We start from the raw sequence: 57,671 nt of genomic DNA on the forward strand, positions 1-57,671 counted from the left end.
AAACGCAGCTAAAGTAGAAGCGATGAGAATATCATTTATAACCGTTGGGGTATGGTGGTTGCTTTTTAGTCAATACACATTTTATGTGTTACCAAAAGGTGTAGGTAAAGGTCACAAAATTACTCGCGACGTTCTCTTTAATGGTCTTAAAGAACTAAAGGTAGTTTGGGGTCAATTGAAAGAAAATGAAAGACTAAAGCGATACCTATATGCCTTTTTTGTGTTCAGTATGGCTGTCCAAACAATTATGTTGGTTGCGGTGTATTTTGGAGAAAAGGAAATTGCTTGGGTTTCGGCAAGTGAAAAAACTACAGGGTTAATTATAAGTGTATTGGTAATTCAATTGGTTGCAATAGCTGGTGCTATAATTACCTCTAAGGCATCTGATAAATATGGAAATATTAAAACCTTAATAGCAGTTAATGCAATTTGGATGCTACTATGTGTTTACGCTTACTTTATGGTAACACCCATACAATTTTACATTGCTGCAGGTTTTGTAGGTTTGGTAATGGGAGGTGTTCAATCTTTAGGGAGATCTACATATTCAAAATTCTTACCAGAAACAGAAGACACTACCTCGTACTTTAGTTTTTATGACGTTGCTGAGAAGATAGGTATTGTTATCGGTATGGCGCTCTTTGCTATAATTGATCAGGTAAGTAATATGCGATATGCTATTTTGTTTTTATTCGTATTCTTTTTAGGCGGTATTATATTGTTATTTAGGGTAGATGAATCAAAAAAGCCTCTATAAAAGAGGCTTCGTTGAATTGATTGTTCGCTATTTTGATTTTATATGTTATCCTTTAGAAATATCTCCTGAACCAGAAGTTTTAGTATTTACTTTTTCTGGATTGCCTTTATAAGAGATATCTCCAGAGCCAGATACACGGGCTTTAATAGATTTGTTTGCGGTTACTTGTATATCTGCAGAACCAGAAACTGTGGCTTCTACATTATCAGCTTCAAGGCCATACGCTTCAATATCACCACTACCAGAAATTGTAGCTTCAAAATCGGTAGTTCTACCGCTTAATGAAATATCTCCGGATCCTGACATTGTAGCAGAAATAGAGCTCGTATCAATATCTAAGGTAATATCACCAGATCCTGACATGGCCGTACTGAATTTATCTGCTTTAATTTTTGTCTTTCCAACGATATCTCCAGAACCAGACATAGCCACAGAACTTATAGATTCTACAGGTACGGTAATATGAATTCCAGATTTCCAATTGCTTGATTTTAAGTTGACTCCTTTTTCAGTTTTAATAACCAGTTTGCCATCTTTTACCTCGGTGATAATATACTCTAGAAGATTTTCTTCACCTTTCAACGTAATCTCTCCTTCGCTGCCAGAAACTAGGTCAACATCGAACCAGCCAGAAACGGCTACTCCGTCATAATCTCCCGTGTTTCTTTCAATGGTAACATTGTTTCCGTTTCCTTTTATGGTTTTTCCCCATTGTGCTGAACAAGAAAGAGATAAAAAACCTGCACATACTAATAAACTTAATTTTTTCATGATTTTCATATTTAATTGATTGATTGATTATTTTTTGGTAAAACTAATACCGCCATAGTCACTTGACAGTGTCATTTTATTTCCACTTCCTTTAGAGCCATAAAACCCTTCGTAGTGCTTGTCAGAAGATTTTTCTGTACTAATGTTAATGGTAAAGTCATCTTTTCCACTAACACCCGCATAACTGGTTGATATGTCAAAATCGAAATGATAATCGCTATGGTATCCTATTTTGATTCCGGTATAATCTGTTCTAATATTTACATTGCCGGCATCAGCAGCAAGCTCTTCAATTCTAATAGAACCATAGTCCGCCACAATGGAAACATCACCATGTACAGTACCTAATTTTACAGTAATATAATCACCATTACCATCAATACTCTTTAATTCGTCAATATCCATATTGCCGTAATCACTAGTGTATTCCAAGTTGTCCATAGTGCCAATACTAGCGTTGGTATAGTCTGCATTTATTGCAAGATTACCAGCTTTTTCAATTGTAAATCCGGAGTAGTCGGCTCTTATTTCTCCACTATTGATATACCCAATTGTAGATTTTGAGGTGTAGTCGAAATTTAAACGATTATTACGACCTCTTAGTTCTCCTAAATCTAACCTTCCGTAGTCACAATTAATTCTGGCATGACCATCAATTCTATCTAGGCTAATATTACCGTAATCATTACTTAGGTCAACATTGTTTTTTACAGGAACTTTAATGGTGTAGTTGATCTGCATGTTGACATTGTTATTGTTTCCCCAGCTCCATCCCCAGCCATTACTACTTTTGTTAAAAATAGTTTCTGCAGAAACACGTTCGCTACTAGCTTCAAAATCAATTGAAATTTCATCTAGTTTTTTCTGAACCTTTTCTTCGTTATTACCATTGGTTTTAATGTGAACTTCAATAACGACCCTATTCTCGTTCCAAGAAGTAATATTTAAATTACCGTATGAGTTGTTGATTTTTAGCAATGCATTAGCATTGACATTAAATTCTTTTTTAATGGTCTTTTCTCTAGTATGCTTGCCATCAAAATCAGTATCGTTGGCAGCGGCTACAGTGGTAAATGCTAATAATAGTAGCCAGGTATATTTATATAGTATAGTTTTCATCATTTGATTTTTTAATTGATTTAATATTTTCAATTTGTATCATTACCTCGCTTAAAAGGTCTATTCTGGTTTGGAAATTGGTAATCATAGCACTTAATATAAGTTTACTATTACCACCGTTTAAAAGATCCTGTTCCATTTTGGTGTAATTCAATTGAAGCTTTTTCAATTGGGTCATGGTGTCTTTAATTATTTTTTCTGTTTCTGGTGATTTTTCAGAATTCAGTTCGTTGATTTGCTCTTCGATTAAATTGGTGAAATAAAATTGGGTCTTAGAAGCTTCAGGTGAAATTTCGGCAACCTGATCTTCAATGCTACTAGCAGTATTAAGTTGAAATATGCCTACAGATAATAAAATAGCAATTGATGCGGCAACAGACAAAAAGAGCATCCAAGGATTCTTTTTCTTAGGTGCAAGTTTAGCCACGCCTTTTGATTCATTTAGTTTTTCTAAAAAACGTTGTTGGTGCCCTGTAGTGGGTTCCGCATAATCCATTTTGTCCTGTAGCTCAATAAAAAGCTCGTCAATAGTATCTTTCTTCATTAGACTGCGAGTATTAATTTTTTTCTAAGACTTTCTTTAGCTCGTGAAACGGTAGTTCTGCAATTGGCGTAACTAATGTTCATGATTTCGCTAATTTCATCATAATCAAACCCTTCAATTAGATGTAAGGTCAAAGAAATTCTGTAATTGTCTTTTAAATCTTTCATGGTTTCCATCACTTTTTGAGCCTTTAGTTCTGTAAACACATGGTCAGATGCAATTCCGTCATTATCTTCGACCTTGTACAATACTTCATCTAAAGCAACTTCATTCTTTTTCTGTTGCTTTCTATATTGATGTATGCTGTTGTTAATAACAATGCGCTTCAACCAAGATCCAAAAGTTACTTCCCCTTTAAAAGTATGCAGTTTCGTAAATGCGCTTAGAAACGATTCTTGCATAATGTCTTCTGCTTGGGCAGTGTCTTTTACGATTCTGAGTGATGTGTTGAACATAGCCTTGTAATACCTGTTGTACACTTCTAGCTGTGCACTCTGTTTACCGGCCATGCACAATTGCACTAGCTCATCAATATGTTCTCTTTGTTGGCTCAAAAAGTGATTGGTTTTATTGAAAGATGACTCAATTTACGGTTTGTTACAGTTTGGTAAAATTTATATGTAAATATTCTTCACTTCATATTCTAGATTATCGACTTTAAAGCTAGCATCTGATTTATAAAGAAGTTTTTACATATGCTTTATGGGCTAGTGCTGACGTAGTATTCTTTAATACTATCTAATTTTTAAATGAATTAATTCTCTTGGCACAAGAATTGAAATACTTATATGCAAATGAAGCTACAAAAGCTGCATTCGCTTAGTTTTCATTGCTATTACAGCATTTATGTATAATTTATAAAAATAAAATTCTGTTGGTTTAATGACAGAATGACCGATATATGAGTATGGGAGATTCTAAATTTTCAAATTTTGACAATATGTCTTTACAAGGAATAGATCAAGATTCTGAGCTTATACCACTATTGACCCCCGAAGATGAGGAGCAAATGAATAGTGAGACATTGCCAGAAACCTTGCCGATATTGCCTTTAAGAAATACAGTGCTATTTCCTGGTGTGGTAATTCCTATTACTGCGGGTAGAGATAAAAGTATTCGCTTAATAAAGGATGCTAATAATGGTTCTAAGGTCATTGGTGTAGTTTCTCAGAAAGATGAGGAAACTGAAAATCCTGATGTGCAGGATATCAATACCTTGGGTACTGTAGCTAAAATATTACGTGTACTTCAAATGCCCGATGGTAATACAACGGTTATCATTCAAGGTAAAAAACGTTTTGAGGTTGCTGAAATCTTGACTAAAAAGCCATACTTAACGGCTACAGTTAGAGAGACAGAAGAAATAAGACCCAAAAAAAACGATAAACAATTTTTGGCGATTATTGAATCGATCAAAGAATTGGCTTTAAAAATAATTAGAGATAATCCGAACATTCCGAGTGAGGCATCTTTTGCTATAAAAAATATTCAAAGCGATTCTTTTCTAATCAATTTTGTTTCTTCTAATCTTAATTTAGATGTTAAGGCAAAGCAAGAATTATTAGAGATTGGTAGCTTGCAAGAAAGAGCATTGGCAACATTGAAATATATGAATGTTGAAATGCAAAAGTTGGAGCTTAAGAACGATATACAGTCTAAAGTTAGAAATGACTTAGATCAACAGCAGAGAGAATATTTCTTACACCAGCAAATGAAAACCATTCAAGAAGAATTGGGTGGTGTTTCTTATGATGAGGAGTTAGAGGAGATGAAAATCAAGTCTAAAAAGAAAAAATGGGGAAAGAAAGTTAAGGAGCATTTTGATAAAGAACTAGCAAAAATGAAGCGAATGAATCCGCAGGTAGCGGAATATTCTATTCAAAGAAACTATTTGGATCTTATGCTAGATCTACCTTGGAAGGAGTTTTCGAAAGATAAATTCGATCTAAAAAGAGCCCAAAGAATATTAGACCGTGACCATTATGGTTTAGAAGATGTAAAGAAAAGAATCATAGAATATTTAGCGGTATTAAAACTGCGTAATGATATGAAATCTCCGATCTTATGTCTGTACGGACCTCCGGGAGTTGGTAAAACTTCTTTAGGTAAATCTATTGCAGAAGCATTAGGTAGAGAATATGTAAGAATGTCTTTAGGTGGTTTACGTGATGAAGCTGAAATTAGAGGGCACCGTAAAACTTACATTGGTGCTATGCCAGGTAGAATTATTCAAAGTCTTAAAAAGGCAGGTACCTCAAATCCTGTTTTTATACTAGATGAGATAGATAAGTTGTCTAATAGTAATCAAGGTGATCCATCTTCAGCAATGTTAGAGGTCTTGGATCCTGAGCAGAATAGTGATTTTCACGATAACTTTTTGGAGTTAGGTTATGACCTTTCTAAAGTGATGTTCGTTGCTACCGCAAATAATTTAGGTAGTATTCAGCCGGCACTTAGGGATCGTATGGAGATTATTCACGTAAGTGGTTATACCATTGAAGAAAAAGTAGAGATTGCAAAAAAGCATTTACTGCCAAAGCAATTAACTGAGCATGGTTTAGATTCTAGTCATTTAAAAATCGGAAAGCCACAATTAGAGAAAATTATTGAAGGTTATACCCGCGAATCTGGTGTTCGTTCTTTAGAGAAGCAAATTGCCAAAATGGTACGTTATGCGGCTAAATCTATCGCTACAGAAGAGGAATATGAGATAAAAGTCAGTAATGAAGTTATTATAGAAGTATTGGGCGCACCAAAAATGGAGCGTGACAAATATGAAAATAATGAAGTTGCAGGTGTAGTAACAGGTCTTGCTTGGACCAGTGTTGGGGGTGATATATTGTTTATTGAATCTATACTTTCAAAAGGTAAAGGTAATATGACAATTACCGGTAACCTTGGTAAGGTGATGAAAGAATCGGCTACCATTGCAATGGAATACATAAAGTCTAATGCTGAACGATTTGGAATTGATCCAACGGTCTTTGAAAAGTACAACGTGCATATTCACGTGCCAGAGGGTGCAACCCCTAAAGATGGTCCGAGTGCGGGTATAACTATGTTAACTTCTTTAGTTTCGTTGTTTACTCAAAAACGTATTAAAAAGAGCTTGGCAATGACAGGTGAAATTACCTTACGTGGTAAAGTGTTACCTGTAGGCGGAATCAAAGAGAAGATTCTTGCAGCAAAAAGAGCGAAAATTAAAGAGATAATTCTTTGTGCAGATAATGAACGTGATATCAAAGAAATTAAAGAATCTTATTTAAAGGGATTGACCTTTCACTATGTAAAAGAAATGTCTGAAGTAATTGATATTGCCATTACAGATGTCAAAGTAAAAAACGCAAAGGAGCTATAGTATAGCTTTTCTTTATATTTTTGGAACAATGAAAAAAATCACTATTGCAATCGACGGATTCTCTTCTACGGGAAAGAGTACTTTGGCTAAGCAATTAGCTAAAAAACTAGAATATGTATATGTAGATACTGGTGCAATGTACCGCGCAGTTACATTATTTGCAATGAAGTCCGGTTTTGTAGAAGCGGGTGAAGTCGATGAAGATGCATTGGTGAAATCATTAGGTGATATCGAATTGAATTTTATATTTAATTCAGAATTAGGATATGCCGAAATGTATTTGAATGGTGAAAATGTAGAGAAGGAAATAAGAACTATGCCTGTGTCAAAAAATGTGAGTCAGGTTTCTGTTATAGCAGCTGTGCGAGAAAAATTGGTAGCCATGCAACAAGCAATGGGTATTGATAAAGGTCTTGTTATGGACGGTAGAGATATCGGTACTGTAGTATTCCCTGACGCTGAACTTAAAATTTTCATGACGGCTTCGCCAGAAAAACGTGCGGTAAGAAGATATAAAGAATTGTTGGATAGGGGAGAGAATGTTGTTTATGCAGATATTCTAGAAAATGTTGAAAAGCGAGATTATATAGATAGTAACCGTGCAATTTCACCTTTAAAAAGGGCAGAAGATGCTATTGAGTTTGATAATAGTGATTTAGGACTAGAGGATCAGTTTCAAAGAATCTATGAACATTCGCTTCGGGTTATTGAAAAACATCAAGCATAAAAAAGAGGTTAGCAATGCTAACCTCTTTTCATTTTATATTCTATTGAATATTATTTATTTGGAATAACCAATACTTGATCAGGATGAATAACATCTGGACTTTTTAAGATGCCAGTGTTCGCTTCAAAAATAGCTTTGTATTGCATAGCATCACCGTAGTAGTGCTTCGCTATTTTACTTAAAGACTCACCACCTTTAACAACGTGTCTGTGATATACAGAATCGTCTTCAACAGAGATATTAGCTTTAATGTCAGAAGGACTTTCGCCACCTAGTTGCTTAATTTTATCCCACATTAGGTCTTTTTCGTAAGGTGTTTTTGCTTGCCCTTTCACTTTAAGAACATCACCTTCAACAGTTACATTACCGTCTTTTATACCTAATTGCTCACCAAGATCTAATACACCTTGATATTTTGCCTTAACACTCATAATTTTGCTTTTTTTAATGGTTATTATAATACTTCTAAGATAAGCATATTTAAGATGTTTAACTCTAAAATCGTGCCATATTCCTTAAATGAACGTGTAATACTTAGTTGTGTTGTCTAATTTAAATAAAATGATTATTTTTGCACACCTTTTTTGCAAGGAAGTCAAGAGAAAAAGGGATTAGATAAACAAATAAATATAACTACTTTCATAGTCGTTGCCTAATTCTTGATAAGGTTATGAAATACAAATTATTAATCAGCAAATGGCTGAAGAAAAAACAAACGCAGAGGTAGAAGCTACTACCGAAGCAACACAACAAGCTGTTGAAACTCCACAGCAAGATCCAAAAGAATTCTTAGAAAACTTTAACTGGGAAAAATACGAGCAAGGAATTGAGCGTGTTGATGATTCTAAATTAAAGGAATTTGAAGAATTAGTTGCCGAAAACTTCGTAGATACTGCCGATGAGGAAGTAGTAGAAGGTACGGTAGTTTATATCACAGATAGAGAAGCTATTATTGATATCAACGCAAAATCTGAAGGTGTAATTTCGTTAAACGAATTTCGTTACAACCCAGGTTTAAAAGTTGGTGACAAAGTAGAGGTATTGATCGATATTCGTGAAGATAAAAGTGGTCAACTAGTATTATCTCACAGAAAGGCGAGAACTATTATGGCTTGGGATCGTGTTAACGCGGCTCATGACAAAGAAGAAATCGTTAGTGGTTTTGTTAAGTGCAGAACTAAAGGTGGTATGATCGTTGACGTATTTGGTATTGAAGCTTTCTTACCAGGTTCTCAAATCGATGTTAAACCTATTCGTGATTACGATCAGTATGTTAACAAAACAATGGAATTTAAGGTTGTAAAAATCAACCACGAATTTAAAAACGTTGTTGTTTCTCATAAAGCGCTTATTGAAGCTGATATTGAAGAACAGAAGAAAGAAATCATTAGCCAATTAGAAAAAGGACAAGTATTAGAAGGTGTTGTTAAAAACATTACTTCTTACGGTGTGTTTATTGATCTTGGTGGTGTTGATGGTTTAGTTCACATTACTGACCTTTCTTGGAGCAGAATCAACCACCCGAACGAGGTTGTTGAACTTGACCAGAAATTAAATGTTGTAATTCTTGATTTTGATGAAAACAAATCTAGAATTCAATTAGGTCTTAAGCAATTAGAGAAGCACCCTTGGGAAGCTTTATCTGATGAAATTAAGATTGGTGATAAAGTAAAAGGTAAAGTAGTTGTTATAGCTGATTACGGCGCATTTATCGAAGTTGTTGAAGGTGTTGAAGGTCTTATCCACGTTTCTGAAATGTCTTGGTCTACGCACTTGCGTTCTGCACAAGATTTCGTAAAAGTTGGTGATGAGGTTGAAGCAGTTGTATTGACATTGGATCGTGAAGATCGTAAAATGTCTCTTGGTATCAAGCAATTGACTCCAGATCCTTGGACTGATATTACTACTAAATATCCTGTAGGTTCTAAGCATAAAGGTATTGTAAGAAACTTTACAAACTTTGGTGTTTTTGTTGAGCTAGAAGAAGGTATTGATGGTTTAATTTATATCTCTGATCTTTCTTGGACTAAGAAAATCAAGCATCCATCTGAGTTTACCAATGTTGGTGATACTTTAGAGGTTGAGGTGTTGGAATTAGATGTTGATGGTCGTAAGTTAAGCTTAGGTCATAAACAAACTACTGAAAACCCTTGGGATAAATATGAAACTGAATTCGCTTTGGGTACAGTTCATACAGCAACCATTTCTGATGTAGTTGATAAAGGTGCAACAATTGAATTTAACGAAGATATTACTGCATTCATTCCTCAACGTCATTTAGAGAAAGAAGATGGTAAAAAACTAGGTAAAGGCGATGAAGCTGAATTCAAGATTATTGAGTTCAATAAAGACTTCAAACGTGTAGTAGCTAGTCATACTGCTATTTTCCGTGAAGAAGAGCAACGTAATGTGAAAGCAGCTGTCAAAAGACAAGCGGCTAGCGCAGATGAAGCTAAGCCTACTTTAGGTGATGCTAACGATGCACTACAAGCGTTGAAAGACAAAATGGAAGCTGATTCTAAGAAGAAGTAATTTCATTAGTATACATCCTTGAAAAAGGATGATAAGTAAAAGCCCGGATATGTATCCGGGCTTTTTTTGTATCTATTATTTTCACTTTTAAGTCGTGATAAAGCGAATTGCTATTATAAATGTTAATGTAGAAGTTTGAATTAATATAGAGGAGGTTACGTAGTAAGTTTTGATATTTTCTTGCCTTAATTTATCAAGATGTATCTTAGGAAAGTAGCAAAAGTAAAAGCCCGGAAATTAATCTGGGCTTTTTTTAATATCCACAATTCTCAGTTCCTATTAGGGTTCCAAAAAAAATGAATTACTAATGGAGATTTTAATCCTAGAAGTTTTAATTTACTTCTAGATAAATGCTAGTAGTTAGTGTTTAGTATAATACTTTAATTAATAAACCTTTTTCTTCACGAACCAGATGTCTTCTAGACTCAAGTTTAAAGTGACTAGGTGAAAATTCTCTTTCACCAATACGTTTTGTAAAAGCCCTTTTGAACCATAACTATAAGAAAGGTTGATCATAGAGTGTGTACCTCTGCTTGTTGGTATACCGATACCTGCGGTAAAGTTATAACCCTCCACCTTTTTGTCACCTATGGCTAAGTATCCATTGTCATAATTGTATCCTAATCTGTACGCAAGTCTTTGACTGTATTTGTAACTGGTAGGATCTTGAATAAATTCTAGACCAAAGGCGTAAATATCTTGATCTTCATAGCTGCCAATATTTTCAGATTGATTAGTGTCTGTCCAAAAGTTCTTCTTGTAATCTGCACTAAAAGTCAATTCTTCAATAGGTTTTATACTCAAACCAAAACCGAGTTCTAAAGGAAGTTTAAAATCAGAAACATTACCAGAGCTTTCATCTTCCACAGAAATTGCAATTCCTGATATTGTTTTATCTACAGATCTTTTAAGGTTTCCGTTTAAACTTGTTGGTAGTTGAACGGTACTACCAATAGTTATTTTGTCATTAACATCATATTGAAGTCCGAAACCTAATCTTGCACCACTATAATTAGTTTGCTCTACAGATTCGAATGTAGAAGAGCTATAAATGAAAGATTCCGTTTCTTCAATGTTTCCGAATAAAAACGATGCACTTAAACCTAATCTCAATTTTGGCATTAGGGCATAACCAACATTAAGCTTAATATCATTTAATCCGCCCAATCCGGTTACATTACTTTCAAAAGAATCTGTAGATCCTTCAATGTTGCTGCTAACGCCAAGTAGCGAGTAACCAACATCGCTATAAGGTGTCATGGTAATACCGGCACCTAAGTTTTCCATAATTCTAAATCCGAAGGCTAAATTAGAAAAGTTTACATTCGATTTTTCTTCAGAAGAAGAAGTGTTGCTGTAACTATTGAACTCACCAGTAACACCTATATCATATAGAAATGAGTTTTGTGGTATTAGCGCATAATTCGCCGGATTTAAATTGTTTAGCTCGTACGGAGATTTTATACCGATACCACTGTAGCCTAAACTATTGAATTTGCCAATGCTGGTTTGGTTAATGACTCCTAATCCGTAAAGCGAATAGGGTGAACTCGTTAAGGCTTCAGACTGTGCCGAAGATTGGTTAAAAGCCAACAATGTTGCTATGGTAAAAAATAGTATTTGATTAATCTTCATCGTATATACCGTATGTTAATTCTAAAATTGTTTCGTTTTCGCCATTGCCGTTCCCGTTTAAAATAAATCTATCGACCGTAGAGTTATAATCTGCAGGAAGCAGTATCAGTGCATCATCAATATCTCTATCTTTCAATTGTAACTCTTCTAAATAATAGGCTATTGGTATTTCGTAATAGATGTCATTAAATTCTTGATTGTCTCTATTGAGAATAGCATATGAAGTAGATGTGAGCGTCTCAATTAAATCATTGTTTTGGTCAACCACGTAAACGGCAAGTGTGTCTCTAAGTTTTAAATGGTCATCATAAGATTGAGCCGAAGGTTTAATTTTTAAGATTCCGTCTAAAATAGTTCCACTACCAGGTATGTCATAAAGACTTGTTATACTGGGGAATTGTACACGCATAGCAATACCAACACCAGACTGTATATAGCTTTGGTTATTAGCATCTGAACTTTCTAAATTTACCTTACTGTCGGTCAAAGTTTGCAAAGGTATAATAGGGTCATCTGCTGTAATCCTATTAAAAAATGGAACAGGAGTCGTAGTACCATCTATTTGTATATCAAGATATTCTTGCTCAGATTCGTATTCGGTATCTGTACTATAGTATAAACGCATATAGGTGCTTTCAGAAAATTTTGAAAAACCTATGATAGCTCCGTTATCAGTATCATCTGGTACTAGACCAATACCCTTAAAGTAATCTCGATATTCATCAGCGTTTACAATATTTTTTTCTTGAAGTTGAGAAAATACATCTGTACCAAAATCATCTACAAGTTTAATAGTGATAGAATCACCTGATAACGGTCGGGGGTAATATTCAGAAAAACCTAGGTCGGTTTCGTCATAACCTATACTACTTGTATTATAGAAGAAATCATCACCTACCGGGTTGAAATTTTCGTTGACTTTTTTAATATGTATGGTGTTTTTCTGCAGCGTATCATTATAATAATAGTTATCATAACCCATTACCATGACAATACTGTCGAACTCAGCTTCAGAGTCTATGGTATATGTTTCAGGTAGAAATTGCATGTAGCTAGATGTAGTAACAGTGCCAAAAACAGTGTCGGTATATTTTCCTAAAAGTATTCTTGTAGATTCTGAAGTGACAATACTATCAAATTTCATGGTAGATGTACTGACGGTTAATGTGTCAATTAATATAAGTCGAACATTGCTATCGGTAAAGGTTTCACCCGCAACAAATTCTGAGTCATTATAAATATCATCGCTACACGATATAATAGCAATAGAGATAAAACCGCTTAGCATAACTATGTAGAGCGCACGTACTTTGTTTAAGAACACCTTCATTTAGTATTTAATTTTCATCAAAACTAAATACCAAGCTTGGTTGTGAAAACCTGAATAGACGAATCGTGAATGTTAAGGGATGAAAGCTGTTATTTAAGCTATTAATTAAAATTTTGTGTTGGTAGATGAAAACTGGGGATTGGTATGTTAAAAACCAATTTTAATCTATTGTGTTTTTTTGAACAGTAGGGTCTCCAGTAGATTTGATCCTGAAAAGAAAGAACCTTAAAACAAAAAATAATGAATAAAAGAAAATCGTATGTGTACAAGATTACTGGTATGGCACTACTAGCTATGGTAATTTCAAGTTGTTCAAGTGATGATGACGATGACGATTTAGGAAACTGGGTAGATAAATCTGTATTTGATGGTAGCCCAAGAAGTAGTGTATCGGGCTTTACAATTGGTAATGTTGGTTATATGGGCGTTGGTTATGATGGAGATGATTATTTGTCTTCATTTTGGGCATATGATATCGAAGGTGATTACTGGTCTCAAAAGGCAGATTTTCCTGGGGTGGCAAGAAACGCCGCAGTAGGTTTTGAAATTGACGGTACGGGTTATATCGGTTCTGGATATGATGGTGTTGATGAATTAACTGATTTTTATAGCTATAACACAGCATCTAATACATGGACAGAGATTGCTTCGTTAACAACAGCGAGAAGAAGTGCAGTTGGTTTTGGTGCTAACGGATTTGGTTATGTAGGTACGGGCTATGATGGTGAGAACGATAGAAAAGATTTCTGGAAGTATAATCCTGGTAATGATACTTGGACAGAGCTAGTTGGTTTTGGAGGAAACAAAAGAAGGTCGGCTACAACATTCACAATTGATGGATTAACTTATTTAGGAACCGGAGTTTCTAACGGAGTTTATCTAGATGATTTTTGGGTATTTGATCCTGCTACAGAAAGTTGGACAAAGAAATTAGATTTGGATGAAGAAGATGATTACGCTGTGCAAAGAAGTAATGCGGTTGGTTTTACATTAAATGGTTACGGCTATATAGCCTGTGGTGAATTAAGTGGCGCGACCAATACAGTTTGGGAGTATGATCCTGCAGATGATGAGTGGGAGCAAAAAACGTCTTTTGAAGGAGCGACAAGGCAAGATGCTATTGCATTTTCTAATGGTAGTCGTGTATTTATAGGAATGGGTAGAACAGGTACTTTATACCTAGATGATTTAGATGAATTCTTTCCTCAAGATGAGTACGAAGAGGAAGATTAATTTTTCATAGTGAGTGTAATTGTTAATTTTTTGGGTCAATCTGTGTGGATTGGCCCATTTTTAAACATTTTTTATGATTTCGACTGCAAAATATTGGGTCTTTCTTGTGTTATTTTTGGCACTTGTGTTGGGCTATTCCATTTATAATCAAGCGTTCATTAATCAAGAACAAACTTTTCATAGTCAGGTGGTAGATTTAAATAATGGTTACGGCTATCAGATTATGCGAGGAGAAAAAATAGTGATTTTACAAGAATATATACCAGGTTTTTCAGGTAAGCAAAAGTTTGCTACCGAGGCTCAGGCCTTAAAAACTGCAGATCTTGTTGTTACAAAATTAGAAGAAGGTAAATCACCAATTTTATTACCAGCAGATTTAGCCGAATTAAATATTACCACTGCGAAAAGTCGCTAATTTCTTTATGAAATCGATTATAAAAAATAGGGTTCAGATAGTTGTTCATATTAGTATATGGATATTGTTATACGGACTCACTTTTTATCCGATTTTAAACGATGCAAGACCAATTCCTTCAGATGTTTTTCCGAAGCTGATTGTTATAATCGTGCTGTTTTATTTCAACTACTTCTATTTAGTACCGGAGTACCTTCTGAAAAAAAGCGTGCTGTTTTACCTGTTGGTATCATTGGGTTTGTTGGTAGCTTCTGTGATGCTGCTAAATCATTTTTACGAACCAAAGTTTCCTGAAAATTTTATAATGGATTTTCAACGCCCAAGAGGTTTTGGTTATATGCCTATTTATAGATCGTTCGTAAATCTTGGTATACCCTATGTAATTAGTGCCATTTTAAGAATATATGTAGAATGGAAACGTAATGAGAATTTACGTTTATCAGTTGAAAAAGAGAGTATTAAGTCAGAGTTGCAATTTTTAAAAGCGCAGTTGAATCCGCATTTTTTATTCAATACACTAAATACAATTTATGCGCTTTCGGTAAAAAAATCGCCAGATACTTCTGAGGCAATTGTTGATTTGTCTGAGTTAATGAGGTATATGATTTATGAGGCCGATAAAGATTTGGTACCATTGAACAAAGAAATAGATTATATAAAAAGTTACATTCAATTACAGCGATTGCGATTATCTGATAGTGAAAATGTTTCTTTAAAAATTACAGGAGAAGATAGGGGTAGGGCAGTGCCGCCTTTATTGTTTATTTCTTTTATCGAAAATGCCTTTAAATATGGTACCGATTATAAAGGTAAGACCTATGTGAAAATTACATTGATTATTACAGATGCATCAGTCTATCTAAATGTCAAGAATAAAATAGGGGTTTTTAGAGAGCCTACAAAGAATTCTGGTATTGGTTTAGAAAATATTAGAAACCAATTAACGCTAATCTACCCAGGATTACATGATCTTGAAGTTGAGAATGACGGAAAAGATTACGAAGTGTCATTAACTATTTACCAAAAACAATCAAGCCTATGAAATGTATAATTATAGATGATGAGCCATTAGCAATAGAAATACTTTCAGGTTATTGCGAAAAGTTAGATTTTATCGATTTGGTAAAAACATACACCAATCCGTTAGATGCTATTAGCGATATAAAAGAGAAAAAAATCGATTTAATTTTTTGTGATATCGAAATGCCTCAAATTAACGGAATCGATTTTATGGGCACTTTAGATAATCGACCATTTTTCATATTTACTACAGCCTATTCTCAATATGCCGTTGAAGGCTTTGAGTTGAATGCAGTTGATTATTTAGTAAAACCGATACCATACCATCGTTTTATAAAATCGGTATCACGAGTGCAAGATTTAATATCTAAAAAACAAAAAACTATTATGGAAGCAAACGTATTTTCATCGGCCGGCGATAATTCAGTAGATAAAAAGTTCATTTTTGTAAAGGCCGAATATGAAAGTATAAAAATCAATTTAGATCAAATTGAATATGTACAGGGTTTAAAAGATTATTTAAAGATTCACGTTGTCAATACGAACAAGACCATTCTTACACTCATGAGTTTTAAAGAGATTATGAGTAAATTACCTTCTAATCAGTTTCTTAGAGTGCATAAATCTTATCTAGTAAACGTAAATTATATTAAAACTGTTCAGCGCAATAGAATAGTTATAAACGATATGCGAATTCCTATTGGTGAAAGTCACAAAGAAGCTTTTTTCTCTATACTAGGGTTGTAGATTTTCTAGATAGCTGCCTAAATTTATTCTTTCTATTTTACTTCCTAATTTAAGCTGTCAAAGTTTAGATAGAATTCTCTATTTTTGTTTAGCTAAAAGCACGGGTGCCAATTATGAGTCAAAAAGTTTTACTCTCTTCCAAAGAAATAAATATCATCCTGCATCGATTGGCTTGTCAGCTTCTTGAGAACCATTTAAGTTTTGAAAATACGGTATTAATAGGTATTCAACCTAGGGGTAAATTTCTTGCCCAACGCTTAACTAAGATTCTTAAAGAAGAATATAAAGTAAAGCAAATTGATCTTGGCTTTTTAGATATCACATTTTATCGTGATGATTTTAGAAGAGGCGATAAGACTTTAGAAGCTACGAAAACAAAAATTGATTTTTTAATAGAAGATAAGAACGTTGTCTTAATAGATGATGTTCTCTATACCGGTAGAAGTATAAATGCGGCTTTGACTGCTCTACAGTCTTTTGGTAGACCAAAAGATGTAGAACTGTTGTGTTTAATTGACCGAAGATTTAGTAGGCATTTACCTATACAACCTAATTATAGAGGTAGACAAGTAGATGCTATTAATGATGAAAAAGTAAAGGTGATGTGGGAAGAGAATGACGGGGAGGATATTATATATTTAGTAAATAGATAAGAAAATGAGCGAACTGAGTGTTAAACACTTACTGGGAATTAAATACCTAAAGGAAACCGATATTCAGCTTATTTTTGAAACTGCAGATCATTTTAAGGAAGTGATCAATCGCTCCATTAAAAAAGTTCCTTCTCTTCGTGATATCACTATTGCCAATATATTTTTTGAAAATAGTACCAGAACTAAATTATCTTTTGAACTCGCTGAAAAACGACTATCTGCAGATGTGCTTAATTTTTCTGCTAGTCAATCGTCTGTAAAAAAAGGGGAAACTTTAATAGATACCGTAAATAACATTTTATCTATGAAAGTAGATATGGTGGTCATGCGGCATCCAAATCCTGGGGCGGGTATATTTTTATCAAAGCATGTAAATGCTTCTATTGTAAATGCTGGCGATGGGGCACACGAACACCCTACTCAGGCATTATTAGATTCTTACTCCATCCGTGAAAAATTGGGCGATGTAGTTGGTAAAAATGTGGTAATTGTAGGTGATATTCTCCATTCTAGAGTAGCGCTTTCAAATATTTTTGCACTAAAATTACAAGGAGCAAATGTTAAAGTGTGCGGACCTAAAACTTTGTTACCTAAATATATAGAATCTTTAGGGGTAGGTGTTGAAACCAATTTAAGAAAAGCCCTTGAGTGGTGCGATGTGGCAAATATGTTGCGTATACAGAACGAAAGGTTAGATATATCTTATTTTCCAACAACAAGGGAATACACCCAGCAATTCGGAGTCAATAAAAAACTGCTTGATAGTTTAGATAAAGAAATTGTAATTATGCACCCCGGACCAATAAATAGGGGAGTTGAAATTACAAGTGATGTTGCCGATTCGAAACAATCAATAATTTTGAATCAAGTTGAAAACGGAGTAGCCATACGTATGGCAGTGATTTATTTGTTAGCATCTAAAATTAAATGATATGATTTTTACTAAAGAAGGATCGTTGATAATCGTCTCTCAAGAAAAAATTTCTATTGAACGCTTTCTTGAAAATTTGGAGAAGGAATATGACAAGTTTAAGAATGATAATTTGGTATTAGATTTATTGAGTTTCTCTGAACTGACACCTTATAATGTTATTTCATTTTTAGAAATAGCGAGAAAGCATAAAGAGAATGGTAAGTCATTCGTTATGGTTTCTGATCAGGTATCTTATGACGATGTGCCAGAAGAAATAAACTTAGTTCCATCACTTCAAGAAGCACGCGATGTTGTTGAAATGGAAGAAATTGAACGCGATTTAGGGATCTAATAGGCTAGGTCAAGAAATTATAGAATAAAATTAATATGCACCTTACTGTATTGGGCTGTTATGCGGCAACACCAAGAACATTTACGAACCCAACATCTCAAGTTCTAGAAATCAATAACCATATTATGTTGATTGATTGTGGTGAGGGTACACAAGTAGAACTCAGAAGGCATAAAATTAAGTTCTCAAGAATTAATCACATTTTTATCTCACACCTACATGGAGATCATTTTTTCGGTCTGCCTGGTTTCATTTCGACAATGAGATTGCTTGGTAGAGAAAAAGAGCTTCATGTATACGGACCAAAAGGAATCAAAGAAGCTATTACATTGCTATTGAAATTAGGTGATTCATGGACGAACTACCCTTTATTATTTCATGAACTTACAAGTAAAGAGTCTGAACTTATTTTTGAGGATACTAAAATCAGCGTTACTACAATACCATTAGATCATAGAATCTATACGAACGGCTATTTGTTTAGAGAGAAAGTTGGAAAAAGAAAGCTGAACATAGAAGCTGTCGAAGAATATGGTATAGATAAAGCCTATTATCAAAATATAAAAAATGGTAAAGATATTACCTTGGACAATGGAGAGGTAATTGAGAATAGTGAATTGACTTATGATCCGCCTAAGCCAAAATCTTATGCCTTTTGTAGTGATACTATCTATGATGAAAGCTTAGCTGCGAAAATTAAAGATGTTGATGTTTTATATCATGAATCTACCTTTTTAGAGCCAGAAGCTGAATTGGCAACGAAAACAAAGCATGCAACTGCAATGCAAGCTGCAAAAGTAGCAAAGGCTGCAAACGTAAAAACCTTAGTATTAGGTCATTATTCTACCCGTTATAAATCTATTGAGCTTTTTAAAGAAGAAGCGTCGACTATATTTGAGAATGTGCTACTTTCCGATGATGGTAAGACTTTTGATTTTTAAATGTTTTAATACATTTTTATACCGTTTATTTTCCTTTCTTTTTAGAACTTTGTTTATCTTGTTTTTAACACGAAAATGATGCAAAAAGATTTAGGAGATTATAGAAAATCATACGAGAAAAGCGCGTTGATGGAAGATAGTATATCTGACAACCCTATTCAGCTATTTCAAACTTGGTTTTACGAAGTTGAAAAGTCTGACGGAGTCGATGAGCCTAATGCCATGACCGTTTCTACGGTAGGTTTAGATGGTTTTCCAAAAAGCAGGGTTGTTCTTCTTAAAAAATATACTCACGAAGGTTTTATTTTTTATACCAACTATAATAGTGAGAAAGGAAGAGCGATAAGTGAAAACCCTAAAATTTGCATTTCTTTTTTCTGGGCAAATTTAGAACGCCAAATAATTATAAAAGGCACTGCCGAGAAATTGTCGAAAAATCTCTCTGATGGTTATTTTGAATCACGACCAGACGGAAGTAAATTAGGAGCTTTGGTTTCTGATCAAAGCACTGTTATAGATTCTAGGTCTGTGTTAGAAAATAAACTTACCGAATTAGAGAAAGAATATGATGGTAAGGAAATTGAAAGACCAGAACATTGGGGCGGATATTTGGTGAGACCAGTGTCAATGGAGTTTTGGCAGGGTAGGCCAAATAGATTGCATGATCGTATTCGATATACCCTCACAGATGATTTTGATTGGAAAATGGAACGATTGGCTCCTTAAACTTTATTAAGCTATATGAAGAATTTATATTTAATGCGACATGGTAAGTCTTCTTGGGAACTAAATGTTAGTGATCAAGACAGGTCATTATTACAAAGAGGTATTTTCGATGCGCATTTGGTAGGCGAAGAAATAGCAAAAAAGAATTTAAAAATAGACCACGTTTATACGAGTCCGGCAAACAGGGCGTTTCATACCTGTATGATTTGCATGCGGGCACTTCAATATCCTCTTGAGAATTGTAATATAACTTCAGAGTTGTATGATTTTTCAGGAGACCAGGTATTCGAATTTATTAAGAATTTAGATGATAATTTTGACAATGTCCTTCTTTTTGGGCACAACCATACCTTTACCCATTTGGCAAATTCATTAGGAGATAAGCATATTATTAATGTGCCTACTAGCGGATTTGTTCATTTACAATTTAATGAAAATACCTGGGCTACTATTTCAAAAGGCTCAACAATACAAACCATTTTTCCGAAGCAACTAAAAGCATGATAAAAAATAACAACCAGTACGTAAATAGAGAAATAAGTTGGTTATGGTTCAACGAGCGTGTATTACAAGAAAGCGCAGATAAGAATGTTCCATTAATTGAAAGACTTCGTTTTTTAGGTATTTTCTCTAACAACCTAGATGAGTTTTTTAAAGTTAGGTATGCAACGGTAAAGCGCATAGTTGAAGCAGGTAAAACTGGTAAAAGTGTATTGGGTGGTGAAAAGGCTAAAGATCTCTTAGAAGAGATTACAAATATTGTAATAGAACAGCAAACCAAAAGTTTAACGATTCTTAGAAGAATTGAACATGAGTTAGAGGGTAAGAATATCTTTATCATTCAGGAAACGGAATTAAATGACAACCAAAAGGAGTTTGTAAAAGCCTATTTCTTGAAAGAGGTGAGTCCGCAATTAATGACCATCATTCTAAACGACCTTACTCGTTTTCCAACCTTAAAAGATACTGCAGCATATTTGGCGGTAAAAATGGTAATTAAAAGTGAAGAAAGTAAGAAAGAGAAACGATATGCATTAATTGAAATTCCGAAGGGAATAGACCGTTTTGTTGTATTACCAGACGAAGGGGAAAAGAGCTATATCATTATTCTAGATGATTTGATTAGATATTGCTTAGACAATATTTTTACCATGTTTGAGTATGAGTCTATATCTGCTCACATGATAAAAATTACTAGAGATGCCGAGCTAGATATCGATAATGACCTAAGTAAAAGTTTTATTGAGAAAATATCATCTAGTGTAGAACACAGAAAAATAGGTGATCCTGTACGTTTTGTTTATGATAAGAGTATAGGTAGAGATACTTTGACTTTTCTAAAAGAGAAGATGAATATTGAAGATACCGATAGTGTAATACCTGGCGGTAGATATCATAATCGCAGAGATTATATGGGCTTTCCGAGCTTAGGTAGAAAAGATTTACTGTACGATAAAATTATCCCGTTACCGGTAAAAGGCTTAAGTGTAGAGGGTAGTATTTTAGAAAGTATCGCTAAAAAAGATTATCTGCAATATACGCCATATCATACCTTTACATATATTTTAAAGTTTTTGCGTGAAGCTGCTTTAGATCCTAAAGTCCGTACCATTAAGATTACGGTATATAGGCTGGCAAGAAACTCTCAAATTGCGGCATCTTTAATTAATGCAGTTAAAAATGGTAAACAAGTTACCGTACAAATAGAGCTTCAAGCTCGTTTCGATGAGCAAGCGAATATTGAATATGCAGAGCAGTTACAGGCAGAAGGTGTAAAACTAATTTTTGGCGTACCAGGTTTAAAAGTACATAGTAAAATATGTTTGATAGAAAGAGAGGAAGCTGGTTCAATAAAGCGATATGGCTTTGTAAGTACAGGTAATTTCAATGAATCTACAGCAAGAATTTATACTGATTTTACACTCTTTACAGCAGATGATTCTATATTAAAAGAGTTGAACAAGGTTTTCGACTTCTTTGAGACTACCTATAAAATCAATAAATACAAACACCTTATAGTTTCTCCGCATTACACAAAAAATGCGTTCATAAAATTAATTGATAATGAGATAGCAAACGCCAAGCAAGGTAAAGTAGCTTTTATCAAGATAAAGATGAACAGTTTTACATCTTACAAGATGGTAGATAAACTGTATGAAGCAAGTAGAGCAGGGGTAAAGATCCAGTTGATCATAAGGGGTATATGTTGCTTAATACCAGGTGTTGAGGGTATGAGTGAAAACATCGAAGCTATAAGTGTAATCGATAAATTTTTAGAACATACACGTATTTTTGCATTTGCTAATGGTGGCGATACTAAAATATATATATCCTCTGCAGATTGGATGACTAGAAACCTCGATTATAGAGTTGAAGTTGGTTGCCCAATTTATGATGAGGATATTAAAAAAGAATTGATGGATACATTTGATATCTGTTGGAAAGATAACATGAAGGCACGTATATTCAACGCAGCTCAAGATAATGCGTATAGAAAGTCAACATTACCTAGAATTAGGTCGCAATTTGAAACGTATGAGTATTACGCAAATAAACAAGAATCTTAAAAAAGAGATCTTTTGAAGGTAAGAAAATTTGCAGCGATCGATATAGGTTCCAATGCCATCAGGTTGCTAACGCATAACGTGATTGAGGATAAGGGTAAAAAGACCCAATTTAGAAAAAGCGCTTTAGTTAGGGTGCCTGTACGTTTAGGCGAAGATTCATTTACGGTAGGTGAAATATCTGAAGTCAATGAAGTAAGGTTGATAAAGACAATGAAAGCCTTTAAGCTTTTAATGGATGTAGCGGGAGTTGAAAAGTATAGAGCTTGTGCTACCTCTGCCATGAGAGAAGCCAACAATGGTAATGAGATTATAAAAAAGATAGCCAAAGAATCAGGTATTCAAATAGATCTTATAGATGGTAAGCAGGAAGCTGCAATAATAGCCTCAACAGATTTAAAGAATCTAATTACCGACGATCAATCTTATCTATATATAGATGTTGGTGGCGGTAGTACTGAATTTACATTGTTTTCTCAGGGTAAGATTCAAGTTTCTAAGTCGTTTAAATTGGGTACGGTTAGACTTTTAAATGATATGGTAAAGCCTGAGACTTGGGATAAATTAGAAATATGGATTAAATTGATTCTAAAAGACAAACCCAAATTATCCATTATTGGCTCCGGTGGTAATATCAATAAGTTGCATAAGCTTTCAGGAAGAAAAGAAGGCGAACCCTTATCATATATTTGGTTGAACGCTCAATATCATTTTTTAGATAGCTTAAGTTATGATGATCGTATATCAGAATTAGGGTTGAATCCAGATAGGGCAGACGTTATTATTCCGGCAACCAAAATTTTTCTTTCGGCTGCCAAATGGAGTGGAGCAAAGAAAATTCACGTTCCTAAAATCGGACTTTCAGATGGTATAATTAAAGATTTATACAATTCTGAAAATAAGTAATTTGAGATTTAACCGTGAATAGATTCATTGGTTCCTAAATCTTTCATGATTTGAGCTTCATATTCTAGAAGGCTGTCCCATTTTTTATTCACCTCTTCTAATTCCCCATATTTACGGGCAAATTTTAAGAACATAGTGTAATGTCCGGCTTCACTAATCATTAATTTATGGTAGAATTCGGCTAATTTTTTGTCTTCTAACTCTTCCGATAATAATCTAAATCGCTCACAACTGCGCGCTTCAATTAATCCTGCGTACAATAATCTATGAACCAACTGTGTAGTTCTGCTTCCTCCTTTTGGGAAGAATTTAATCAATTGAATTACATAATCATCCTTACGGTCTCGACCTAAAGTGTTGCCACGTTTTAATATAAGATCATGCACCATTTTAAAATGACCCATTTCTTCTCTAGATAAGGCCACCATTTCTTCAACAAGCTCGGTATATTCAGGGAAAGATACAATTAGCGATATGGCAGTACTCGCAGCTTTTTGCTCACAATACGCATGATCAGTAAGTATTTCATCAATATTTTTCTCTACAATATTTACCCATCTTGGATCAGTTGGTAATTTTAAGCCTAGCATAGTTTACTTTTTTTCAAAATTAGAAAAGATTTCGAGACCGAGCCAATTATAATCAAGAACCTAGACAACTTACTGCTGAATAATAATTATTTTTGATGTAAAGTCAATCTTATTACAAAATGCACAATCAAAAAGATATTCAAGATATTTTAATACAATTTGGAACACCAGAAAGTGTTAGTTGGTTAAAGGGTAAAATTGAGAAGTTGGCTGGCGATAAGTCTTCAAAAGATTTATTCATGACCTATAGCCTGCTAAATGTGAAATTTGATGCTACAAACCTAATTTCATTTAAAAAATTAGATACTGAAAGTGCTAGTTATTTCAGTGCGCATAGAGCAAATATGCTACAAGTAGCACGTATCTATTTGTTGTCAGAAGTACTAGGGCATGATGAGGAATATTATACGCCTAAGGTGGCAAACATTATACAGGTGGCTGATACAAGTGAGTTGGAGACCTTTTTGCAATATTTGATTTTGTTACCCAATCCCGAAGCTTATAAACAAACAGCGGTAGAAGCTTTAAGAACGAACATTGCTACCATTTTTGATGCAATTTCATTGAACAATCCATATCCGGCAAAATATTTCAATGATCAACAATGGAATCAGATGTTTTTAAAAGCGGCATTTATGGAGCGAGATCTTTCGCAAATAGAATCTGTTGATGAAAGGGCAAATGCTGATTTAACTAGAATAATATCTGACTATGCACATGAAAGATGGGCTGCAGGTAGAAAAATAGATCCATTGTTTTGGAGACCCGTTTCGAAATTTTTGAATGAGGAACTATTGAATGATATGAAGACACTTCTTAATAGTAATGATGTATTAGAGAATAATTCAGGTGCCCTATGTTGTTATTATTCAGAAAATGATAAGGCATTGGCACTTTTAAATAGTAAACCAGAGCTAAAACATAAAATAGCAGACGGACAGATAACGTGGAATACGATTAAACAACAATAGAATGGAAGATAAAATGATGATTATTGACCCGCATGTTCACATGACGTCAAGAACAACAGATGATTATGAAGCAATGGCGGCAGCGGGAGTTGTTGCGATAATAGAACCTTCGTTTTGGCTTGGTCAGCCGAGAACTCAAGTAGGTTCTTTTCAAGATTACTTCAGTAGTCTGGTAGGTTGGGAGCCTTTTAGAGCTAGCCAATTCGGAATTAAGCATTACTGTACTATTGGTTTAAATTCTAAAGAAGCCAACAATGAAGCTTTGGCAGAACAAGTTATTGAATTGTTGCCTTTATACTTACATAAAGAGAATGTGGTAGCTATTGGTGAAATAGGCTATGATGACCAAACACCTGCCGAAGACAAGTTCTTTAGAATGCAATTGGACATGGCAAAGGAACTGGATATGACCGTGCAAGTGCATACGCCGCACCGTGATAAAAAAGCAGGTACCATTAAAAGTATGGAAGTTTGCTTGGAGCATGGTTTAGATCCTGCCAATGTCATTATTGACCATAATAACGAAGAAACGGTAAAAGAGGTTCTTGACCGCGGATTTATAGCCGCATTTACTATTTACCCAAAAACAAAAATGGGTAATGAGCGTATGGTAGAAGTCGTGAAGAAATTTGGTAGTTCTAATATTATCGTAGATAGCTCTGCAGACTGGGGTGTTAGCGATCCATTGGCAGTGCCGAAAACGGCTTCTTTAATGTTGAAAAGAGGCATTTCTATGGAAGATGTAAGAAAGACCTGTTACCAAAATGCTTTAGATGCTTTTAGCAAAAATGGTAAAATGAAAGAAGCGCATTGGTTACAACCAGATAGCATTAATCAATCGCAACTATTTAATGATAATAGTGTTTTAAGAGGTCAGAAGCCAAGAATAGACGAAGACCAAATTACCTAAAATGAAAGAGAAGTTAATGGGTTTTGCGCGTTTGGCAAGACCCGCAAATTTGCCAACTGCCGCAGCAGATATTTTGGCGGGTATTGCTATTGCATTATATCTGCGGAATATAGACGTGCTTGGCTTTTTAACAGAGCAAAGCGGTGATGTAATTCTATTGGTCTTTTCTTCGGTTGCTTTATATGCAGGCGGAGTAGTTTTTAATGATGTATTCGATGCAGAATTAGATGCTATTGAAAGACCGGAAAGAGCGATACCAAGCGGATTAGTGCCCAAGCGTGAGGCAATTTATTTCGGAACTATATTAATGTTGATAGGCGTTACCTTGGCATTCAAGTGTAATATGCTTGCAGGGATAATATCCGTAATCTTGACTATTGCTATTTTAATGTATGACGGGTATTTTAAGCAATTCGGTTTCGCAGGTCCGTTGAACATGGGTATTTGCCGTGGTTTAAATCTTTTAATGGGAATGTCTGTTTTGGGCATGCTCTCTCATTGGTACATAGCGTTAGTGCCTGTAGTTTACATTTTTGCCATTACATTAATAAGTAGGGGCGAAGTACATGGTAATAATAAAAAACACATTATTTGGGCAGGTATATTATATACAATAGTTATACTATCAATTACGTTAATTGTAATGCAGCAGAAAGACAATGTCATAGTCTTATTGCCGTTCTTGATTTTATTCGGGTATTTGATTTTTAAACCTTTATTAAAAGCGTATAAAGAAAACTCACCTAAGAATATAAAGAAGGCGGTAATGGGCGGTGTATTATCACTTGTTGTAATGAACGCTTGCTGGGTAGCCGGTTTTTCCAATTGGTATTTGGCATTAGCGGTTTTGTTGTTATTACCAGCATCAATGCTGTTATCGAAACTATTTGCAGTAACATAAAAAACATATGCAATTAAAACCTATAAAACAGTCTTTTCAAGTTCAATATGATTATCAATTATATTTTACTTCGGGACTATTTGCTTTAGAGAATCCGTTATTCGAAAATTTAATAGCGGGTTATAAAGATTTTGAACCTGTCAAACTTTTGATTGTGTTAGATGACGGAGTTAAAAACCATCATCCTGCATTAATAAATGAGATTGAAGCCTATTGTAGAAAAAATCAGCAAACAATAAAGTATACCAATACTTTAGTATTGCCAGGTGGCGAGCAAGTTAAAAATAGCGATGCAGCAATTGATTCTGTTTTGAACGGAGTCAATGAAAACAAAATTTGTCGTCATTCATTTGTAGTAGTCATAGGTGGTGGTGCAGTAATCGATATGGTCGGTTATGCAGCTGCAATTGCACACAGAGGTGTTAAGTTGATACGAATACCTACTACAGTATTATCTCAGAACGACTCTGCAGTAGGGGTAAAGAATAGTGTAAATGCTTTTAAAAAGAAAAATTTTTTAGGAACATTTGCTCCCCCTTTCGCAATTATCAACGACAGTAATTTTCTAGAAACTTTAGAGCAACGCGATTGGATTTCTGGTATTTCTGAAGCTATAAAAGTAGCTTTAATTAAGGATAAAACTTTCTTTAAGTACATAGCAGATAATGCAACAGCTTTGAAAAATAGAGAAATGGAACCCATGCAATATGTAATTTATAAATGTGCAGAAATGCATATGCATCATATTGCCCAAGGTGGTGATCCATTTGAATCTGGTTCGTCAAGACCTTTAGATTTCGGACATTGGGCAGCCCACAAAATGGAATTCATGACCAATTATGAATTGCGACACGGTGAGGCAGTAGCAAAAGGTATTGCGCTAGATGTGACTTATGCTCAATTAACCGGTTTAATTTCAGAGGGAGATTTACAGCATATTTTAGACGTGATGATTGCTATCGGTTTTGACCTTTCTCTTCCGGTTGAAAGTGCTGTAGAGATTCAATCATTGTTAGATGGTATAGAAGAGTTTAGAGAGCATTTAGGGGGTCAGTTGACAATTACCCTAATTTCTGATTTAGGCGTTAAGCATGACGTTCATACCATCGATATGAAGTTAATGTCACAAGCAATTACAAAGTTGAACCATCAATTCGCTTTAAATTAAGTTCAATGCAACTAAAAGAAAACCTTCATTTAACCTATTGTACAAATATTCATCCAGGTCAAGATTGGAAAAGTACTTTTGATAGTATTAAAAAACACGTTCCGGGAATAAAACAAGAAGTTTCAAAAGAACAACCATTTGGTTTGGGACTTCGATTATCTAATAAAGCAAGTGAAGAACTTGATTTGGATAATAACATGTCCGATTTCAAAAAGTGGTTAGATGCTAACAATCTATATGTTTTCACCATGAACGGATTCCCTTATGGTAATTTTCATGATGAACGTGTAAAAGATATGGTGCACGCTCCAGATTGGACTACTGATGATCGATTGAAATATACAAAACGATTGTTTCGTCAATTATCCGAATTAATTCCAGCGGGAATGAATGGCGGAATTTCTACATCACCAATTACCTATAAATATTGGCATAAAACTGAAAGCGAAACAAAAAACGTTTTTCAGCTAGGAGCTAAAAATATGCTGGAGATTGCTAAGCAGTTGTTCGAAATTGAACAAGCTACAGGAACCTATTTGCATTTAGATATAGAGCCAGAACCAGACGGATTGCTAGAGAATAGCGATGAAGTATTATCTTTTTATTCAGACTACTTATTACCAATAGGAGCAGTTTTTTTTAAACAGGAATTAGGGTTAGGGCAAAAGGAATCTGAAGAGTTAATTAAAAAATACATCACTATTTGTTATGATGTTTGCCATTTCTCTTTGGCATATGAAGAACCTAAAGATACCTTTGCTAAGTTTGAAAAAGAAAATATACGAGTAGGTAAAATTCAAGTAAGTGCAGCATTGAAAATTCTTTTTGGTGGCGATAAGGATGAGGTTATTTGGGAACAATTGTCTCAATTTAATGAACCAACCTATTTACATCAGGTTACAGAGAAAATCGATGGCGAAGTAAAAACGTATAGCGATTTACCCCTGATTTTAGAGGGGGATAGAAAGCACACAGAACTTAGGGCACACTATCACGTTCCCATTTTCTTAGAAAAATATGGTGAGTTGTTTTCCACGCAAGATCATATTTTGAAAACGATGGAGTATGTTAAATCTAATCCAGTATCAGAACATTTAGAAATAGAAACCTATACTTGGGATGTGCTTCCGTCAGATTTAAAACAAGATTTATCAGTATCTATAATTAGAGAAATAGAGTGGTTTAAATCACACATGTAATATGAAAAAAACGGTAGTCATAAATGTAGTTGGGTTAACAAAGAGATTGATAGGTGAGCACACTCCGTTTATAAAATTATTTTTAGAGAAAGGTCAGACATCATACATAGAACCTGTATTGCCAGCAGTTACATGTGCTGTTCAATCTACCTATGTAACAGGCAAATGGCCATCAGAGCATGGTATTGTAGGTAATGGCTGGTATTTTAAAGATGAATGCGAAGTCAAGTTCTGGAGACAATCGAATAAATTAGTGGAGCAGTCAAAAATTTGGGACGATTTAAAAGATAAGTATCCTAATTTTACTTGTGCCAATCATTTTTGGTGGTATAATATGTACAGCAATGTAGATTATAGCCTTACACCAAGACCAAATTATTTAGCAGACGGCAGAAAAATTCCAGATGTGTATTCGTATCCGGCTGAGTTGCGAGATGATATGCAAAAAGCATTAGGTACTTTTCCTCTCTTCGAATTTTGGGGACCTAAAACAACTATCAATTCTTCTAAATGGATAGCTGATGCCGCTTTATTAACAGATAAAAAATACAATCCAGATTTAACCTTTATTTACCTTCCGCATTTAGATTATAATTTACAACGGTACGGTCTTGATTTTAAAGTAATTTCAAAAGACCTGAACGAAATAGATGCTGTAGTGAAGCAATTGGTGCAGCATTATGAAGCACTAGATGCTAGAGTGATTCTGCTTTCAGAATACGGAATTACAAATGTAAACAGACCAATTCATCTTAATCGCGTATTGAGAAAAGAGGGAATGCTGGCTATACGTGAAGAACGAGGATTAGAGCTTTTAGATGTAGGAGCCAGTGATGTGTTTGCTGTGGCTGATCATCAAATTGCACATGTATATTGTAAGAATTCTAAAAATATTGAGCGTGTTGCCGAGTTGATGAAGTCAATTGACGGAGTAGAGAAGGTTCTTTACGGGGAAGATTTAAAGACCTATCATATAGATCATGAGCGTTGTGGTGATATTGTGGTTGTTGCAGATAAAGATTCTTGGTTTACGTATTACTTCTGGCTAGATGATGCAAAGGCGCCAGATTATGCAAGAATGGTAGATATTCATAAAAAGCCAGGTTATGATCCGGTTGAAATGTTGACAGATCCAAAAGATAAATTGGTAATGGCAAAAGTAGTGGGTAAGCTACTTAAGAAAAAAATGGGCTTTAGAACGGTCATGAATATTATACCAATTGATGCTACTTTGATAAAAGGATCACACGGTCGATTGACTGAAGATGTTGAAGATTTCCCCGTCTTTATAAGTAATCATAAAACACGTGATAAAGATAAGAAGATTAGTGCAATACAAGTTCGTGATCTTATTGAAGATCACTTATTAAACTAAATTTAAATGAATCTATTATTTAAGATATTAGGGTATGTTTTTGCAGTGTTATTTACTGTAGGTGCAGTCTTGCAATATAATGATCCAGACTCGTTGAATTGGATTATTATTTACGGTGTTGCGGCTTTAATCTCATTATTATTTGCATTAAATAAAATAGTGTTTGTAATACCGTTGATATTTGGAGTAATTTCTTTTATTGGCTTTATATATCTATATCCGTCAGATTTTCAAGGATTCGATTTAAATGATGGAGATATCGTTACCGTAGAATTAGGAAGGGAAGCCTTCGGACTTCTAATTATTTCAATTGTATTATTGGTTTTTGCTTTTCAAAGCAAGAAAAAACTATAGGTACAAATCAAATTCTTGTCTTAGTAAATCGATTACCGGATTCTTCTCTCGTAATTTTTCGTATTTCTCTTCAGGCGTAAAGGCAAATTTCGTTGCAGTAGTTTCATTTACGGTAATAGCTAAATGAACGAAATGGTTGTTCAGTTTAGCACGTAGATATTCCATTAATTCGAACTGCTCACGCTCAATTTCTTTCTTCATGGTTCCGTTAGGAAGCTCTAAATGAATAGCAAAGCCTTCTTTTAATTTCGGAATATCTGAATGAAGGTTAGAAGCTAATATCTTTTGACCTTTTTTATCAATAATTTCTATAAAATCTGCCCAGTGCTTTCGAAGCTCTTCTTCGGTAAAATTGTCTTTTGGTAAGTTGTTTTCATCAACAACAACTTCAATTTTATTGAGCTCGTGTTGCTTTTTGGCATTTAAACTAGAAATTGAAAGTCCGGAAACTCTTTTGGTAGGGCGATTAATAATCGGTTTTTTACCATCAGTAGCAGTTTCTGCTGTTGGAGCTTTGCTAATTTCTTGTTGCGGTTCCTTAGGTTTTTCGAGAGCTACTTGTGCTTCCCTAGTTACAGGAGTCGGTTTTGATACTGCTGGCGTTTCGGTAGTCGTATTCGGAGCAATTGTTTTAGTAGCGCCTTCGACTTCAGGTTTTGTAGTAGCTGGTTGATTTCCAGTTACTGGTTTTGCCTTTGATTCTTTGGGTACTTGATTATAGAATGCGGAAGGAGCGATAAAATCAATAGTCTTGTTATTAAGAGCTACGGATTCAGGATTTTTTTTTTCTCCATCAAAATTGATAGAGGCAAGTTTCATAAGAGTGAGCTCAACGAGTAAGCGTTGATTCTTACTTGTTTTGTACTTTAAGTCACAGTCATTTGAAATCTCCAAACCTTTAAGAAGAAAGGAGGGAGCCGTCTTTTTGCTCTGATCTCTGTATAATTGCTGTGCGGCTTCACCAACCTCTAATAAGGTAATAGTATCTGGGTGTTGGCATACCATTAAATCTCTAAAATGAGACGCTAGTCCAGATATAAAGTGGTGTCCGTCAAACCCAAGTGATAAGGTTTTATTGAACAATAAGAGTAACCCTGGTATATTATGTTCTAATATTAAATCTGTTGCCTCAAAATAAGTATCGTAGTCTAAGACATTTAAATTTTCGGTAACCGCTTTACGAGTAAGCTCAGAGCCAGAAAAACTAACTACTCTATCAAAAATCGATAATGCGTCACGCATGGCACCATCAGCTTTTTGGGCAATGATGTGCAATGCATCTTCTTCTGCATTTATACCTTGGTTTTCAGCAATATACTTTAAATATTCAGCAGCATCTTTAACCGTAATCCTTTTGAAATCAAAAATTTGACATCTAGAAAGAATCGTTGGTATAATCTTATGCTTTTCAGTAGTCGCTAATATGAAAATCGCATGCTTTGGTGGCTCTTCTAAAGTTTTTAGAAATGCGTTGAAAGCAGACTGAGACAACATATGCACCTCATCAATAATATATACTTTGTATTTGCCAACCTGTGGTGGTATGCGAACTTGATCAATTAGATTACGAATATCATCGACTGAGTTGTTAGAAGCGGCATCAAGCTCAAAAATATTGAAAGCAAAATCTTCATCTTCTTGTTCTGTGCCATCAGAATTTATCTGTTTGGCCAAAATACGTGCGCAGGTAGTTTTACCAACACCTCTTGGTCCGCAGAATAATAACGCTTGCGCGAGGTGATTTTGGTCTATCGCATTTTGTAATGTATTGGTAATAGATTGTTGACCCACAACATCTTTAAATGTCTGGGGTCTATACTTTCTAGCCGATACAATAAATGGTTCCAAATTGCTACTTCTGTTTATTCTTATACAAATATAATTATAGCCTTTAATTCTAACGAGAATTAAGAAAAGAGATCATCCTTAGTTATCAACAATTGCAGTACATTTGCGCTCAGCAGGCCACCTTATCGCTGCCAAGTAATTGGGAGAGGAAAGTCTGGACACCATAGTGCAGTATAGCGGGTAACGCCCGTCCGCTGAGAAGTGAGGACAAGTGCAACAGAAAGCAAGTACAGTTCGGCTGTAGTGAAACCAGGTAAACTCTATACGGTGAAACGTCATGTAAATCGGTGTTTGAGGGCTGCACGCCCAAGTCGAAGGGTAGGCGGTTCGAGCTCTGGGGTAACCCTTTGCCTAGATAAATGATAAGGAATTCTGATTTTTTCAGAATACAGAATCCGGCTTATGGCCTGCTTTTTTTAATGATATTATTAATACAGAATCATAGTCATCGAATTAGCACTTGATGTAGTCGATGATTTTTTTGATATGTAAAGACTGTATTTTTTGAATGTTACTTCTCAAAGAAACTAAAAACACTGCCGCCGTATTTTCTAGAGTTTTTATAATGAGGAAATTCAGCTAGGCTAGTACGGTTAGAGTGTTCAATAATTAGCACTCCATCTTCTAACAGAAGTTCATTTTTAAAAACTAACTCTGGTAATTTCTCGAAATCAGTAAGCTCCATATCGTAGAAAGGATCAGCGAATATGATATCGAATTTCTCGGTATTTCTTTGTAGAAAGCTAAATACATCACTTTTTAAAGTGCGAATATTCATATCTAACATTTCAACTGTCTTGTCAATAAATTCTATACAGCCAGAGTGTGCATCAATAGCAAGTACATCATCAACACCTCTAGAAGAGAATTCGTAACTAATATTACCGGTACCGGCAAAAAGATCAAGAACTTTAAGGTCTGGAAAATAGTAACTATTGTTCAAAATATTGAACAAGCTCTCTTTGGCCATATCTTTTGTAGGCCTTACAGGTAGTTTTTTAGGGGCCATTAAGTGACGTCCTTTATGTTTTCCTGATATGATGCGCATTATATAGTATTAATAAGGGTGAAGTCTATAGAGCCTGTTGAGGTCTCTCCGAGTTTTAGTAATTGAGCGGTCGATGGTTCGAAAATGCTGATATTCTGAATATAATTATAGCAAAGCTGAAAAATTTCATCATCTTCTTCTATACTTCCAAATAGTTTAACCGTTACAGTTTTAGGGTCTAATTCTAGTTGCTCTATTACAAATAAAAGGTAATAGACAAAGTCTTCTTTTGTGTGGTATTTAAAACTATTATAAAGAAGTAGTTTGCGTTGGTTTAGAACCGTAATATCTAATTGTTCTTTGTTGACATGTACAAAACAAGTTATCTCTTGATTTTGTGTTTGGTTGTTTAGCAAAGACAGCAGTAATACAGTGCCATTATGCATAAAATCGAATTCACCAAAAAGATCGTAGATGTAATTGTTGATATTTACGTAGGGTACGTAAACATTGACTAAATCATGATTTTCTACCTCGTCATAAGCTAAAACATCATTAGCCAAAACCTTAGTATTGAATTTAAGGTATTCAGTTAGGTTGTTCGGGTTGAATAAAGATTTAGGTACTAGTCCGAAAAGAATGTTTCTATGAACAGCAACAACTTCATCAAACTGCATATTTTCTAAATCATGCTTTTGAAAAAGTTTTTCTAATTCATCTTTAGCGGTCATTGGATTTTTTTCATCAGTAAAATCCACTTTGTCAGAAATCAATAATTTTTGCGAAACAGTATCTGCTACACAAAAAGAAAGTCCATTCAAGCTAACCTGAATGGACAATTTCTTAAAATTTTTATCCGCTATGTTTAAGCTACTATTTTTTAACTTTTTTGTCATATATAGGAGGCCAGTTACCGCTTGTGCTAACGTCATCTAAAGAACCTACATAAATGAAAGGTCCGTTTACTTCTTCTACACTTAAGGCTGCTTTTTCACGAGATAATAAATCTTTTGGTTGATCATAAAGAACAACTTCTTTATCAACCTTAGCTTCAAATACCGGAGCTTTATAGCCACTCTTTTCAACAAAGCCAGCTTTCATGGTAAATTTTTCACCGTTTGCCGCTGTAGGTACATCCATTAAGCTTTTATATCTAGTATCAGTTTTGAAAAGAGAATCTTTTACAGAAACCATTCCTAAAGTGTCAATGATTTTAACTTCTTTCAACATATCAATACCGTATGCTTTGTCAAACTCCATGAAAGAAGAATCTCTCTGTTGCGTAATAACATAGTTACCAGTGTCGATAAAACGAATTAAGCTGTTAAAATCATTTGCATACTTACCATTTACGGTTTTGTAAGCTTCTTGAGAATTTTTAATGTCTTTTAATTTGGCAATAACTTGAGAGAAACGCTCCTCTTTTACCTCTTTAAATTTAATTGGTCCAGTAATGGAGTTGTAGATAAAGTATCCTAATGCGATACATCCAATCCAAAGTACAATTTGTATAACGGTCTTCATTTCGTATGTGTTATTTTTATTTAGTGGTCTTCACAAATCTACAATTTTTTTTTAATCGTAAAAGTTTTTAGGCTAAAAATCATCTTTATCTTTGAAGGCACATGAAACCAACGACACCCGCATCATTCTATAGTATACTAGAATCTAAATTTCCACATACACCAACTGCCACACAATCAGTGGCTTTGCAGAAATTAGCTGAGTTCACCCTTTCGACGGTCAAGGATGAAGTTTTTTTGTTAAAAGGTTACGCCGGTACGGGTAAAACTACTTTAATAGGCACTTTAGTGAACAGTTTATGGAAGGTTCGGAAGAAAGCTGTGCTTATGGCACCGACTGGTAGAGCAGCAAAAGTGATGTCGAATTATTCAAAAACACAGGCGTTTACCATCCATAGAAAAATATATTTTCCGAAGAAGCAAAGTGGAGGGGGAGTGCAGTTTGTATTAGCTCCTAATAAACATCGAGATACTTTATTTATAGTCGATGAAGCATCTATGATACCAGATACGGCCGCTGACTCTAAATTATTCGAAAATGGTTCTTTATTAGATGATTTAATGATGTTCGTCTATTCTGGGCACAAATGTAAGTTGTTATTAATAGGAGATACAGCGCAATTACCACCCGTGCATTTGGTGTTAAGTCCCGCTTTAGATGGTGATAAACTTTCTTTGAATTATAATAAAGAAGTGGTTCGTTTAGAATTGAATGAAGTAGTAAGGCAAGCAGGCGATTCAGGAATTTTGGCAAATGCAACCTTATTAAGGGAGCAGCTACAAAGCGATTTCTTCGAAGATTTCAAATTTGATGTCGATCCCTTCACCGATATAGTGCGATTAATAGATGGTAACGAAATACAAGAAGCCATCGATAGTTCATATTCGGAAAATGGAAAAGAAGAAACTGCATTTATAGTACGATCTAATAAACGTGCAAATCTTTACAATCAAAATATTAGAGAGCGAATTTTATTTTTAGAGAATGATATTGCAGTAGGCGATTTTATGATGGTGGTGAAGAATAACTACTATTGGTTAAAGCCAAGCACAGAAGCCGGTTTTATTGCAAACGGAGATATTATAGAGATTTTAGAAATATTTGACATCAAGGAAATTTTCACCTTTAAATTTGCCGAGGTTAAGGTGAAAATGGTCGATTATCCTAATATGCCACCTTTTGAAACTGTTTTATTGTTAGATACCATTACGGCAGAATCTCCCTCCTTATCATATGAAGATGGTAATAGACTGTATCAAGAAGTCATGAAAGACTTTGCACATGAAAGTTCTAAGTACAAGAAATTTTTGGGGGTTAAGAATAATAAGTACTTCAATGGTTTACAGGTGAAATTCTCTTACGCAATAACCTGTCATAAATCTCAGGGGGGACAATGGGATACTGTTTTTATAGAACAGCCCTATTTGCCCAATGGTATAGATAAAGAATACTTAAGATGGTTGTATACCGCAGTTACAAGGGCAAAGAGCAAGTTGTACCTTATAGGTTTTAAAGATGATTTTTTTCTTGATTAAGAAAAGGTTATTTTAGTAATTATTGAAATAGGAAAGAATTTTTTCTAATAGTAAATTGAATATGACAACCGATACAGTTTTAAGTATTTTTTTAGGAATAGGATTAGCAGCATCTGTAGGATTTAGAGTTTTTCTCCCCTTATTTGCACTAAGTCTTGCATCATATTTCGGAGTATGGGAACTAAATGATAATTGGCAGTGGATAGGCAGTTTAGTAGCAGTTTTAACTTTAGGTGTTGCGACATTATTAGAAATATTTGCTTATTTCATCCCTTGGTTTGATAATTTATTAGATAGTATAGCAGTGCCTTTAGCAGCAATAGCAGGTACCGCGGTAATGGTTTCTACAGTAGCAGATTTAGATCCGGTAATAACTTGGTCTTTGGCAATAATAGCCGGTGGTGGTACTGCCACTGCAATAAAAGGAGCAGGAGCGACAGGTCGTTTGGCATCAACTGCAACAACTGGTGGGTTGGCGAATCCGTTAATAACGACAGTAGAAACAGGTACGGCGGCAGTTGTGTCTGTAGCTTCAATATTTGCACCTATCTTAGCAGCGGTTTTGGTGATTATCATCTTAGTAGTCATATTTAGGATATACAGAAGCTTGAGACCAAAGGCAAAAACATAAAATTAAAATAGTTGAAAAAAATAGCAATGATACCTGCCCGTTATGCGGCATCAAGATTTCCTGCAAAATTAATGCAAGATTTAGCTGGTAAACCGGTCATTTTAAGAACCTATCAAGCTGCGGTACATACCAAGTTATTTGACGAAGTATATGTAGTGACAGATAGCGATGTTATCTATGACACTATCATTAAAGCAGGTGGTTTGGCTATTATGAGCCAAAAAGAACATGATTGTGGTAGTGATCGTATTGCAGAGGCCGTTATGCAGATGGATGTCGATATTATTGTAAATGTGCAAGGCGATGAGCCATTTACAGATAGAGAAAGCTTAGAAGGGGTGATGAAGGTTTTTGAAGATGATATTCATAAAGAAATTGATCTAGCCTCTCTAATGGTTAAAATTACGGATGAAGAAGAAATTAATAATCCGAATACGGTAAAAGTAATAGTAGATAATAGAGATTTTGCATTGTATTTTTCTAGGTCACCGATACCTTATCCAAGAGCAAAAAGTGAGCAAACCATATATTATAAGCATAAAGGTATTTATGCCTTTAGAAAAAGTGCGTTAATGGATTTTCAGCACTTGCCAATGCTACAATTAGAAGCGACAGAAAAAATTGAAGCCATACGTTATTTAGAATATGGTAAGAAGATTAAAATGGTAGAAACGAATGTTCAGGGTATAGAAATAGATACTCCTGAGGACTTAAAGAAAGCTCAAGCAGCATGGAAATAAATTTTGACGGAATTAATGTTATCGGTTTCGATGCAGACGATACTCTGTGGGTTAACGAGACTTACTTTAGAGATACTGAAGATAAATTCGCCAACTTGTTGGAGAAGTACGAAACCAAGAATAAAATAGATCAAGAGCTCTTTAGAACAGAAATAAAGAATTTAGATTTATATGGTTATGGTATAAAAGGCTTCATGCTTTCTATGATTGAATGTGCTTTAGAACTATCAAATAATGAGGTGTCAACTAAAACGTTAGGAGCACTTTTAGATTTGGGAAAAGAAATGATCACCCAGCCAGTAGAATTATTGGACGGAGTAGAAGATGTTTTAAAAAGTTTGAAAGATAAATACCGATTAATTGTCTTGACAAAAGGCGATCTTTTAGATCAAGAACGAAAATTGGAACGATCAGGATTGTCAGAATATTTTCATCATGTAGAAGTGTTGAGTGATAAAAAGGAAAAGAATTATAGCGATCTTCTAGAGCATTTGCAGATAGCACCAAGTGAGTTTTTAATGATTGGTAACTCTCTGAAATCAGACGTTTTGCCGTTAGTAGAAATAGGGGCAAGGGCAATACATGTTCCTTTTCATACTACATGGGAGCATGAAGAGGTAAAAGGACCTATAGAGAATAAAGGATACATGACGATATCTACCCTAACGGATATTTTGGAATATGTTTAATGAAAATGGACGTGAATAAACAAATGACATTGAAGAAAATACCAACGAAAGCGTCAGAGGAGTTTAGAAATTTCCCTATGGTGCCAAGAATAGTTTATGGTAAGGGTAGTTTTGATACCCTGGGTGATATTTTAATGCCGAAAAGAAAACACTCAGAAGCACCAATGATTTATTTGGTAGATGATGTTTTTGAAAATACGGAGCTCATCAATAGAATTCCCAGTATTTTTTGTGATCAAATTATTTTAATTTCAGCCGAAGAAGAGCCAAAAACCGAACAAGTGGACGCTCTTGTTGAAATGATTCATGAAAAGTTTACTGAACTACCATCTGGTATTATCGGTATTGGTGGTGGCACCTTATTAGACTTGGCAAAAGCAGTTGCGATTATGCTGACTAATCAAGGTAGTGCATCAGAATATCAAGGTTGGGACTTAGTCAATAAACAATCAATATATCATGTAGGTATACCGACCATAAGTGGTACAGGAGCAGAGGTTTCTCGAACCACGGTATTAATGGGTCCGGAAAAGAAATTAGGTATAAATTCAGATTATACCACTTTTGACCAGGTCTTATTAGATCCAGAATTAACAGTAGGAGTGCCAAAAGAACAATGGTTCTATACAGGTATGGATTGTTTTATACATTGTATAGAATCCCTAAATGGAACCTTCTTGAATGCATTCAGTCAGAGTTATGGCGAGAAATCGCTAGAGCTTTGCAAAGAAGTTTTTTTAGAAGATATAGAAGAATCAGAAAGTAGAGAGAAGTTGATGATGGCATCTTGGCATGGTGGTATGAGTATTGCATATTCACAAGTAGGTGTAGCACATGCCATGAGTTATGGTTTAGGTTACGTTTTAGGTGTAAAACACGGAATAGGCAATTGTCTTGTTTTTCAATATTTAGAAGAGTTTTATCCGGAAGGAGTAGAAGTGTTCAAAAAAATGCTCCAAAAGCATGATATAGAATTGCCAAAAGGGATATGTGCAAAGTTGTCGAATGCAGAAATGGATACGATGATTACTGTTGCTATGGGGATGGCTCCATTATGGGAAAATGCCTTAGGCGAAGACTGGAAGTCTGTAGTTACTCCTGAAAAACTCAAGGCTATTTACCAGAAAATATAGTTTTTTAATTTATTTAATCAGTAGGTCAGTTAATAGCATAGCCTACATTTTTGTCATATGCAGCAAATAGCAAAATTTATATATTTTAAAATTCTAGGATGGAAATTGAACGGAGCCTTTCCTTCCCACTTAGATAAATTTGTGGCCATTGTAGTGCCGCATACCAGTTGGTGGGATTTTCTGTTGGGGTTGTTAATTCGTGCGGTCTGGCAAGAAGAAATAAACTTTGTAGGCAAGAAGAGTTTATTCAAACCTCCTTTCGGTTGGTTTTTTCGATGGACAGGTGGTGCACCAATAGATCGTACTAAAACCAATGATACCGTAAAAGCTACAGCGGAGATATTCAGTGAGCGAAAAAAATTCAGATTAGCACTTTCGCCCGAAGGCACCAGAAAAAATGTAGAAAAATGGAAAACAGGATTCTACTACATTGCTAAAACCGCCAATGTACCAATTGTACTAGTTGCTTTTGACTACGGCAAAAAAGAAATAAAATTATCAAAACCTCTTATCCCAACAGAAGATAAAGAAGCCGATTTTAAGAAGTATCATGCTTTTTTTGAAGGGGTTGAGGGGAAGCATTGATAGGGTGAAATGTTAATTCAACGACAATAGGTTTTATAAACCCGCATAAAACAAAAAAAGGAGACCTATTTGGTCTCCTTTTTTTATAAAACTATATAGAAGTTTATTCTTCCATAGAATGATATACATTCTGTACATCATCATCTTCTTCTAATTTTTCTAGAAGCTTTTCAACATCTGCAACTTCTTCTTCGTTTAGTGATTTCGTTACTTGCGGTATACGTTCAAAGCCTGAAGATAAAATTTCTATTTCACGGTTCTCCAATTCTTTTTGTAGGGCGCCAAAACTTTCAAATGGTCCGTAAATTAGTATTCCGTCATCATCAATGAAAACCTCTTCAGCTCCAAAATCAATTAACTCTAATTCTATTTCTTCAGGGTCTAAACCTTCAGCTGGTATTCTAAAATTACAAGTATGGTCAAACATGAATTCTACAGATCCTGATGTACCCATATTTCCATTACACTTATTAAAATAACTTCTAACATTCGCTACCGTTCTAGTATTGTTGTCAGTTGCAGTTTCAACTAATATAGCTATACCGTGTGGTGCATATCCTTCAAAAAGGACTTCTTTATAATCACCAAGACTTTTATCACTTGCTCTTTTAATAGCTCGTTCCACATTGTCTTTCGGCATGTTTACAGACTTCGCATTCTGTATAACTGCTCTTAAGCGTGAATTGGAATCTGGATCTGGTCCGCCTTCTTTTACGGCCATTACAATATCTTTGCCTATACGTGTAAAGGCTTTGGACATTGCTGACCATCTTTTCATTTTACGTGCTTTTCTAAACTCAAAAGCTCTTCCCATGGTAAATTATTTTAAACAAATGTACAAAAACGGTCAATGTTCAGAAATCAATAAATTGAATTTCATTAATAACCTTTTCTATCTGTAATTAATATCGATTATTAAAATTCACTTTCTATGATGTCTTCAATCGTTCTGGCTAAAACAAAATCTTTTTCGGTAACACCATTAGCATCATGGGTGTTTAGACGAATATTTACAGTATTGTAAACATTGCTCCAATCTGGGTGATGACCTTGTGCCTCGCATTCAAAGGCTATACGTGTCATTACCGAAAATGCTTCTTTAAAATTTTTAAATTCAAAAGTGGTTTCTATGGCGCCATCCACATATTCCCATCCGTCAAGTTGACCCAAATAGTCCGCTATTTGCTGGTCAGTAAATTTTTCCATTTCTTTCATAATTACTACTAATTTAAAACATGATGGTCAATAATATCTTGAAAAGTAAACTGTAAATTTTTTGGCAATTTATTGGTCTTTGGTAAAACAGCCAAATACCTATCTTCATTAGTGGTATAAACTCTTTTTATAATAGGATTAAAATTACCTACACGTTCTAAAACTTCTTTAATAAAATCTTCATGATGTGTTAGATCATTGCTTCCTAAATGGTAAATACCCGTTTTATCTCTATTGATAAGGTAATGAATTTGTTGCGTTAGCTTATCATCATTAGTGACATTTAATATTAGGTTTGGGAAGACTTCAACAGGTTCATTTGCTAAAATAGCCTTTTTCATATCCTTAACTCTAGGGGAGCTATTGCCAAATACCATAGGCACTCTTAAGATTGCCATTTTGTCTTTTGGTAACCTTAGCAACATATTTTCAATCTTTATTTTTAATCTGCCATATACACTTTCAGATAAAGTCTTGTCCATTTCATAAGATGGGTATTTACTATAGGTATCAAAAACATTGGCAGATGATATAAAATAAATCTTACATTCTTCTTTTAAAATATATTCTGCAATATGGTCGTGGGCAATGACCAAGGCAGCAAAATTTCCTCTTAATGCTGAAACTATTACCTGTGGCTTAACAGCTTCTAATACCTCGACAATATCATCTTCCTCTAAATTATAATGTATAAATTGTTTATTAGATGAGAATGAGTTTGCGGCATGGCAATAGGTGCCATAGGTGTCGAAATAATTACAAAGCTCTTTGTAAATCGAATTGCCTATGAATCCACTTCCGCCAAGAATTAATATTTTTTTAGTTTCTAATTTCAAAAAATGGAAAGTTCAGTTTCTGTAGTTAATTTTTCTAAGGCAAGCATTCCTAATTTAGAATTCCCTTTAGGGTTAAGTCCGGGAGACCAAGTGGAAACGCAAAATTTATTTGGGAGAAAGGCCACGATACCGCCGCCTACACCACTTTTACCAGGCAGTCCAACTTCAAAAGCAAATTCACCTGCTTCATCGTAAAAGCCGCACGTCAACATTATGGCATTAATACGTTTCACTTGTGATACTGTTAAGAACGTATTATTTCTTCTACACTTTCCATTGTTCATGAACATGAAAAAAGTATTCGTTAATTGAACACAGTTCATAGCAAGTGAACATTGATGAAAATAAAAATCCAGAACAACGTCTACATCATTTTTTAGATTACCATACGATTTTAAAAGGTTGGCTGCTGCAAAATTTCGAAATCCTGTTCGTTTTTCAGACTGTGCCACATCTATATCATAATCTATAGTGTCATCATTTGCAATATTTCTTACGTAGTTTAAAAAATCTTCTTTCGGGTTCTTTAACTGTGAAACCAAAATATCTGCAATTACAATTGCACCAGGGTTAATTAGCGGATTTCTAGGTATTCCGTTTTCTAATTCTAAAAGCGATAGATGGTTAAATGGATCTCCAGAAGGTTCAACATCTACACGTTTCCAAACTTTTTCTCCGATGAGTCCTAAAGCCATTGAAAGGCTTAAAACTTTCGAGATACTTTGAATCGAAAATTGTTCGTCAGATTTTCCTGCTGAAAAATTATGTTGTTGAATATCTATCAGGTGAATACCGAAATTGTCAACATTGACCTTCGCTAATTCAGGTATATAATCTGCAATCTTACCTTTATCTTTTTCATTAGATGCAGCTTCATTAATTGAGGTAAGAATATGTTGAAAATCTATCATCTACTTTTTGTAAAAGGGTAATTTAACTACACTTGCAGGTACTGCATTTTTTCGAATTTGAATGCTAATTTTACTGCCTACATCTGAAAAAATCGGAGGAACATAACCTAAGCCGATACCAGTACCCATTGAAGGCGACATAGTACCAGAAGTTACCACGCCTATTGTTTTTCCATTATTATCAACAATATCATAACCATGTCTAGGTATACCACGTTCGTCTAGTTCAAAAGCAACTAATTTACGTTTTGGTCCATGTTGTTTTTCTTTTTCTAAAGCTGCAGAGTTGACAAAATCTTTATTGAATTTTGTAACCCATCCTAAACCAGCTTCAAGCGGAGAGGTATTATCGTCAATGTCATTACCATAAAGGCAGTATCCCATTTCTAAACGAAGGGTATCTCTAGCTGCCAATCCGATTGGTTTAATTCCGAAATCTGTTCCGGCTTCAAAAACCTTGTCCCATATTTGTTTTACCTCGTCATTCTTACAGTAAATTTCAAATCCACCAGAACCGGTATATCCTGTTGCAGAAATAATTACATTATCTATACCTGCAAAATCAGCAACTTCAAAATGATAAAATTTTATATCAGCTAAATTAACAGATGTTAAAGATTGCATAGCTTCAACAGCCTTAGGACCTTGAATCGCTAAAAGCGAATATCCTTCAGATATGTTTTTCATATCTGCTTTAAATTCATCGTTGTAAGATGAAATGTGATTCCAATCTTTTTCAATATTTGAAGCGTTCACCACTAATAAATATTGCTCTTCTTTAATTTTATAAATGATAAGGTCATCTACAATGCCACCAGTTTCATTAGGTAGACAACTGTATTGTGCTCTGCCAATAGTCAGTTTCGTCGCATCGTTAGACGATACTTTTTGAATTAAATCTAAGGCAGTAGGCCCAGAGATTAAAAATTCGCCCATATGTGATACATCAAAAACGCCCACACTTTTACGTACAGTTTCATGTTCGGCATTAACACCTTCGTAAGAAACGGGCATGTTATAACCAGCAAATGGAACCATTTTGGCACCAAGAGATTCGTGAGTTGTGGTAAGCGCAGTATTTTTCATCTTTTTCTATTTATTGGCGATACAAATTTATCGAAAATAAATAGAAGCAAATGTGGCTAAACCTCGAATTAGGAAAATATTGTAACCTTTAATACAAGACTAAGATTTTAAAAGAAAATCTTTCAGTCCGCCATAGGTTGAAATCTTGATAGATTTTTTAGTTTTTCCCATTACTTTCTGAATCTGTGCAGGGATTTCTAATTTTACATGAAGTGTTTCTTCAACAATATCCAAGAATTTTACAGGGTGCGCAGTTTCTAAGAAAATACCGTAAGAATCAGGATTTTGTTCTTGATATTTTTTCAAGCCCAAGTACCCGACCGCACCATGTGGATCAGCAATATACCCGTTGATATTGTATATTTCCTTTAAGGCATCCTTTGTTTGATTATCATCAAAAGGATAGGAGGAAAGGTTCTCTTTTAGCGCTTCAAAATTATCTTGAAATAAATGTCTTATTCTAATAAAATTACTTGGATCACCAACATCCATCGCATTAGAAATAGTTGCTGTAGATGGTTTAGGAGTATACTCTTTTGTAAGCATAAACTGCGGTACGGTATCGTTCACATTAGTAGAAGCTATAAAGTGCTTTACTGGCATGCCTAATCGCTGCGCAACTAAACCTGCGCATATATTACCGAAATTACCGGAAGGAACAGAGAATACAATCTCTTTACCTTTTGATTTTGCTTGCTTGTAGGCGAAAAGAAAATAAAATAACTGTGGTAACCAACGAGCAACATTAATAGAATTTGCTGAAGTCAGTTTCATATGGTCAAGAAGCTCTTTATCTAAAAAGGCATTCTTTACCATAGCTTGGCAATCATCAAAAGTACCATCAACTTCTAAAGCGGTAATATTTTTACCTAGAGTGGTTAACTGTCTTTCTTGAATATCGCTCACTTTTCCGCTAGGGTAGAGTATAACTACGTTCACTCCTGCAACACCTAAAAAGCCATTAGCAACGGCACCACCAGTATCACCAGAAGTAGCTACAAGTACGGTTACTTCATTTTTCGTAGACCTTGAGAAATAGCCTAAACATTGTGCCATAAAACGAGCGCCAACATCTTTAAATGCCATGGTAGGGCCATGAAATAATTCTAATGTGGCAATGTTTGGAGTGATTTCAACTACTGGAAAATCAAAATCTAGCACCTCTTTTAAAATGTTCTTCAAGACATCATCAGGTACAATGCCCGATACAAATTGCTGTATTGCGATAAACGCTATTTCTTCGTTAGATAGGCTTTCAATATTCTCGAAAAAAGAACTAGATAATGCATTAATTTCCTCCGGAAAATACAAACCTTTATCAGGTGCAATACCATTGACTACGGCATTATCAAAAGAAACCTCAGGTGCTGTATTGTTTAAACTATAGAATTTCAAGCTGAATATTTTTAAATGTTATAATGAAAATGTGCTGAACTTATAAAAGTTTAACGCCTTCCATATTAATTTTTGAAACATGTATTTCGTAAGCTATACCGATTTTATCATAAACCGTTTTCATCGCATTACCGACCTTTGTTGCTGTTTCGTTCCCTTTACTAAATGCAAAAATTGACGGTCCGGATCCTGAGATGCCAGAACCTAACGCACCAGCTTCTAGAGATACCTTTTTAACTTCATCAAAACCAGGAATTAATATAGAACGAATAGGCTCAACAATATGGTCTTCTAAAGAGCGACCAATTAAGTCAAAGTCTTCTTTGAATAATCCGGCAACTAAGCCTCCTACATTGCCCCATTGTTTAATACCGGTTTCCATAGAAATAGTGGTCTTTAGAATTTTTCTAGAATCTGATGTTTTTATTTCTATCTGCGGATGTATAATAGTAACATATAATTCTGAAGGAGCTGGGATAGTAATTACATCTAGCGGACTATAGCTGCGCACCAATGTAAACCCACCAAATAGGGCAGGGGCTACATTGTCTGCATGGGCAACATCACTAGCCAAGCGTTCGCCTTCCATGGCGAATTTTACCAGTTCGGTCTTACTGAACGGGTTATCCAATAAATGGTTCATTGCCCAGACAGCACCTGCAGAACTTGCAGCGCTACTACCAATACCACTACCAGGTTTTATTTTTTTATTGATTTCAATTTCGAATCCGCCATCATAATCAGATGCTAATAAAAATGCATTACCAGCCACGCCGGCAACATTGTTCAGAGTTTCCTTTGGTAGGTCTTGTCCTGTTAGTTTGGTGATTCTAATACCCTTTTGAGGTACTTTTCTCACTATCATTTCATCACCGACCGAGTCTAGGGCAACGCCTAGAACATCAAATCCGCATGAAACATTTGCTACTGTTGCAGGGCAAAAGACTTTAATTTCGTTTTGGCTCATAATGAATACTATTGTTATGAAATTTAGAAATTACCAATTCGTATAATATCGGCAAATATACCAGAAGCTGTTACCGCTGCACCAGCACCGGCACCTTTAATAATCATTGGTTGGTCTGGGTATCTTTCAGTGTAAAAAAGTACGATGTTATCACTACCCTCTAGATTGTAAAAATCGTGACCCTTAGGTATTTCTTGCAAACCAACACTAGCCTTACCATTGTCAAACTGAGCAACATATTTCAATTTGCTATCCGCATCTTTTGCGCTAGTAAATAGGGATTGAAAGTGAGCTTCATTTAGTATTAAAGAAGCAAAGAACTCATCATTATTAGCTGTGTTTAAACTTTCTTCAGGTAAGAATGGATTGTTGGTAATATCGCTGATTTCTAATTGATTTCCACTCTCACGAGCTAAAATTAATATTTTACGCATTACGTCAACTCCACTTAAATCAATTTTTGGATCAGGTTCTGTATATCCCTCTTCCTGAGCTTGTTTTACCACATCATGAAAGGTGGTTTTATCATTGAAGTTATTGAAAACAAAGTTTAAACTTCCTGAAAGAACAGCCTGAATTTTAAGGATTTTATCTCCGGATGCAATTAGGTGTTTTAAAGTGTCAATTATGGGTAGCCCAGCGCCAACGTTAGTTTCGAATAAGAAAGGAGCGTTATATGTTCTTGCTAAAGATTTTAAATGAGAATAGTTTTCAAAGGCAGAAGAACAAGCAATTTTATTACAAGTAACTACAGAAATACTATTACCTAAATATTCGCTGTACGTTTTAGAAACCTCTTCACTTGCTGTGTTATCAACAAAGATGCTATTTCTATAGTTTAGGCTATTTACCAATTCTAAAAATTTAACCTTGTCGGCTTTTTCACCTGCCGCAAGTTTGGCTGACCAATCATTTAGGTCTATCCCTTTTTCGTCAAAAAGCATAGTTCTTGAGTTGGACATTCCTATTACTCGAATGTTCAATTTTAAATTCTCTTTCAAGAATTTACGTTGCTCTTTAATTTGCTCTAGAAATTTAGCCCCAACATTACCAACACCCATTACAAATAGGTTTAATTGCTTAATGTTTTCTTCAAAAAACTCTTCGTGCAATGCATTCAGTGCTTTTTTGACATCCTTTTCATCTATAATACAAGAAATGTTTCTTTCAGACGCACCTTGGGCAATCACTCTAATATTGACATTGTTTTTACCAAGAGTGCTGAACATTTTACCACTCAATCCTTGATGGCTTTTCATATTGTCACCAACTAGGGCAACGATAGCTAAATCTTTTTCGGGCATTACTTCTTTTATACGACCTCTTTCAATTTCATATTCAAAAGCTTCATTGACAATATTTACTGCCTTTTCAACATCATCGGCAGAAATACCAACACAGATAGAATGCTCAGAAGATGCTTGTGTAATTAAAACCACACTAATATCTGCCTGAGAAAGAACTTCGAAAAATCGTTTTGAAATTCCTGGTATACCAACCATTCCCGGTCCTTCTAAAGAAAGCAATGCAATATTGCCAATATGGCTTATACCACGAACGGTCTTACCTTTTTCGTTTTTAGATTTTGTAATTAATGTACCGGCTTTATCAGGGCTAAAAGTGTTCTTTATTACAATAGATATCCCTTTAGATAATACTGGTTGAATAGTAGGCGGATAAAGCACTTTGGCACCAAAATGAGACAGCTCCATAGCTTCCTCATATGAAATATGCGGAATAGCTTTTGCTTGCTTTACCATTTTTGGATTCGCAGTATACATACCACTAACATCTGTCCAAATCTCTAAAACATCTGCATCAATAGCGGCAGCATATATTGCTGCTGTATAATCAGAGCCACCTCTGCCTAAAGTAGTAGATACTCCTTCTTCAGAAGTAGCTATAAATCCTGGGCAAACGGTTACTTTCTTATTTGAAGCTTTGAAATAATCTAGGCAGTTAGCATTGGTTTTTGTGAAATTGACGACATTCTTGCCATTAAACTTATGTGTAATTATCAGCTCTCTACTGTCTTTAAATTCAGCATCTATTTTTTCGCTAACAAGGTATTCGCTAATAATGTAAGAAGAAAGAAGTTCTCCGTAGCTAACTATTTTATCAGATAATTTCGGAGTAATTTCTCCAATAAAAAAAGCACCTTCCAAAAGAGTTTCCAATACGTTGAACTCGCTCTTAACTTTGCTAAGTACTTTACTTTGTGCCGTTACAGGTATTAGTTCTTTTATGGTAGAAAGATGTCTTTCTTCTAATGTGCTAAGAATTTTTTTGTAAGATTGATCTTGAGTAGAAGCTAATGACCCAGCTTCTAATAATAGATCCGTTACACCTCCTAAAGCAGAAACAACCAGAATTATCGGGTCATTATACTTGGAGATTATATTCTTAATTTTAATTATATTTTCGGGTTTGGCTACAGATGAACCACCAAATTTTAGAACTTTCATGATATGAAATATTGACTTTGTAATTTAAGATATGGTGTAATTAAACACGGGTACGGAGAAATATAGTTTTTAACCCCTAAGGGTGAACCATGCAGTTGTTGTACCATAAGTAATAGTAGCTGTAGTGAAATCGAATGTTATGTCTGTTTTATAGCAGTCCATAAATACTAATGGTTGAAAATCAAAAGTAGTACATTTGATATCCTAAACAAATGATTCCACAATTTTTTACGGAATCGTTACTTTTTAGATGTAAAAAAAATAAAGAATGAAATTATACAGTGCAAAACAGATTTATAAAGCAGATCAGATTTCTATAAAAAAAGAAGAAATAGGCAGCAATGAATTGATGGAACGCGCAGCCTTACAACTCTTCAATTGGATGCATTTGCGTATGCAAGGCGCACCAGTAAGAATACATTTATTCTGCGGTATTGGTAATAATGGGGGAGATGGTATTGCCCTTGCCAGACACCTAGTGGATCATGGATATAATGTAGAAGTATACGTTATAAATTACAGTGAAAAGCGCTCAAAAGATTTTCTGATAAATTTAGATAGACTGAAAGATCGTAAGGTATGGCCTCATTTTATGAATTGTGATGATGAGCTACCAGAAATTGGCAGGGAGGATATTATTGTAGACGGAATTTTTGGAATTGGATTAAATAGAACACCAGACGCTTGGGTAACAAAAGTAATTCAGTATTTAAATAATTCTCAAGCTTTCATTCTATCTATTGATATTCCTTCGGGATTATTTACAGATAAAGGTCCCGAAGATTTTGAGGCAATTATTAAATCTAATTTTGTGTTGAGTTTTCAAACTCCGAAACTAGTTTTTTTCTTGCCTGAAACAGGAAAGTATATAGAACAGTGGGAAGTTTTAGATATAGGGTTAGATCCGGAATATTTAAGGGTGACGGAAACCGATTATAAATTAATTGGAAAGAATGAAGTACTTACAATGTACAAGCCGCGTGAGAAATATGGACATAAGGGAACTTACGGACATTCTTTAATTATTGGAGGTAGTTATGGTAAAATGGGCTCAGTATGTCTGTCGTCTAAAGCTGCACTGTATTCAGGTAGCGGTTTAGTAACATCTTATGTTCCAAGAATAGGATACAACATTTTGCAGACCTCATTACCTGAAATTATGGTTTTAACCGATGCCAATGAAAATGAACTTACAGATATAAAGATAGAAATAGAACCAACGGTTATAGGGGTAGGTATTGGGATAGGAACAAGTGAGGCAACCGTTAAAGCTTTATCTAGTTTTCTGAAAAGTAATAAGCTGCCATTGGTACTTGATGCTGATGCGCTTAATATTCTTTCTAAGAATAAAGATTTATTGACAGAATTGCCAGAAAATTCTATTTTGACTCCGCATCCAAAAGAACTAGAGCGTTTGATAGGAAAATGGAAAGACGATTTCGATAAACTTTCTAAGGTGAAGAAATTTTCGAAAAAGTATAAATGTATTGTAGTAATTAAAGGTGCGCACACTATTATAGTGCAAAATGGAAAAGGTTATGTAAACACAACTGGTAACCCAGGTATGGCTACTGCAGGAAGTGGCGATGTATTGACAGGTGTGATTACAGGCTTACGAGCACAAGGCTATGCTGCATTAGATGCTGCAATTTTCGGAGTTTATTTACATGGTAAAGCCGGTGATATTGCAGTGGAGTCTACAGGTTTTCAATCCTTAACAGCATCACATCTAATATATAATTTAGCTGGAGCTTACTTAGATCTGTTCAAAATGCCAGAACAGCCTGTTGTAGAAGAAGAAAATCAACCAAGTTGATTTTCTTTTAAGAGTTAACTCTTCTTTTTACCCATTTTAAAGCATTATCAAATTCAATGAAAAACTTCATTGGTTTTTTGTAGAACAGTTTTTCAATCTTAAAGTTATGCATGTCTATTTCTTTGACAGAAACAATAGCAAAAGCTTTAAGGTTGTCTAGCTGTTTTAGATAATTGTAAATGGTAGGGTCAATGGCAAATGAATTTTTGCGTAGACTTATAAAACCAAAATTTTTGTCTCTAAAGTGAATTTCAGATATACCAATAATTTGATATGCTCTTTCTAGAGTAAGCGTAGCGCCCTCATCAAAGATGGATACCATGTAGTTATCATATACTTGAATTTTTCCTGTTTCTAATTCGTATTCCCTTACAATTACCTTCTTCTTGGTAGATCCAATCTTCATTCTATTCGTATTAATATAGTGTGTCTGAAGCGAAAATATAAGGAACTAGATTCTCTGGGTAAATTTTTAGTTTAAACGCGAAAATATCGTTCATACTGCGTATGGCTACTAATCAATGTGTTTTAATTCTTACAATAAAAAATGAATTGTACGAAATAGGAGCCCTTCATAGGGCTCCTTTTTTATATTCCAGTAAAGTATAAATACCTATGTTTTAGGCGATTCTTCCTCTGCTTTTTCAATTTTAATCGTCAATTCTTCATTTTTCTTATCAAGATCGATATAAATGCTATCTCCCTCTTTAAGTTTAGAATTCACTATTTCTTCCGCAAGGGCATCTTCAATGTATTTCTGAATTGCTCTTTTAAGCGGTCTAGCTCCGTACTGTTTGTCAAAGCCTTTCTCTGCGATATAGTCTTTAGCTTCATCAGTTAGGTTCAAGTGGTAACCAATATCTTTGATTCTCTTGAATAACTTAGCTAGTTCAATATCTATAATTTTATGTATGTCCTCTCTCTCTAAAGCATTGAAGACAATTACGTCATCAATTCTATTTAAGAATTCAGGAGCAAAAGCTTTCTTTAATGCATTTTCGATAACACCTTTTTGATGAGAGTCTTCTTGTGACTTTTTGGCAGAAGTACCGAAACCGACACCTTGACCAAAGTCTTTTAATTGTCGTGCACCAATATTAGAAGTCATTATTATAATGGTATTTCTAAAATCGATTTTGCGACCAAGACTGTCTGTTAAGAAGCCATCGTCTAATACCTGTAAAAGCATATTGAATACATCAGGATGCGCTTTTTCAACTTCATCAAGCAATATTACAGAGTAAGGTTTTCTTCTAACTTTTTCGGTTAATTGACCACCTTCTTCGTAACCAACGTATCCTGGAGGTGCACCAACTAATCTAGAGATAGCGAACTTCTCCATATACTCACTCATATCTATACGAATAAGTGCGTCTTCAGAATCAAAAAGTTCTTTCGCCAATACTTTCGCCAATTGTGTTTTACCAACACCTGTCTGACCTAAAAATATAAACGAACCAATTGGCTTGTTAGGATCTTTTAGTCCGGCTCTATTTCTTTGTATTGCTTTAGAAACCTTTGCAACCGCATCATCTTGACCGATTACGTTCGATTTAATAAGCTCTGGTAATCCGGCTAACTTGTTACTTTCTGTTTGTGCAATTCTATTTACAGGAATTCCACTCATCATTGAAACAACATCGGCAACATTATCTTCGCTTACAGTTTCTTTGTTAAGTTTACTGTCATCTTCCCAACGCTCTTGAGCGATAGCAAGTTCCTTTTCTAGACTTTTTTCGTCATCACGTAACTTTGCAGCTTCTTCATATTTCTGCTTTTTGACAACGCTGTTTTTAAGTTCGCGTACATCTTCTAATTTCTTTTCCAACTCAAGAATTTGTTTTGGAACATCCATATTAACGATGTGCACACGAGAACCAGCTTCGTCAAGAGCATCAATAGCCTTGTCTGGTAAAAAACGATCCGTCATGTACCTATTTGTCAATTTAACACAAGCTTCAATAGCTTCGTCAGTGTAGGTTACATTGTGGTGATCTTCGTATTTACCTTTAATGTTATGTAAAATTTCAATTGTCTCATCAACAGTAGTCGGCTCAACAATTACTTTTTGAAAACGTCTTTCTAAAGCTCCATCCTTTTCAATATACTGTCTGTACTCATCAAGGGTAGTGGCACCAATACATTGAATTTCACCTCTTGCTAATGCTGGTTTGAACATGTTAGAAGCATCTAAACTTCCTGTAGCTCCACCTGCACCTACAATAGTATGAATTTCATCAATGAATAAAATGACATCATCATTCTTTTCTAGCTCGTTCATTACCGCTTTCATTCGCTCTTCGAACTGTCCGCGGTATTTTGTACCGGCAACTAAAGAAGCGAGGTCAAGAGTAACAACTCTTTTGTTGTAAAGAATTCTAGAAACTTTTTTGTCAATTATACGTAAGGCAAGACCCTCTGCAATGGCACTTTTACCAACACCTGGTTCACCTATAAGTAATGGGTTGTTCTTTTTTCTTCTACTAAGAATCTGAGAAACCCTTTCTATTTCTTTTTCTCTTCCAACAACAGGGTCTAGTTTATTTTCTTCTGCCATTTGAGTAAGGTCTCTACCAAAATTATCTAATACCGGAGTTTTAGATTTTTTAGCACCTTTCTGGCTAGAAGCAGCACCAAAAGTGCTTTCCTTACCTTCGTTTGTGTCTTCAGAATCACTAGGGAAAGACTCGGCCGTTGGGCCGTCTACCATATCGTCGTCGCTTGTAATCATAAATTTAAACTGTTCCTTGACACCATCATAATCAACTTTTAATTTATGTAAAAGCTTCGTAGTAGGGTCATTTTCATTTCTAAGAATACAAAGTAAAAGGTGTGCGGTATTAATAGAAGAACTTTGAAAAAGTTTAGCTTCTAAAAATGTTGTTTTTAATGCACGTTCAGCTTGCCTTGTTAGGTGCAAGTTCTTTTTATCTTTTTGTACGCCACTAGCGTTAGGGTTAGAAGGGCTAAGTATTTCTACTTTTCTACGTAGGTGTTCCAGATCAACTTCTAAAGCATCTAAAATGCTTATAGCCTTCCCGTTTCCATCTCTAAGAAGCCCTAACATGAGGTGCTCGGTACCGATAAAATCGTGACCAAGTCGCAATGCTTCCTCCTTGCTATAAGCAATTACATCCTTTACTCTTGGGGAAAAATTATCATCCATATACTATATTATCTACTATAAAATTACTAAATATGATTCAATCAATGGCAAATACCGTACCTATAATCGTTAAAGTTATTGTAAAACCCATTAAATGCGGCTTTAATAGTGCTTAAATACTGATTTAAACTAAAAATTAACATAACTATGCCAAGTGTTAATAAAATTTGATATAATTAAAACGACTTAGTCTTTAAACGCTTAGGATTTAAGTATATTGGCATGCTTTTTTACTAATTAAAAAACATAAGATTTTAAGATGGCTGACGGTGAAAAATTGATTCCCATTAACATTGAAGACGAAATGAAATCTGCTTACATTGATTATTCAATGTCGGTCATTGTGTCACGAGCCCTGCCAGATGTCAGGGATGGATTAAAACCCGTGCACAGAAGAGTTCTTTTTGGAATGCATGAATTAGGGGTTAGAAGTAATAGCTCGCATAAAAAATCTGCCCGTATTGTGGGTGAGGTTCTTGGTAAGTATCACCCGCATGGTGATACTTCTGTATATGATGCCATGGTTCGTATGGCGCAAGAATGGAGTCTACGATATATGCTTGTAGATGGTCAAGGTAACTTTGGTTCTGTTGATGGTGATAGCCCTGCAGCGATGCGTTATACGGAAGCCCGTATGCGTAAGATTGCAGATGATATGCTTATCGATATTGAAAAGGAAACTGTAGATTATCAATTGAATTTTGATGATTCTTTGAAAGAGCCTACTGTGCTACCTACTAGAGTTCCTGCTTTATTGGTTAATGGAGCATCTGGTATTGCTGTAGGTATGGCTACCAATATGCCTCCGCATAATTTAGCGGAAGTCATTGATGGTACTGTTGCGTATATTGATAATAACGACATTGAGATAGATGAGTTGATTACACATATTAAAGCGCCAGATTTTCCGACGGGAGGTATTATTTATGGCTATGATGGTGTAAAAGAAGCTTTTCATACAGGAAGAGGGCGTGTAAAAATGCGTGCTAAAGCAACTTTTGAAGAAGTTCAGGGTCGTGAGTGTATCGTTGTTACTGAAATACCTTATCAGGTCAACAAGGCCGACATGATCAAGAAAACTGCCGATCTTGTTAATGATAAAAAATTGGAGGGTATATCCAATATTAGAGATGAATCTGACCGTAACGGTATGCGTATCGTTTACATCTTAAAGAGAGATGCTATCCCTAATATCGTTTTAAATATGCTGTTCAAGTATACGGCATTACAAACTTCATTTAGTGTTAATAACATTGCCTTGGTGAATGGAAGGCCTCAGTTGTTGAATGTGAAGGAAATGATTCATTATTTCGTTGAGCATAGACATGAGGTTGTAGTTCGACGTACACAGTTTGAATTAAAGAAAGCTGAAGATCGTGCACATATATTAGAAGGTTTAATTATTGCTTCTGATAATATAGATGAGGTAATTGCAATAATAAGAGCTTCAAATAATGCTGATGAGGCTAGAGCAAACTTAATTGAGCGTTTTAAATTAAGTGAAATTCAAGCTAAGGCAATTGTAGAAATGCGATTGAGACAACTTACTGGTCTAGAGCAAGATAAGCTAAGAACGGAGTATGATGAAATTATGCTTCTTATTGCAGATCTTAAAGATATTCTTGATAAGAAAGAGCGTAGAATGTCTATTATTAAAGATGAGCTTCTTGAAATTAAGGGTAAGTACGGAGATGAAAGAAGGTCTGTAATTAATATTGCAGGTGGTGATCTTAGTATGGAAGATATGATACCAGATGAGCAAGTGGTAATTACCATTTCTCATGCCGGTTACATCAAAAGAACTCCGTTAACGGAATATAAAACTCAAAATAGAGGTGGGGTTGGTCAAAAAGCATCTTCAACAAGAAATGAAGATTTCTTAGAGCATTTGTTTGTGGGTACCAATCACCAATATATGTTATTCTTTACGCAAAAAGGCAAATGTTTCTGGATGCGTGTGTTCGAAATTCCTGAAGGAAGTAGAACATCTAAAGGTAGAGCGATACAGAATCTTATAAATATTGAACAAGATGATAGTGTAAAAGCATTCATATGTACGCAAGATTTAAAAGATGAAGAGTATATCAATGCGCATTATGTTATTATGGCAACTAAGAAAGGTGTTGTTAAGAAAACATCTTTAGAGCAATATTCTAGACCACGTCAAAATGGTATTAATGCAATTACCGTTCGTGATGGTGATGAATTGCTAGAAGCTAAATTAACTACTGGTTCAAGTGAAATTTTCTTAGGACTTAAATCTGGTAAAGCCATTCGTTTTGAAGAAAGTAAGACGAGACCAATGGGTAGAAATGCTTCTGGTGTTCGTGGTATTACTTTAGCAAATGATGACGATGAGGTAATTGGTATGGTATCGGTACATAATTTTGAGGATGAAATATTGGTTGTTTCTGAAAAAGGTTATGGTAAGCGTTCAAGCATTGAAGATTACAGAGTTACCAATAGAGGAGGTAAAGGAGTTAAGACTATTAGTGTAACCGATAAAACAGGCGGACTTGTAGCTATTAAAAACGTTACTGATTCTGATGATTTAATGATTATCAATAAATCTGGTATTGCAATACGTATGAGCGTAGAAGATTTACGTGTAATGGGTAGAGCAACACAAGGTGTTAGATTGATAAACATTAAAGGTAACGACTCTATTGCAGCAGTTGCAAAGGTTATGAAAGATGAAGATGATTTGGAAGAATCAGAAATACTTGATATTGAGGTAGATGCTGAAAATGGCACGGAGATTGATAATTCTGAATCCGAAGAAGGAACAGAGACTGATAATTCTGAAACTGAAGATTAAGTATCAAAAAATTTAAACACTAATAATTAATATATTAAAGATGAAAAATAGATTATTACTTGTAGCGACCCTATCATTTACAATGATTGGTTTTGCTCAAAAAAATGAAATCAAAGCTGCGGAAAAAGCTTTGAAGTCAGGTGATGCCGCTACGGCGCAAACTGCTCTTGAGGCTGCATCTGGAACTATTGCAGCTGCAGATGAGAAGACGCAAGCACAATATTATTTCACTAGAGGTAAAATTTATAGTGATTTGGCTAAAAAAGGAAATAATGATGCATTTGAAAAATCTGCAACTTCTTTCAAGAAAGTTATAGAGTTAGAAGAAGCTTCAGGTAAGCAAAAATATTCTGCTGAAACAAACCAATATATGGCATCTTTAACGGCAGACCTTGTAAACTCTGCTGTTAGTGATAATGGTAATAGTAAGTTTAAAGAAGCTGCTGAAAAGTTGTACATGAGCTACACGCTTAGTCCAAAAGATACTTCTTATTTATACTACGCAGCTGGTAGTGCTGTAAACGGTGGTCATTATGAAATGGCATTAGATTACTATAATAAACTACAAGAAGTAGGTTATGATGGTAGTGCTGTAGTATATAAAGCTACAAA

The 57,671-nt window shown here is 34.8% G+C and carries 54 protein-coding genes and 1 other RNA gene (2 of these 55 running past the window's edge); 33 read left to right on the forward strand and 22 right to left on the reverse strand.

Annotated elements, in window-relative coordinates; translation table 11 throughout:
* Nucleotides 1–757, forward strand: partial view of an MFS transporter gene (locus ACJJVT_RS02060; protein WP_405396041.1) — the 3' portion only. Its footprint begins 584 nt before the window's first position; only the last 757 of its 1,341 coding nucleotides appear in the window; its start codon lies beyond the left edge, outside the window; its stop codon occupies nucleotides 755–757.
* Nucleotides 758–802: 45 nt separating this feature from the next.
* Here the strand turns inward: ACJJVT_RS02060 and ACJJVT_RS02065 are convergent, their stop codons facing one another.
* Genes ACJJVT_RS02065 through ACJJVT_RS02080 form a run of 4 tightly spaced genes read right to left on the reverse strand, consistent with a single transcriptional unit; the run spans nucleotide 803 to nucleotide 3,745 of the window.
* Nucleotides 803–1,528 (reverse strand): head GIN domain-containing protein, encoded by a 726-nt coding sequence (locus ACJJVT_RS02065; protein ID WP_405396042.1) that lies wholly within the window; start codon nucleotides 1,526–1,528, stop codon nucleotides 803–805.
* Nucleotides 1,529–1,555: 27 nt separating this feature from the next.
* The gene (locus tag ACJJVT_RS02070) at nucleotides 1,556–2,647 is read right to left on the reverse strand and encodes a hypothetical protein (protein ID WP_405396044.1); all 1,092 of its coding nucleotides are present in this window, start codon (nucleotides 2,645–2,647) and stop codon (nucleotides 1,556–1,558) included.
* Complete coding sequence (locus ACJJVT_RS02075) at nucleotides 2,628–3,191, reverse strand: hypothetical protein (protein WP_405396047.1); 564 nt, start codon at nucleotides 3,189–3,191, stop codon at nucleotides 2,628–2,630. Before ACJJVT_RS02075 ends, ACJJVT_RS02070 begins: the two co-directional genes overlap by 20 nt.
* The gene (locus ACJJVT_RS02080) at nucleotides 3,191–3,745 is read right to left on the reverse strand and encodes an RNA polymerase sigma factor (RefSeq protein ID WP_073245660.1); all 555 of its coding nucleotides are present in this window, start codon (nucleotides 3,743–3,745) and stop codon (nucleotides 3,191–3,193) included. Before ACJJVT_RS02080 ends, ACJJVT_RS02075 begins: the two co-directional genes overlap by 1 nt.
* 353 nt (nucleotides 3,746–4,098) lie before the next feature.
* Between ACJJVT_RS02080 and lon the strand changes: the two genes are divergently transcribed.
* Nucleotides 4,099–6,549: an endopeptidase La gene (lon, locus tag ACJJVT_RS02085; RefSeq protein WP_405396049.1), complete on the forward strand. Its 2,451-nt coding sequence runs from the start codon at nucleotides 4,099–4,101 to the stop codon at nucleotides 6,547–6,549.
* Between the two features lie 28 nt (nucleotides 6,550–6,577).
* A complete protein-coding gene (cmk, locus tag ACJJVT_RS02090; protein WP_405396051.1) occupies nucleotides 6,578–7,276 on the forward strand; it encodes a (d)CMP kinase in 699 nt (232 codons plus the stop codon).
* A 50-nt stretch (nucleotides 7,277–7,326) separates the two neighbouring features.
* Here cmk and ACJJVT_RS02095 read toward each other — a convergent pair whose 3' ends face one another.
* Nucleotides 7,327–7,707: a LysM peptidoglycan-binding domain-containing protein gene (locus tag ACJJVT_RS02095; protein WP_303600087.1), complete on the reverse strand. Its 381-nt coding sequence runs from the start codon at nucleotides 7,705–7,707 to the stop codon at nucleotides 7,327–7,329.
* A 265-nt stretch (nucleotides 7,708–7,972) separates the two neighbouring features.
* Between ACJJVT_RS02095 and rpsA the strand changes: the two genes are divergently transcribed.
* Nucleotides 7,973–9,808 (forward strand): 30S ribosomal protein S1, encoded by a 1,836-nt coding sequence (rpsA, locus tag ACJJVT_RS02100; RefSeq protein ID WP_405396053.1) that lies wholly within the window; start codon nucleotides 7,973–7,975, stop codon nucleotides 9,806–9,808.
* A gap of 384 nt (nucleotides 9,809–10,192) precedes the next feature.
* On the opposite strand, the gene ACJJVT_RS02105 is transcribed toward rpsA, so the two are convergent.
* Together ACJJVT_RS02105 and ACJJVT_RS02110 are read right to left on the reverse strand one after the other, a co-directional pair.
* Nucleotides 10,193–11,443, reverse strand: a complete 1,251-nt coding sequence (locus tag ACJJVT_RS02105) for an OmpP1/FadL family transporter (RefSeq protein ID WP_405396055.1) — start codon at nucleotides 11,441–11,443, stop codon at nucleotides 10,193–10,195.
* The gene (locus ACJJVT_RS02110) at nucleotides 11,433–12,773 is read right to left on the reverse strand and encodes a DUF4270 family protein (protein ID WP_405396057.1); all 1,341 of its coding nucleotides are present in this window, start codon (nucleotides 12,771–12,773) and stop codon (nucleotides 11,433–11,435) included. The genes ACJJVT_RS02105 and ACJJVT_RS02110 overlap by 11 nt, the downstream gene beginning before the upstream one ends.
* Nucleotides 12,774–13,013: 240 nt before the next feature.
* Between ACJJVT_RS02110 and ACJJVT_RS02115 the strand changes: the two genes are divergently transcribed.
* From ACJJVT_RS02115 to ACJJVT_RS02170, 12 genes are all read left to right on the forward strand, one after another.
* A complete protein-coding gene (locus ACJJVT_RS02115) occupies nucleotides 13,014–14,006 on the forward strand; it encodes a Kelch repeat-containing protein (RefSeq protein WP_405396059.1) in 993 nt (330 codons plus the stop codon).
* A 73-nt stretch (nucleotides 14,007–14,079) separates the two neighbouring features.
* Nucleotides 14,080–14,421, forward strand: a complete 342-nt coding sequence (locus ACJJVT_RS02120) for a DUF4907 domain-containing protein (RefSeq protein ID WP_405396062.1) — start codon at nucleotides 14,080–14,082, stop codon at nucleotides 14,419–14,421.
* Nucleotides 14,422–14,428: 7 nt separating this feature from the next.
* Nucleotides 14,429–15,463, forward strand: coding sequence for a sensor histidine kinase (locus tag ACJJVT_RS02125; RefSeq protein ID WP_405396064.1), 1,035 nt, complete (start codon nucleotides 14,429–14,431; stop codon nucleotides 15,461–15,463).
* Nucleotides 15,460–16,188 carry a LytTR family DNA-binding domain-containing protein gene (locus tag ACJJVT_RS02130; RefSeq protein ID WP_073245641.1) on the forward strand — a complete coding sequence of 243 codons (729 nt, stop codon included), beginning with the start codon at nucleotides 15,460–15,462 and terminating at the stop codon, nucleotides 16,186–16,188. The genes ACJJVT_RS02125 and ACJJVT_RS02130 overlap by 4 nt, the downstream gene beginning before the upstream one ends.
* Nucleotides 16,189–16,301: 113 nt before the next feature.
* On the forward strand, nucleotides 16,302–16,841 hold the full coding sequence (gene pyrR / locus ACJJVT_RS02135; RefSeq protein WP_073245639.1) for a bifunctional pyr operon transcriptional regulator/uracil phosphoribosyltransferase PyrR: 540 nt from the start codon (nucleotides 16,302–16,304) through the stop codon (nucleotides 16,839–16,841).
* A gap of 4 nt (nucleotides 16,842–16,845) precedes the next feature.
* Nucleotides 16,846–17,772, forward strand: coding sequence for an aspartate carbamoyltransferase catalytic subunit (locus ACJJVT_RS02140; protein WP_405396065.1), 927 nt, complete (start codon nucleotides 16,846–16,848; stop codon nucleotides 17,770–17,772).
* Between the two features lies 1 nt (nucleotide 17,773).
* On the forward strand, nucleotides 17,774–18,106 hold the full coding sequence (locus ACJJVT_RS02145; RefSeq protein ID WP_405396067.1) for a ribonuclease Z: 333 nt from the start codon (nucleotides 17,774–17,776) through the stop codon (nucleotides 18,104–18,106).
* Between the two features lie 35 nt (nucleotides 18,107–18,141).
* Nucleotides 18,142–19,047 (forward strand): ribonuclease Z, encoded by a 906-nt coding sequence (locus tag ACJJVT_RS02150; RefSeq protein WP_405396070.1) that lies wholly within the window; start codon nucleotides 18,142–18,144, stop codon nucleotides 19,045–19,047.
* Nucleotides 19,048–19,125: 78 nt separating this feature from the next.
* The gene (gene pdxH / locus ACJJVT_RS02155) at nucleotides 19,126–19,773 is read left to right on the forward strand and encodes a pyridoxamine 5'-phosphate oxidase (RefSeq protein ID WP_405396072.1); all 648 of its coding nucleotides are present in this window, start codon (nucleotides 19,126–19,128) and stop codon (nucleotides 19,771–19,773) included.
* A gap of 15 nt (nucleotides 19,774–19,788) precedes the next feature.
* Nucleotides 19,789–20,277, forward strand: a complete 489-nt coding sequence (locus ACJJVT_RS02160) for a SixA phosphatase family protein (protein ID WP_405396075.1) — start codon at nucleotides 19,789–19,791, stop codon at nucleotides 20,275–20,277.
* A complete protein-coding gene (gene ppk1 / locus ACJJVT_RS02165) occupies nucleotides 20,274–22,340 on the forward strand; it encodes a polyphosphate kinase 1 (RefSeq protein ID WP_405396076.1) in 2,067 nt (688 codons plus the stop codon). Before ACJJVT_RS02160 ends, ppk1 begins: the two co-directional genes overlap by 4 nt.
* A 12-nt stretch (nucleotides 22,341–22,352) precedes the next feature.
* A complete protein-coding gene (locus ACJJVT_RS02170) occupies nucleotides 22,353–23,243 on the forward strand; it encodes a Ppx/GppA phosphatase family protein (RefSeq protein ID WP_405396078.1) in 891 nt (296 codons plus the stop codon).
* An 8-nt stretch (nucleotides 23,244–23,251) separates the two neighbouring features.
* Here the strand turns inward: ACJJVT_RS02170 and ACJJVT_RS02175 are convergent, their stop codons facing one another.
* Nucleotides 23,252–23,833, reverse strand: a complete 582-nt coding sequence (locus ACJJVT_RS02175) for a tRNA-(ms[2]io[6]A)-hydroxylase (protein ID WP_405396079.1) — start codon at nucleotides 23,831–23,833, stop codon at nucleotides 23,252–23,254.
* Nucleotides 23,834–23,952: 119 nt separating this feature from the next.
* On the opposite strand from ACJJVT_RS02175, the gene ACJJVT_RS02180 reads away from it, so the two are divergent.
* The 7 genes from ACJJVT_RS02180 to ACJJVT_RS02210 are packed head-to-tail and all read left to right on the forward strand — an operon-like array spanning nucleotide 23,953 to nucleotide 30,711.
* Nucleotides 23,953–24,804, forward strand: a complete 852-nt coding sequence (locus tag ACJJVT_RS02180) for an EboA domain-containing protein (protein ID WP_405396081.1) — start codon at nucleotides 23,953–23,955, stop codon at nucleotides 24,802–24,804.
* Nucleotide 24,805: 1 nt separating this feature from the next.
* A complete protein-coding gene (locus ACJJVT_RS02185) occupies nucleotides 24,806–25,714 on the forward strand; it encodes a TatD family hydrolase (RefSeq protein ID WP_133673411.1) in 909 nt (302 codons plus the stop codon).
* Nucleotide 25,715: 1 nt separating this feature from the next.
* Nucleotides 25,716–26,615 carry a UbiA-like protein EboC gene (gene eboC / locus ACJJVT_RS02190; RefSeq protein WP_405396082.1) on the forward strand — a complete coding sequence of 300 codons (900 nt, stop codon included), beginning with the start codon at nucleotides 25,716–25,718 and terminating at the stop codon, nucleotides 26,613–26,615.
* A gap of 7 nt (nucleotides 26,616–26,622) precedes the next feature.
* Nucleotides 26,623–27,783, forward strand: a complete 1,161-nt coding sequence (locus ACJJVT_RS02195) for a 3-dehydroquinate synthase (RefSeq protein ID WP_405396085.1) — start codon at nucleotides 26,623–26,625, stop codon at nucleotides 27,781–27,783.
* A 5-nt stretch (nucleotides 27,784–27,788) separates the two neighbouring features.
* Complete coding sequence (gene eboE / locus ACJJVT_RS02200; RefSeq protein WP_405396087.1) at nucleotides 27,789–28,982, forward strand: metabolite traffic protein EboE; 1,194 nt, start codon at nucleotides 27,789–27,791, stop codon at nucleotides 28,980–28,982.
* A 1-nt stretch (nucleotide 28,983) separates the two neighbouring features.
* Nucleotides 28,984–30,357, forward strand: coding sequence for an alkaline phosphatase family protein (locus tag ACJJVT_RS02205; RefSeq protein ID WP_405396090.1), 1,374 nt, complete (start codon nucleotides 28,984–28,986; stop codon nucleotides 30,355–30,357).
* A 6-nt stretch (nucleotides 30,358–30,363) separates the two neighbouring features.
* The gene (locus ACJJVT_RS02210; RefSeq protein ID WP_405396092.1) at nucleotides 30,364–30,711 is read left to right on the forward strand and encodes a transmembrane 220 family protein; all 348 of its coding nucleotides are present in this window, start codon (nucleotides 30,364–30,366) and stop codon (nucleotides 30,709–30,711) included.
* Here the strand turns inward: ACJJVT_RS02210 and ACJJVT_RS02215 are convergent.
* Entirely contained in the window at nucleotides 30,706–32,559 is a 1,854-nt protein-coding gene (locus ACJJVT_RS02215) for a DNA polymerase III subunit gamma/tau (RefSeq protein WP_405396095.1), read from the reverse strand. The genes ACJJVT_RS02210 and ACJJVT_RS02215 overlap by 6 nt on opposite strands.
* 109 nt (nucleotides 32,560–32,668) lie before the next feature.
* Between ACJJVT_RS02215 and rnpB the strand changes: the two genes are divergently transcribed.
* An RNA gene (gene rnpB / locus ACJJVT_RS02220) (RNase P RNA component class A) lies at nucleotides 32,669–32,977 on the forward strand.
* Nucleotides 32,978–33,070: 93 nt separating this feature from the next.
* Here rnpB and ACJJVT_RS02225 read toward each other — a convergent pair.
* The 3 genes from ACJJVT_RS02225 to ACJJVT_RS02235 are packed head-to-tail and all read right to left on the reverse strand — an operon-like array spanning nucleotide 33,071 to nucleotide 35,071.
* Nucleotides 33,071–33,607 (reverse strand): RsmD family RNA methyltransferase, encoded by a 537-nt coding sequence (locus tag ACJJVT_RS02225; protein WP_405396098.1) that lies wholly within the window; start codon nucleotides 33,605–33,607, stop codon nucleotides 33,071–33,073.
* Entirely contained in the window at nucleotides 33,607–34,443 is an 837-nt protein-coding gene (locus tag ACJJVT_RS02230) for a DUF3822 family protein (protein WP_405396100.1), read from the reverse strand. The genes ACJJVT_RS02225 and ACJJVT_RS02230 overlap by 1 nt, the downstream gene beginning before the upstream one ends.
* Nucleotides 34,421–35,071 carry a hypothetical protein gene (locus ACJJVT_RS02235; protein ID WP_405396101.1) on the reverse strand — a complete coding sequence of 217 codons (651 nt, stop codon included), beginning with the start codon at nucleotides 35,069–35,071 and terminating at the stop codon, nucleotides 34,421–34,423. Before ACJJVT_RS02235 ends, ACJJVT_RS02230 begins: the two co-directional genes overlap by 23 nt.
* 101 nt (nucleotides 35,072–35,172) lie before the next feature.
* Between ACJJVT_RS02235 and ACJJVT_RS02240 the strand changes: the two genes are divergently transcribed.
* From ACJJVT_RS02240 to ACJJVT_RS02265, 6 genes are all read left to right on the forward strand, one after another.
* Nucleotides 35,173–36,606: an ATP-dependent RecD-like DNA helicase gene (locus tag ACJJVT_RS02240; protein ID WP_405396103.1), complete on the forward strand. Its 1,434-nt coding sequence runs from the start codon at nucleotides 35,173–35,175 to the stop codon at nucleotides 36,604–36,606.
* 61 nt (nucleotides 36,607–36,667) lie between these two features.
* Nucleotides 36,668–37,237, forward strand: coding sequence for a DUF4126 domain-containing protein (locus ACJJVT_RS02245; protein ID WP_036155695.1), 570 nt, complete (start codon nucleotides 36,668–36,670; stop codon nucleotides 37,235–37,237).
* Nucleotides 37,238–37,263: 26 nt separating this feature from the next.
* Nucleotides 37,264–37,977 (forward strand): 3-deoxy-manno-octulosonate cytidylyltransferase, encoded by a 714-nt coding sequence (gene kdsB / locus ACJJVT_RS02250; RefSeq protein ID WP_405396639.1) that lies wholly within the window; start codon nucleotides 37,264–37,266, stop codon nucleotides 37,975–37,977.
* Nucleotides 37,968–38,666 (forward strand): HAD family hydrolase, encoded by a 699-nt coding sequence (locus tag ACJJVT_RS02255; RefSeq protein ID WP_405396105.1) that lies wholly within the window; start codon nucleotides 37,968–37,970, stop codon nucleotides 38,664–38,666. The genes kdsB and ACJJVT_RS02255 overlap by 10 nt, the downstream gene beginning before the upstream one ends.
* Before the next feature lie 23 nt (nucleotides 38,667–38,689).
* Nucleotides 38,690–39,799 carry an iron-containing alcohol dehydrogenase family protein gene (locus ACJJVT_RS02260; protein ID WP_405396106.1) on the forward strand — a complete coding sequence of 370 codons (1,110 nt, stop codon included), beginning with the start codon at nucleotides 38,690–38,692 and terminating at the stop codon, nucleotides 39,797–39,799.
* A 57-nt stretch (nucleotides 39,800–39,856) separates the two neighbouring features.
* Nucleotides 39,857–40,384, forward strand: a complete 528-nt coding sequence (locus ACJJVT_RS02265; protein ID WP_405396107.1) for a 1-acyl-sn-glycerol-3-phosphate acyltransferase — start codon at nucleotides 39,857–39,859, stop codon at nucleotides 40,382–40,384.
* A gap of 103 nt (nucleotides 40,385–40,487) precedes the next feature.
* Here ACJJVT_RS02265 and ACJJVT_RS02270 read toward each other — a convergent pair whose 3' ends face one another.
* The 8 genes from ACJJVT_RS02270 to thrA form a co-directional block, all read right to left on the reverse strand.
* Entirely contained in the window at nucleotides 40,488–41,198 is a 711-nt protein-coding gene (locus ACJJVT_RS02270) for a YebC/PmpR family DNA-binding transcriptional regulator (RefSeq protein WP_405396109.1), read from the reverse strand.
* A 101-nt stretch (nucleotides 41,199–41,299) separates the two neighbouring features.
* The gene (locus ACJJVT_RS02275; RefSeq protein ID WP_073245998.1) at nucleotides 41,300–41,590 is read right to left on the reverse strand and encodes a 4a-hydroxytetrahydrobiopterin dehydratase; all 291 of its coding nucleotides are present in this window, start codon (nucleotides 41,588–41,590) and stop codon (nucleotides 41,300–41,302) included.
* Between the two features lie 17 nt (nucleotides 41,591–41,607).
* Nucleotides 41,608–42,435: a sugar nucleotide-binding protein gene (locus ACJJVT_RS02280; protein WP_303600119.1), complete on the reverse strand. Its 828-nt coding sequence runs from the start codon at nucleotides 42,433–42,435 to the stop codon at nucleotides 41,608–41,610.
* Nucleotides 42,432–43,346, reverse strand: a complete 915-nt coding sequence (locus ACJJVT_RS02285) for a glutaminase (protein ID WP_405396111.1) — start codon at nucleotides 43,344–43,346, stop codon at nucleotides 42,432–42,434. Before ACJJVT_RS02285 ends, ACJJVT_RS02280 begins: the two co-directional genes overlap by 4 nt.
* Nucleotides 43,347–44,432, reverse strand: a complete 1,086-nt coding sequence (gene gcvT, locus ACJJVT_RS02290) for a glycine cleavage system aminomethyltransferase GcvT (RefSeq protein WP_299800960.1) — start codon at nucleotides 44,430–44,432, stop codon at nucleotides 43,347–43,349.
* Nucleotides 44,433–44,531: 99 nt separating this feature from the next.
* Nucleotides 44,532–45,827: a threonine synthase gene (gene thrC / locus ACJJVT_RS02295; protein WP_405396114.1), complete on the reverse strand. Its 1,296-nt coding sequence runs from the start codon at nucleotides 45,825–45,827 to the stop codon at nucleotides 44,532–44,534.
* A gap of 40 nt (nucleotides 45,828–45,867) precedes the next feature.
* Nucleotides 45,868–46,794 (reverse strand): homoserine kinase, encoded by a 927-nt coding sequence (locus tag ACJJVT_RS02300; RefSeq protein WP_405396116.1) that lies wholly within the window; start codon nucleotides 46,792–46,794, stop codon nucleotides 45,868–45,870.
* Between the two features lie 23 nt (nucleotides 46,795–46,817).
* A complete protein-coding gene (thrA, locus tag ACJJVT_RS02305; RefSeq protein WP_405396119.1) occupies nucleotides 46,818–49,259 on the reverse strand; it encodes a bifunctional aspartate kinase/homoserine dehydrogenase I in 2,442 nt (813 codons plus the stop codon).
* 268 nt (nucleotides 49,260–49,527) lie between these two features.
* Between thrA and ACJJVT_RS02310 the strand changes: the two genes are divergently transcribed.
* A complete protein-coding gene (locus ACJJVT_RS02310; protein WP_405396121.1) occupies nucleotides 49,528–51,075 on the forward strand; it encodes an NAD(P)H-hydrate dehydratase in 1,548 nt (515 codons plus the stop codon).
* 7 nt (nucleotides 51,076–51,082) lie between these two features.
* Here the strand turns inward: ACJJVT_RS02310 and ACJJVT_RS02315 are convergent, their stop codons facing one another.
* Nucleotides 51,083–51,481 (reverse strand): STAS/SEC14 domain-containing protein, encoded by a 399-nt coding sequence (locus tag ACJJVT_RS02315; RefSeq protein ID WP_073245582.1) that lies wholly within the window; start codon nucleotides 51,479–51,481, stop codon nucleotides 51,083–51,085.
* A gap of 207 nt (nucleotides 51,482–51,688) precedes the next feature.
* On the reverse strand, nucleotides 51,689–54,241 hold the full coding sequence (locus ACJJVT_RS02320; RefSeq protein WP_405396124.1) for an ATP-dependent Clp protease ATP-binding subunit: 2,553 nt from the start codon (nucleotides 54,239–54,241) through the stop codon (nucleotides 51,689–51,691).
* Between the two features lie 259 nt (nucleotides 54,242–54,500).
* Between ACJJVT_RS02320 and gyrA the strand changes: the two genes are divergently transcribed.
* Complete coding sequence (gyrA, locus tag ACJJVT_RS02325) at nucleotides 54,501–57,059, forward strand: DNA gyrase subunit A (protein WP_405396127.1); 2,559 nt, start codon at nucleotides 54,501–54,503, stop codon at nucleotides 57,057–57,059.
* A 40-nt stretch (nucleotides 57,060–57,099) separates the two neighbouring features.
* On the forward strand, nucleotides 57,100–57,671 hold the beginning of the coding sequence (locus ACJJVT_RS02330; RefSeq protein ID WP_405396130.1) for a tetratricopeptide repeat protein. 691 nt of this gene lie beyond the right edge of the window; the window shows 572 of its 1,263 coding nt (coding positions 1–572); its start codon is at nucleotides 57,100–57,102; its stop codon lies off the right edge, out of view.

It is taken from the genome of Maribacter sp. Asnod2-G09 (genome assembly GCF_045063795.1).
GTDB lineage: Bacteria > Bacteroidota > Bacteroidia > Flavobacteriales > Flavobacteriaceae > Maribacter.

What these genes read in the sequence shown, in the direction of transcription:
- ACJJVT_RS02065 (WP_405396042.1), bottom strand. Translation starts at nt 1,528, where the DNA reads ATGAAAAAATTAAGTTTATTAGTATGTGCAGGTTTTTTATCTCTTTCT.
- ACJJVT_RS02070 (WP_405396044.1), bottom strand. Translation starts at nt 2,647, where the DNA reads ATGAAAACTATACTATATAAATATACCTGGCTACTATTATTAGCATTT.
- ACJJVT_RS02075 (WP_405396047.1), bottom strand. Translation starts at nt 3,191, where the DNA reads ATGAAGAAAGATACTATTGACGAGCTTTTTATTGAGCTACAGGACAAA.
- lon (WP_405396049.1), top strand. Translation starts at nt 4,099, where the DNA reads ATGGGAGATTCTAAATTTTCAAATTTTGACAATATGTCTTTACAAGGA.
- cmk (WP_405396051.1), top strand. Translation starts at nt 6,578, where the DNA reads ATGAAAAAAATCACTATTGCAATCGACGGATTCTCTTCTACGGGAAAG.
- ACJJVT_RS02095 (WP_303600087.1), bottom strand. Translation starts at nt 7,707, where the DNA reads ATGAGTGTTAAGGCAAAATATCAAGGTGTATTAGATCTTGGTGAGCAA.
- rpsA (WP_405396053.1), top strand. Translation starts at nt 7,973, where the DNA reads ATGGCTGAAGAAAAAACAAACGCAGAGGTAGAAGCTACTACCGAAGCA.
- ACJJVT_RS02105 (WP_405396055.1), bottom strand. Translation starts at nt 11,443, where the DNA reads ATGAAGATTAATCAAATACTATTTTTTACCATAGCAACATTGTTGGCT.
- ACJJVT_RS02110 (WP_405396057.1), bottom strand. Translation starts at nt 12,773, where the DNA reads ATGAAGGTGTTCTTAAACAAAGTACGTGCGCTCTACATAGTTATGCTA.
- ACJJVT_RS02115 (WP_405396059.1), top strand. Translation starts at nt 13,014, where the DNA reads ATGAATAAAAGAAAATCGTATGTGTACAAGATTACTGGTATGGCACTA.
- ACJJVT_RS02120 (WP_405396062.1), top strand. Translation starts at nt 14,080, where the DNA reads ATGATTTCGACTGCAAAATATTGGGTCTTTCTTGTGTTATTTTTGGCA.
- ACJJVT_RS02125 (WP_405396064.1), top strand. Translation starts at nt 14,429, where the DNA reads ATGAAATCGATTATAAAAAATAGGGTTCAGATAGTTGTTCATATTAGT.
- ACJJVT_RS02130 (WP_073245641.1), top strand. Translation starts at nt 15,460, where the DNA reads ATGAAATGTATAATTATAGATGATGAGCCATTAGCAATAGAAATACTT.
- pyrR (WP_073245639.1), top strand. Translation starts at nt 16,302, where the DNA reads ATGAGTCAAAAAGTTTTACTCTCTTCCAAAGAAATAAATATCATCCTG.
- ACJJVT_RS02140 (WP_405396065.1), top strand. Translation starts at nt 16,846, where the DNA reads ATGAGCGAACTGAGTGTTAAACACTTACTGGGAATTAAATACCTAAAG.
- ACJJVT_RS02145 (WP_405396067.1), top strand. Translation starts at nt 17,774, where the DNA reads ATGATTTTTACTAAAGAAGGATCGTTGATAATCGTCTCTCAAGAAAAA.
- ACJJVT_RS02150 (WP_405396070.1), top strand. Translation starts at nt 18,142, where the DNA reads ATGCACCTTACTGTATTGGGCTGTTATGCGGCAACACCAAGAACATTT.
- pdxH (WP_405396072.1), top strand. Translation starts at nt 19,126, where the DNA reads ATGCAAAAAGATTTAGGAGATTATAGAAAATCATACGAGAAAAGCGCG.
- ACJJVT_RS02160 (WP_405396075.1), top strand. Translation starts at nt 19,789, where the DNA reads ATGAAGAATTTATATTTAATGCGACATGGTAAGTCTTCTTGGGAACTA.
- ppk1 (WP_405396076.1), top strand. Translation starts at nt 20,274, where the DNA reads ATGATAAAAAATAACAACCAGTACGTAAATAGAGAAATAAGTTGGTTA.
- ACJJVT_RS02175 (WP_405396079.1), bottom strand. Translation starts at nt 23,833, where the DNA reads ATGCTAGGCTTAAAATTACCAACTGATCCAAGATGGGTAAATATTGTA.
- ACJJVT_RS02180 (WP_405396081.1), top strand. Translation starts at nt 23,953, where the DNA reads ATGCACAATCAAAAAGATATTCAAGATATTTTAATACAATTTGGAACA.
- ACJJVT_RS02185 (WP_133673411.1), top strand. Translation starts at nt 24,806, where the DNA reads ATGGAAGATAAAATGATGATTATTGACCCGCATGTTCACATGACGTCA.
- eboC (WP_405396082.1), top strand. Translation starts at nt 25,716, where the DNA reads ATGAAAGAGAAGTTAATGGGTTTTGCGCGTTTGGCAAGACCCGCAAAT.
- ACJJVT_RS02195 (WP_405396085.1), top strand. Translation starts at nt 26,623, where the DNA reads ATGCAATTAAAACCTATAAAACAGTCTTTTCAAGTTCAATATGATTAT.
- eboE (WP_405396087.1), top strand. Translation starts at nt 27,789, where the DNA reads ATGCAACTAAAAGAAAACCTTCATTTAACCTATTGTACAAATATTCAT.
- ACJJVT_RS02205 (WP_405396090.1), top strand. Translation starts at nt 28,984, where the DNA reads ATGAAAAAAACGGTAGTCATAAATGTAGTTGGGTTAACAAAGAGATTG.
- ACJJVT_RS02210 (WP_405396092.1), top strand. Translation starts at nt 30,364, where the DNA reads ATGAATCTATTATTTAAGATATTAGGGTATGTTTTTGCAGTGTTATTT.
- ACJJVT_RS02225 (WP_405396098.1), bottom strand. Translation starts at nt 33,607, where the DNA reads ATGCGCATCATATCAGGAAAACATAAAGGACGTCACTTAATGGCCCCT.
- ACJJVT_RS02230 (WP_405396100.1), bottom strand. Translation starts at nt 34,443, where the DNA reads ATGACAAAAAAGTTAAAAAATAGTAGCTTAAACATAGCGGATAAAAAT.
- ACJJVT_RS02235 (WP_405396101.1), bottom strand. Translation starts at nt 35,071, where the DNA reads ATGAAGACCGTTATACAAATTGTACTTTGGATTGGATGTATCGCATTA.
- ACJJVT_RS02240 (WP_405396103.1), top strand. Translation starts at nt 35,173, where the DNA reads ATGAAACCAACGACACCCGCATCATTCTATAGTATACTAGAATCTAAA.
- ACJJVT_RS02245 (WP_036155695.1), top strand. Translation starts at nt 36,668, where the DNA reads ATGACAACCGATACAGTTTTAAGTATTTTTTTAGGAATAGGATTAGCA.
- kdsB (WP_405396639.1), top strand. Translation starts at nt 37,264, where the DNA reads ATGATACCTGCCCGTTATGCGGCATCAAGATTTCCTGCAAAATTAATG.
- ACJJVT_RS02255 (WP_405396105.1), top strand. Translation starts at nt 37,968, where the DNA reads ATGGAAATAAATTTTGACGGAATTAATGTTATCGGTTTCGATGCAGAC.
- ACJJVT_RS02260 (WP_405396106.1), top strand. Translation starts at nt 38,690, where the DNA reads ATGACATTGAAGAAAATACCAACGAAAGCGTCAGAGGAGTTTAGAAAT.
- ACJJVT_RS02265 (WP_405396107.1), top strand. Translation starts at nt 39,857, where the DNA reads ATGCAGCAAATAGCAAAATTTATATATTTTAAAATTCTAGGATGGAAA.
- ACJJVT_RS02270 (WP_405396109.1), bottom strand. Translation starts at nt 41,198, where the DNA reads ATGGGAAGAGCTTTTGAGTTTAGAAAAGCACGTAAAATGAAAAGATGG.
- ACJJVT_RS02275 (WP_073245998.1), bottom strand. Translation starts at nt 41,590, where the DNA reads ATGGAAAAATTTACTGACCAGCAAATAGCGGACTATTTGGGTCAACTT.
- ACJJVT_RS02285 (WP_405396111.1), bottom strand. Translation starts at nt 43,346, where the DNA reads ATGATAGATTTTCAACATATTCTTACCTCAATTAATGAAGCTGCATCT.
- gcvT (WP_299800960.1), bottom strand. Translation starts at nt 44,432, where the DNA reads ATGAAAAATACTGCGCTTACCACAACTCACGAATCTCTTGGTGCCAAA.
- ACJJVT_RS02300 (WP_405396116.1), bottom strand. Translation starts at nt 46,794, where the DNA reads ATGAGCCAAAACGAAATTAAAGTCTTTTGCCCTGCAACAGTAGCAAAT.
- thrA (WP_405396119.1), bottom strand. Translation starts at nt 49,259, where the DNA reads ATGAAAGTTCTAAAATTTGGTGGTTCATCTGTAGCCAAACCCGAAAAT.
- ACJJVT_RS02310 (WP_405396121.1), top strand. Translation starts at nt 49,528, where the DNA reads ATGAAATTATACAGTGCAAAACAGATTTATAAAGCAGATCAGATTTCT.
- ACJJVT_RS02315 (WP_073245582.1), bottom strand. Translation starts at nt 51,481, where the DNA reads ATGAAGATTGGATCTACCAAGAAGAAGGTAATTGTAAGGGAATACGAA.
- ACJJVT_RS02320 (WP_405396124.1), bottom strand. Translation starts at nt 54,241, where the DNA reads ATGGATGATAATTTTTCCCCAAGAGTAAAGGATGTAATTGCTTATAGC.
- gyrA (WP_405396127.1), top strand. Translation starts at nt 54,501, where the DNA reads ATGGCTGACGGTGAAAAATTGATTCCCATTAACATTGAAGACGAAATG.